The sequence below is a fragment of the Rhodococcus sp. Q genome, from assembly GCF_005503035.1.
Taxonomy (GTDB): Bacteria; Actinomycetota; Actinomycetes; order Mycobacteriales; family Mycobacteriaceae; genus Rhodococcus_G.
Genome location: NZ_SCOY01000027.1, coordinates 1 through 56,950, shown reverse-complemented (window position 1 = coordinate 56,950; position 56,950 = coordinate 1). Strand labels below are relative to the sequence as shown.

At 69.6% G+C, this 56,950-nt stretch carries 56 protein-coding genes and 1 riboswitch (1 of these 57 cut by a window edge); of the genes, 25 read left to right on the top strand and 31 right to left on the bottom strand.

Annotation, left to right across the window (positions count from 1 at the left end):
• Nucleotides 1-1,000: the 3' portion of a helix-turn-helix transcriptional regulator gene (locus FFS72_RS20495; protein ID WP_137875658.1), read on the top strand. Its footprint begins 1,613 nt before the window's first position; 1,000 of the gene's 2,613 nt are visible here — the last part of the coding sequence; the start codon falls outside the window, past its left edge; the stop codon is at nt 998-1,000.
• An 18-nt stretch (nt 1,001-1,018) separates the two neighbouring features.
• Here FFS72_RS20495 and FFS72_RS20490 read toward each other — a convergent pair whose 3' ends face one another.
• Entirely contained in the window at nt 1,019-1,669 is a 651-nt protein-coding gene (locus FFS72_RS20490; protein ID WP_137875657.1) for a hypothetical protein, read from the bottom strand.
• A complete protein-coding gene (locus FFS72_RS20485; protein WP_137875656.1) occupies nt 1,641-2,837 on the bottom strand; it encodes a hypothetical protein in 1,197 nt (398 codons plus the stop codon). Before FFS72_RS20485 ends, FFS72_RS20490 begins: the two co-directional genes overlap by 29 nt.
• A gap of 224 nt (nt 2,838-3,061) precedes the next feature.
• Here FFS72_RS20485 and pta point away from each other — a divergent pair, with 224 nt between their 5' ends.
• Complete coding sequence (gene pta, locus FFS72_RS20480) at nt 3,062-5,155, top strand: phosphate acetyltransferase (protein WP_137875655.1); 2,094 nt, start codon at nt 3,062-3,064, stop codon at nt 5,153-5,155.
• 2 nt (nt 5,156-5,157) lie between these two features.
• On the top strand, nt 5,158-6,357 hold the full coding sequence (locus FFS72_RS20475; protein ID WP_137875654.1) for an acetate kinase: 1,200 nt from the start codon (nt 5,158-5,160) through the stop codon (nt 6,355-6,357).
• Nucleotides 6,358-6,393: 36 nt separating this feature from the next.
• Here FFS72_RS20475 and FFS72_RS20470 read toward each other — a convergent pair whose 3' ends face one another.
• From FFS72_RS20470 to FFS72_RS20460, 3 genes are all read right to left on the bottom strand, one after another.
• Complete coding sequence (locus FFS72_RS20470; RefSeq protein ID WP_137875653.1) at nt 6,394-8,673, bottom strand: serine/threonine-protein kinase; 2,280 nt, start codon at nt 8,671-8,673, stop codon at nt 6,394-6,396.
• A gap of 1 nt (nt 8,674) precedes the next feature.
• Nucleotides 8,675-9,619, bottom strand: coding sequence for a glutamate ABC transporter substrate-binding protein (locus FFS72_RS20465; RefSeq protein WP_137875668.1), 945 nt, complete (start codon nt 9,617-9,619; stop codon nt 8,675-8,677).
• A 104-nt stretch (nt 9,620-9,723) separates the two neighbouring features.
• Entirely contained in the window at nt 9,724-10,965 is a 1,242-nt protein-coding gene (locus tag FFS72_RS20460) for a GlnX family signal transduction membrane protein (RefSeq protein ID WP_137875652.1), read from the bottom strand.
• Between the two features lie 260 nt (nt 10,966-11,225).
• Here FFS72_RS20460 and FFS72_RS20455 point away from each other — a divergent pair, with 260 nt between their 5' ends.
• Nucleotides 11,226-12,098, top strand: a complete 873-nt coding sequence (locus tag FFS72_RS20455) for an NUDIX hydrolase (protein WP_137875651.1) — start codon at nt 11,226-11,228, stop codon at nt 12,096-12,098.
• Between the two features lie 138 nt (nt 12,099-12,236).
• On the opposite strand, the gene thiE is transcribed toward FFS72_RS20455, so the two are convergent.
• Nucleotides 12,237-12,947 carry a thiamine phosphate synthase gene (gene thiE, locus FFS72_RS20450; protein ID WP_137875650.1) on the bottom strand — a complete coding sequence of 237 codons (711 nt, stop codon included), beginning with the start codon at nt 12,945-12,947 and terminating at the stop codon, nt 12,237-12,239.
• Between the two features lie 26 nt (nt 12,948-12,973).
• Nucleotides 12,974-13,085, top strand: a riboswitch (TPP riboswitch).
• Between thiE and thiO the strand changes: the two genes are divergently transcribed.
• From thiO to FFS72_RS20410, 8 genes are all read left to right on the top strand, one after another.
• Entirely contained in the window at nt 13,082-14,170 is a 1,089-nt protein-coding gene (gene thiO / locus FFS72_RS20445; protein WP_137875649.1) for a glycine oxidase ThiO, read from the top strand. Its footprint overlaps the riboswitch before it by 4 nt.
• Nucleotides 14,167-14,382: a sulfur carrier protein ThiS gene (gene thiS, locus FFS72_RS20440; protein WP_050065483.1), complete on the top strand. Its 216-nt coding sequence runs from the start codon at nt 14,167-14,169 to the stop codon at nt 14,380-14,382. Before thiO ends, thiS begins: the two co-directional genes overlap by 4 nt.
• A 4-nt stretch (nt 14,383-14,386) precedes the next feature.
• Nucleotides 14,387-15,151 carry a thiazole synthase gene (locus tag FFS72_RS20435; RefSeq protein ID WP_283235437.1) on the top strand — a complete coding sequence of 255 codons (765 nt, stop codon included), beginning with the start codon at nt 14,387-14,389 and terminating at the stop codon, nt 15,149-15,151.
• A 154-nt stretch (nt 15,152-15,305) separates the two neighbouring features.
• Nucleotides 15,306-16,271, top strand: a complete 966-nt coding sequence (gene ppk2, locus FFS72_RS20430) for a polyphosphate kinase 2 (protein WP_137875667.1) — start codon at nt 15,306-15,308, stop codon at nt 16,269-16,271.
• A 102-nt stretch (nt 16,272-16,373) separates the two neighbouring features.
• Complete coding sequence (locus FFS72_RS20425; protein WP_137875647.1) at nt 16,374-17,324, top strand: ABC transporter ATP-binding protein; 951 nt, start codon at nt 16,374-16,376, stop codon at nt 17,322-17,324.
• Nucleotides 17,324-18,118, top strand: coding sequence for an ABC transporter permease (locus FFS72_RS20420; RefSeq protein ID WP_137875646.1), 795 nt, complete (start codon nt 17,324-17,326; stop codon nt 18,116-18,118). Before FFS72_RS20425 ends, FFS72_RS20420 begins: the two co-directional genes overlap by 1 nt.
• A 115-nt stretch (nt 18,119-18,233) precedes the next feature.
• A complete protein-coding gene (locus tag FFS72_RS20415; RefSeq protein WP_137875645.1) occupies nt 18,234-19,058 on the top strand; it encodes an adenylate/guanylate cyclase domain-containing protein in 825 nt (274 codons plus the stop codon).
• Between the two features lie 45 nt (nt 19,059-19,103).
• The gene (locus tag FFS72_RS20410) at nt 19,104-19,289 is read left to right on the top strand and encodes a hypothetical protein (protein ID WP_137875644.1); all 186 of its coding nucleotides are present in this window, start codon (nt 19,104-19,106) and stop codon (nt 19,287-19,289) included.
• On the opposite strand, the gene thiD is transcribed toward FFS72_RS20410, so the two are convergent.
• Together thiD and thiC are read right to left on the bottom strand one after the other, a co-directional pair.
• Nucleotides 19,281-20,141, bottom strand: coding sequence for a bifunctional hydroxymethylpyrimidine kinase/phosphomethylpyrimidine kinase (thiD, locus tag FFS72_RS20405; protein WP_137875643.1), 861 nt, complete (start codon nt 20,139-20,141; stop codon nt 19,281-19,283). The two genes, FFS72_RS20410 and thiD, sit on opposite strands and share 9 nt — an antisense overlap.
• Before the next feature lie 11 nt (nt 20,142-20,152).
• Nucleotides 20,153-21,787: a phosphomethylpyrimidine synthase ThiC gene (thiC, locus tag FFS72_RS20400; protein ID WP_137875642.1), complete on the bottom strand. Its 1,635-nt coding sequence runs from the start codon at nt 21,785-21,787 to the stop codon at nt 20,153-20,155.
• 257 nt (nt 21,788-22,044) lie between these two features.
• Here thiC and FFS72_RS20395 point away from each other — a divergent pair, with 257 nt between their 5' ends.
• Nucleotides 22,045-22,383, top strand: a complete 339-nt coding sequence (locus tag FFS72_RS20395) for a GNAT family N-acetyltransferase (protein WP_137875641.1) — start codon at nt 22,045-22,047, stop codon at nt 22,381-22,383.
• A 96-nt stretch (nt 22,384-22,479) separates the two neighbouring features.
• A complete protein-coding gene (locus tag FFS72_RS20390; protein ID WP_171018762.1) occupies nt 22,480-22,863 on the top strand; it encodes a GNAT family N-acetyltransferase in 384 nt (127 codons plus the stop codon).
• A 21-nt stretch (nt 22,864-22,884) separates the two neighbouring features.
• On the opposite strand, the gene FFS72_RS20385 is transcribed toward FFS72_RS20390, so the two are convergent.
• The 3 genes from FFS72_RS20385 to FFS72_RS20375 form a co-directional block, all read right to left on the bottom strand.
• Nucleotides 22,885-23,700, bottom strand: coding sequence for an exodeoxyribonuclease III (locus FFS72_RS20385; protein ID WP_137875639.1), 816 nt, complete (start codon nt 23,698-23,700; stop codon nt 22,885-22,887).
• A 78-nt stretch (nt 23,701-23,778) separates the two neighbouring features.
• Complete coding sequence (locus FFS72_RS20380; RefSeq protein WP_502704136.1) at nt 23,779-24,738, bottom strand: N-acetylglutamate synthase, CG3035 family; 960 nt, start codon at nt 24,736-24,738, stop codon at nt 23,779-23,781.
• A 298-nt stretch (nt 24,739-25,036) separates the two neighbouring features.
• The gene (locus tag FFS72_RS20375; protein WP_137875638.1) at nt 25,037-25,630 is read right to left on the bottom strand and encodes a peptide deformylase; all 594 of its coding nucleotides are present in this window, start codon (nt 25,628-25,630) and stop codon (nt 25,037-25,039) included.
• A gap of 256 nt (nt 25,631-25,886) precedes the next feature.
• Between FFS72_RS20375 and napA the strand changes: the two genes are divergently transcribed.
• The 5 genes from napA (at nt 25,887) to FFS72_RS20350 (ending at nt 30,191) form a co-directional block, all read left to right on the top strand.
• Nucleotides 25,887-26,213: a nucleoid-associated protein NapA gene (gene napA, locus FFS72_RS20370; protein ID WP_137875637.1), complete on the top strand. Its 327-nt coding sequence runs from the start codon at nt 25,887-25,889 to the stop codon at nt 26,211-26,213.
• Between the two features lie 10 nt (nt 26,214-26,223).
• Nucleotides 26,224-26,781 (top strand): LytR C-terminal domain-containing protein, encoded by a 558-nt coding sequence (locus FFS72_RS20365; protein ID WP_137875636.1) that lies wholly within the window; start codon nt 26,224-26,226, stop codon nt 26,779-26,781.
• A 109-nt stretch (nt 26,782-26,890) separates the two neighbouring features.
• Nucleotides 26,891-27,568: a superoxide dismutase[Cu-Zn] gene (gene sodC, locus FFS72_RS20360; protein ID WP_137875635.1), complete on the top strand. Its 678-nt coding sequence runs from the start codon at nt 26,891-26,893 to the stop codon at nt 27,566-27,568.
• 97 nt (nt 27,569-27,665) lie between these two features.
• On the top strand, nt 27,666-28,790 hold the full coding sequence (locus FFS72_RS20355) for a glutamate--cysteine ligase (RefSeq protein WP_137875634.1): 1,125 nt from the start codon (nt 27,666-27,668) through the stop codon (nt 28,788-28,790).
• 75 nt (nt 28,791-28,865) lie between these two features.
• Entirely contained in the window at nt 28,866-30,191 is a 1,326-nt protein-coding gene (locus tag FFS72_RS20350) for a phosphatase PAP2 family protein (RefSeq protein ID WP_502704135.1), read from the top strand.
• A 24-nt stretch (nt 30,192-30,215) separates the two neighbouring features.
• On the opposite strand, the gene FFS72_RS20345 is transcribed toward FFS72_RS20350, so the two are convergent.
• The 7 genes from FFS72_RS20345 to FFS72_RS20315 are packed head-to-tail and all read right to left on the bottom strand — an operon-like array spanning nt 30,216 to nt 36,769.
• Nucleotides 30,216-30,509: a DUF6191 domain-containing protein gene (locus FFS72_RS20345; RefSeq protein WP_249353427.1), complete on the bottom strand. Its 294-nt coding sequence runs from the start codon at nt 30,507-30,509 to the stop codon at nt 30,216-30,218.
• Nucleotides 30,510-30,552: 43 nt separating this feature from the next.
• Nucleotides 30,553-30,900: a monovalent cation/H(+) antiporter subunit G gene (gene mnhG, locus FFS72_RS20340; RefSeq protein WP_137875632.1), complete on the bottom strand. Its 348-nt coding sequence runs from the start codon at nt 30,898-30,900 to the stop codon at nt 30,553-30,555.
• Complete coding sequence (locus tag FFS72_RS20335) at nt 30,897-31,157, bottom strand: monovalent cation/H+ antiporter complex subunit F (RefSeq protein ID WP_137875631.1); 261 nt, start codon at nt 31,155-31,157, stop codon at nt 30,897-30,899. The genes mnhG and FFS72_RS20335 overlap by 4 nt, the downstream gene beginning before the upstream one ends.
• Nucleotides 31,157-31,714, bottom strand: a complete 558-nt coding sequence (locus FFS72_RS20330) for a Na+/H+ antiporter subunit E (RefSeq protein WP_137875630.1) — start codon at nt 31,712-31,714, stop codon at nt 31,157-31,159. Before FFS72_RS20330 ends, FFS72_RS20335 begins: the two co-directional genes overlap by 1 nt.
• The gene (locus tag FFS72_RS20325) at nt 31,711-33,339 is read right to left on the bottom strand and encodes a Na+/H+ antiporter subunit D (protein WP_137875629.1); all 1,629 of its coding nucleotides are present in this window, start codon (nt 33,337-33,339) and stop codon (nt 31,711-31,713) included. Before FFS72_RS20325 ends, FFS72_RS20330 begins: the two co-directional genes overlap by 4 nt.
• Nucleotides 33,336-33,935: a Na(+)/H(+) antiporter subunit C gene (locus FFS72_RS20320; protein ID WP_137875628.1), complete on the bottom strand. Its 600-nt coding sequence runs from the start codon at nt 33,933-33,935 to the stop codon at nt 33,336-33,338. Before FFS72_RS20320 ends, FFS72_RS20325 begins: the two co-directional genes overlap by 4 nt.
• Nucleotides 33,932-36,769: a Na+/H+ antiporter subunit A gene (locus FFS72_RS20315; protein ID WP_137875627.1), complete on the bottom strand. Its 2,838-nt coding sequence runs from the start codon at nt 36,767-36,769 to the stop codon at nt 33,932-33,934. The genes FFS72_RS20320 and FFS72_RS20315 overlap by 4 nt, the downstream gene beginning before the upstream one ends.
• Nucleotides 36,770-36,949: 180 nt before the next feature.
• On the opposite strand from FFS72_RS20315, the gene FFS72_RS20310 reads away from it, so the two are divergent.
• From FFS72_RS20310 to FFS72_RS20300, 3 genes are read left to right on the top strand one after another with little or no spacing between them, the layout of a single operon-like run.
• Nucleotides 36,950-37,357, top strand: coding sequence for an NUDIX hydrolase (locus FFS72_RS20310; protein ID WP_137875626.1), 408 nt, complete (start codon nt 36,950-36,952; stop codon nt 37,355-37,357).
• Nucleotides 37,358-37,364: 7 nt separating this feature from the next.
• Nucleotides 37,365-37,949, top strand: coding sequence for a helix-turn-helix domain-containing protein (locus FFS72_RS20305; protein WP_137875625.1), 585 nt, complete (start codon nt 37,365-37,367; stop codon nt 37,947-37,949).
• A 53-nt stretch (nt 37,950-38,002) separates the two neighbouring features.
• Nucleotides 38,003-39,607 carry a GMC oxidoreductase gene (locus tag FFS72_RS20300; protein WP_137875624.1) on the top strand — a complete coding sequence of 535 codons (1,605 nt, stop codon included), beginning with the start codon at nt 38,003-38,005 and terminating at the stop codon, nt 39,605-39,607.
• 65 nt (nt 39,608-39,672) lie between these two features.
• Here FFS72_RS20300 and FFS72_RS20295 read toward each other — a convergent pair whose 3' ends face one another.
• Complete coding sequence (locus tag FFS72_RS20295; RefSeq protein ID WP_137875623.1) at nt 39,673-41,166, bottom strand: DHA2 family efflux MFS transporter permease subunit; 1,494 nt, start codon at nt 41,164-41,166, stop codon at nt 39,673-39,675.
• 200 nt (nt 41,167-41,366) lie between these two features.
• On the opposite strand from FFS72_RS20295, the gene FFS72_RS20290 reads away from it, so the two are divergent.
• Nucleotides 41,367-42,035, top strand: coding sequence for a TetR/AcrR family transcriptional regulator (locus tag FFS72_RS20290; protein ID WP_137875622.1), 669 nt, complete (start codon nt 41,367-41,369; stop codon nt 42,033-42,035).
• 72 nt (nt 42,036-42,107) lie between these two features.
• Here FFS72_RS20290 and FFS72_RS26840 read toward each other — a convergent pair whose 3' ends face one another.
• The gene (locus tag FFS72_RS26840) at nt 42,108-42,455 is read right to left on the bottom strand and encodes a transposase (RefSeq protein WP_249353428.1); all 348 of its coding nucleotides are present in this window, start codon (nt 42,453-42,455) and stop codon (nt 42,108-42,110) included.
• A gap of 255 nt (nt 42,456-42,710) precedes the next feature.
• Between FFS72_RS26840 and FFS72_RS20280 the strand changes: the two genes are divergently transcribed.
• Nucleotides 42,711-43,322 (top strand): TetR/AcrR family transcriptional regulator, encoded by a 612-nt coding sequence (locus FFS72_RS20280; RefSeq protein WP_137875620.1) that lies wholly within the window; start codon nt 42,711-42,713, stop codon nt 43,320-43,322.
• A 33-nt stretch (nt 43,323-43,355) separates the two neighbouring features.
• Here the strand turns inward: FFS72_RS20280 and FFS72_RS20275 are convergent, their stop codons facing one another.
• The 6 genes from FFS72_RS20275 to FFS72_RS20250 all read right to left on the bottom strand — a co-directional run bounded on the left by FFS72_RS20275 (nt 43,356) and on the right by FFS72_RS20250 (nt 49,935).
• Entirely contained in the window at nt 43,356-44,666 is a 1,311-nt protein-coding gene (locus tag FFS72_RS20275) for a hypothetical protein (protein ID WP_137875619.1), read from the bottom strand.
• A complete protein-coding gene (locus tag FFS72_RS20270; protein ID WP_137875618.1) occupies nt 44,633-46,012 on the bottom strand; it encodes a hypothetical protein in 1,380 nt (459 codons plus the stop codon). Before FFS72_RS20270 ends, FFS72_RS20275 begins: the two co-directional genes overlap by 34 nt.
• A gap of 63 nt (nt 46,013-46,075) precedes the next feature.
• Nucleotides 46,076-46,930 (bottom strand): alpha/beta fold hydrolase, encoded by an 855-nt coding sequence (locus FFS72_RS20265; protein ID WP_137875617.1) that lies wholly within the window; start codon nt 46,928-46,930, stop codon nt 46,076-46,078.
• A 167-nt stretch (nt 46,931-47,097) separates the two neighbouring features.
• On the bottom strand, nt 47,098-48,018 hold the full coding sequence (locus FFS72_RS20260; RefSeq protein ID WP_137875616.1) for a helix-turn-helix transcriptional regulator: 921 nt from the start codon (nt 48,016-48,018) through the stop codon (nt 47,098-47,100).
• 6 nt (nt 48,019-48,024) lie between these two features.
• Nucleotides 48,025-48,861, bottom strand: coding sequence for an alpha/beta hydrolase (locus FFS72_RS20255; protein WP_137875615.1), 837 nt, complete (start codon nt 48,859-48,861; stop codon nt 48,025-48,027).
• 108 nt (nt 48,862-48,969) lie between these two features.
• Nucleotides 48,970-49,935, bottom strand: coding sequence for a helix-turn-helix domain-containing protein (locus FFS72_RS20250; protein ID WP_137875614.1), 966 nt, complete (start codon nt 49,933-49,935; stop codon nt 48,970-48,972).
• 255 nt (nt 49,936-50,190) lie between these two features.
• Between FFS72_RS20250 and FFS72_RS20245 the strand changes: the two genes are divergently transcribed.
• Nucleotides 50,191-50,943 (top strand): isocitrate lyase/PEP mutase family protein, encoded by a 753-nt coding sequence (locus FFS72_RS20245; protein ID WP_137875613.1) that lies wholly within the window; start codon nt 50,191-50,193, stop codon nt 50,941-50,943.
• On the opposite strand, the gene FFS72_RS20240 is transcribed toward FFS72_RS20245, so the two are convergent.
• From FFS72_RS20240 to FFS72_RS20220, 5 genes are read right to left on the bottom strand one after another with little or no spacing between them, the layout of a single operon-like run.
• Nucleotides 50,940-51,914: a DUF3089 domain-containing protein gene (locus tag FFS72_RS20240; protein ID WP_137875612.1), complete on the bottom strand. Its 975-nt coding sequence runs from the start codon at nt 51,912-51,914 to the stop codon at nt 50,940-50,942. The genes FFS72_RS20245 and FFS72_RS20240 overlap by 4 nt on opposite strands.
• An 18-nt stretch (nt 51,915-51,932) precedes the next feature.
• Nucleotides 51,933-54,122, bottom strand: coding sequence for an AAA family ATPase (locus FFS72_RS20235; RefSeq protein WP_137875611.1), 2,190 nt, complete (start codon nt 54,120-54,122; stop codon nt 51,933-51,935).
• A 21-nt stretch (nt 54,123-54,143) separates the two neighbouring features.
• Nucleotides 54,144-55,232: an alpha/beta hydrolase gene (locus tag FFS72_RS20230; protein ID WP_137875610.1), complete on the bottom strand. Its 1,089-nt coding sequence runs from the start codon at nt 55,230-55,232 to the stop codon at nt 54,144-54,146.
• A gap of 46 nt (nt 55,233-55,278) precedes the next feature.
• Nucleotides 55,279-56,130: a CDP-alcohol phosphatidyltransferase family protein gene (locus FFS72_RS20225; protein WP_137875664.1), complete on the bottom strand. Its 852-nt coding sequence runs from the start codon at nt 56,128-56,130 to the stop codon at nt 55,279-55,281.
• An 11-nt stretch (nt 56,131-56,141) separates the two neighbouring features.
• Complete coding sequence (locus FFS72_RS20220) at nt 56,142-56,855, bottom strand: phosphatidylserine decarboxylase (protein WP_137875609.1); 714 nt, start codon at nt 56,853-56,855, stop codon at nt 56,142-56,144.
• Nucleotides 56,856-56,950: the final 95 nt, after the last annotated feature.

Below are 56,950 nucleotides of genomic sequence, written 5' to 3'. Positions count from 1 at the left end.
TATGGGGCCGGTGCTCGCGCTGGTGCTGACCGGTGAACTCGACGCGGCCCGACAGCGCGCGCAGCGGTACCTCGACGAGGCCGCCGCGACCGGGCAGTACCTCAGCTGGGGGCAGGCGAACATTCTGTACGCACCGGTCGACATCGCGAGCGGGCGCTTCGCGGATGCGGCGCGGCGGCTGGAGCAGGCGATGGCGGCCCTGGCCGTCGGAGACACCGGCTCCGCGCTCGCCTGGACCTTTCCCGCTTATTCGTATCTCGCGCAGGCCTATTCGGTGCTCGGCCGGGTTTCGGACGCGACCGCGATCCTCGCCGCCGGACAGGAGCGATTCGGCAGGCACGTCGCGGTCTTCGGCCCGTACTTCGAGATCGGCAAGGCCTGGGTGGCGGCCGGGAAGGGTGAGACGTCCCGCGCCATCTCCGCGGCGCACACGGCCGCCGACGCCGCACGCGAGTCGGGTCAGTTCGCCGTCGAGGCAGTGGCACTGCACCTCGCGACCAGGCTCGGGGACGCGACGACCGCGCCCCGGCTCGCGGAACTCGCCGCCATGTGTGACGGCGTTCTCGTCCCCCTCGCCGCCGCGCAGGCGGCCGCGTTCGAATCCGGTGACGGCGACGAACTGGCGAGGATCGCCGGTGAATTCGAGAGAGGCGGTGCGCTCCTCGACGCCGCCGATGCGGCCGCGCAGGCTGCTGTCGCCTACTCGAACGCCGACCGCAGACGCGACTCGCTGGACGCCGCGGCGACCGCGAACTCCCTTGCGCAGAGGGCGGACCACGCCTCGACGCCCGCGATTCTCGAGGCAGCTCGGCCGCTGCCGCTGACCAGCCGCGAGCGGGAGATCGCCTCGATGGTCGCGGTCGGGCTGTCGAACCGGGAGATCGCCGATCGCCTGGTCGTGTCCGTGCGCACCGTCGAGGGGCACATCTACCGTGCCTGCACGAAGCTCGACGCCGCCGACCGCAACGGTCTGGCGGACTCGCTCCGGACCCGCCGGTGACGTCACGTCCTACCGAGGTCACCTGACGGGAGGACGTGGACGATCCGGAAGCGGAATCCGCATCGGCGGCTGAATCTCCTGCCGCACAGGGTATTTTGCGGTTCGGTGCAGTAGCCGTTCGCCGTCGACGGTGGACAGGGACACGGTCAACTTCCCGGCCGCGCAGTCGACGGCGACGATCGCACCGCCTCGCACCGCGAGGGACGTCTCGCACATCTCGAACGTGACCACGAGGTCGAACGGGACCCGCGCGACGTCGTTGCCGTCGACGAGCACCACCACCTCGGGGCGATGCCGAGAGGTGACGCGGTACGGCTCCACCAGGGACACCACGACCTCACGCCCCGGTGCGGACAGCGTGTCGCGCGCCGCACGGGTCAGGGCCTGGAATCGGGTGACACCGGACAGCAACAGGGGACAGGGTGCCTCGTCGAGGAAGCGCAGCGCAGTCGTCAGGATCCGGCTGTCGATCAGACGCAGTGCCGACCTCGTGACCGTGCCCGGTCCCGTCACCCTCGCGGGCGTCAGGCCCTGCGCCGGGACGTTCGGCTTCATGCGGGTGGTGAGGACGGTGTCGGGGTCGTCCCCGAACACGGCGGCCCGCAGGCTTGTTCGCGTCGTGCCGGAACTCCTCACGCCGTCAGTTGTCGTCACGCTGTCGGTAGTCATCGCGCTTCACCTCCAGGAACTGGTATCCGGTGTCGGATCGGGCGTCGAGCCCGATCGAACGGCTGCCTGCGTCGCCGGTCGGCGATTCGACCGTGACCGTTGGCGGCGACGGATGCGGAACGGTCTCGACCCGTGCGAGCAGTCGGTTCCGGGTCCGACGCTTGCGGTCGAGAAGACCGACGCCCGCCACCGCCATGGCCGCGAATCCCGCGGCGGCGACGAGGGACGTCGAGGGATCGGAGTCGGGTTCCTCCGCGAGGGAGTCCGAATCGGTGGTGTCGGGGTCGGTTGTTCCGGGGTCGATGGAGCCGCTGCGGGTTCCGCCACCCACATGGGTGCCGACGTTCGTCCCGGGCCTGGCCGGGTCGACCTTCCCGCCCGCCGACACGACGGTGAACGTCGCGTCGACCGGATCGACCGTGACACGTGCCTGCCTGCATTCGAGCCGGACGGTCCGTTGGCCCGCCGCGGTCCCGTCCGGAACGGTGAACGTCGAGTGGGGAGCGGAACCGTACATGTCGAACGTTCCGACGTCGGTACCGTCGAACAGGACCGTCCACAGGGGTTCGCAGTCGGGAAGTCCGCTCGCGGACACAGCCACGTCGCTACCCGGCCTGCCCTCGGTCGGATCGAGTGAGAGCAGCGGTGAGTTCTTCTGTTCCGAGACGACGGTGAGCTGCGCTGATCCGCCGCAGGTCGTCGACACCTCGTAGGTGTCGGGTTCGAGTTCGGGCACGACGAAAGCGGCGGTGAACTCGTACAGTCCAACGAAGGCCGAGTCGAGGGAAATCTGTCTCTCGCCGAGTTGCAGACCCCGTGACGCTGTGAGCCTCTCGTCGCGACTGGGGCAGTACGCGGACAGCGATACCCGCGTCCCCGGCGTTCCCTCGTTCGGGTCGAGCACGAGCGTGGCGGGCCCGCAGCATGACTCGGATTCGGATTTGGATTCGGGCTCCGGCTCGGGCTCGGTTTCGCGGTTGGACTCGGGCTCGGTTTCGCGGTCGGACTCGGACTCGTTGGTGCCGTCATCCGGAGGCTGCGCGAGGGCAACGGCGTGGACGCCGCCATCGGGCAGCCCGGGTGCGGCGGCCGCGATCGCGCCCGGGACCGCCAGGAGCAAAGTGAACGCTCCCGCCCACAGTCCGATCCGCCATGATTTGGTTCGCATTGTCGATCACCCCGAATGACCGTCCCGACCGGGTGTGAACGGTTGTCCGTTCAGAAGGTTCACAGATCGGGCTACGTCGACAACCTTGCCGAACGTGTTCGGGGCAGGCACGCGTAGTCGACTACTCGAGTCGGCCGGCCGGGCAGTGGTTGCGGGTGTGGCGGGGCCCACTGCGCGGGGCCCGCCGCGGGCGGACGTCGGCACGACCGCACTAGTCTGACGTCATGACAACCGGAGCGTCGGCAGTCTCGAGCATCTACGTCGCCTCGCCTGAGGGGGACACGGGAAAGTCCACGATCGCGCTGGGGCTGCTGCAGATGCTCTGCGGCTCGACGGCGCGGGTGGGGGTGTTCCGGCCGATCGCCCGATCGACCGACGAGCCCGACTACATCCTGGAACTGCTCCTCGAGCACACCACCGTCGATCTCGGCTACGAGCAGTGCATCGGCGTCACCTACGACGACGTCCACACCGACCCCGAACTCGCGATCGCGGACATCGTGGCGCGCTACCACGTGGTCGCGGCGGAATGCGACGCCGTCGTGATCGTCGGCAGCGACTACACCGACGTCGCCAGCCCCAGTGAACTCGAGTTCAACGCGCGGATCGCGGTCAACCTGGACGCCCCGGTGCTGCTGGCACTGCGGGGAGCCCGCCGCACCCCCGACGAGGTGTACCAGCTCGGACAGATGTGCGCCGCGGAGCTGCGATCCCGGCACGCGCATCTCCTCGGGATCGTGGTGAACCGCTGCGAACCGGCCGACCTCGACGCGGTGGCCGTTGCGGTCGCTCCGCTCGGGGTGCCGGTCCGGACCCTTCCGGAGGTGCCGCTGCTGGTGGCGCCGACGGTGGCGGAGCTGCAGCAGGCCATCGGAGGCCAGGTGTACAGCGGGGACGCCGAGCTGCTGCAGCGGGAGGCGTTGGAAGTGATGGTCGGGGGCATGACCGCCGAGCACATTCTCGAGCGGCTCGTCGACGGCATGATCGTGATCGCGCCGGCCGACCGTTCGGACGTCCTGCTCGCCGTCGTCAACGCTCACGAGGCGGAGGGCTTCCCGTCGCTCGCCGGGATCATCATGAACGGTGGCCTGCTTCCGCATCCGGCGATCGCGAAGCTGATGGCGGGCCTGCGTCCGAGCCTGCCGATCCTCACCACCGACCTCGGCACCTTCGACACGGCGTCCGCGGCGTCGAAGATCCGAGGAAGGGTCGCGGTCGGATCGCAGCGCAAGGTGGACACCGCGCTGAGCCTGATGGAGCAGCGGGTCGAATCCGCGGATCTGCTCGCCTGGCTGCAGGTCGAGCGGCCCGAGGTGGTCACCCCGCAGATGTTCGAGTACCAGCTGATCGAGCGGGCACGGGCCGACCGCAAGCACATCGTGCTCCCCGAGGGTGACGACGACCGCGTTCTGCGAGCTGCGGGACGGCTGCTGCAGCGGAAGGTGGCCGACCTGACCATCCTCGGAGACGAGGCGGCGGTCCGGCGCCGCGCCGCCGAACTCGGCGTGGACCTCGATGACGCGGCCGTGCTCGATCCGTTCGACTGCGAGCACTCCGAGCGGTTCGCGGTCGAGTACACCCAGCTCCGTGCGCACAAGGGCATGACGGTCGAGCGGGCCCGCGAGGTGATGGCGGACGTCTCCTATTTCGGAACGATGATGGTGCACATGGGAATCGCCGACGGCATGGTGTCGGGTGCCGCCCACACGACGGCGCACACGATCAGGCCGTCGTTCGAGATCATCAAGACCGAGCCCGGCGTGGCGACGGTGTCGAGCATCTTCCTGATGTGTCTCGCCGATCGTGTTCTCGCCTATGGTGACTGCGCCGTCGTGCCCGATCCGACCGCCGAGCAACTCGCCGACATCGCGATCTCCTCGGCGGCGACCGCCGCCCGGTTCGGAATCGACCCCCGCATCGCGATGCTCTCGTACTCGACGGGCGACTCCGGCGCGGGCATCGAGGTGGACAAGGTACGGACGGCCACGGCACTCGTTCGCGAACGGCGTCCGGACCTGCTGGTGGAAGGGCCGATTCAGTACGATGCGGCGATCGAGCCGACCGTCGCCGACGCGAAACTGCCCGACTCCCTGGTCGCGGGACGGGCGACGGTGTTCGTGTTTCCGGATCTGAACACCGGCAACAACACGTACAAGGCGGTGCAGCGCAGCGCAGGCGCGATCGCCGTCGGACCGGTCCTGCAGGGACTGAACAAACCCGTCAACGACCTTTCTCGGGGCGCACTCGTCCAGGACATCGTCAACACCGTCGCGATCACCGCGATCCAGGCGCAGGGCATCGCCGAGAAGGAGTGGTAGTCGTGAAAGATTCCGTGCTCGTTGTCAATTCGGGCTCCTCCTCGGTGAAGTACCAGCTCGTCGACCCGGTTACCGGAGTGGCGATCGCGTCGGGCCTGGTCGAGCGAATCGGGGAGCCCGACGGTCGGATCACCCACCATCACGACGGCGTCGACCGCGAGCGCATGGGTCCGATCGGCGACCACGGCGACGGACTGCGTCTGGCGTTCGAGATGTTCGCCGAGGACGGGACGGACCTGACGACCGTGGGCATCGCGGCGGTCGGACATCGTGTCGTGCACGGTGGGGAGGTCTTCTACGAACCGACCGTCATCACCCCCGACGTGCTCGCCGAGATCCGGCGGCTCTCGTCCCTTGCGCCCCTGCACAATCCGGCGAACGTCCTCGGAATCGAGAGCGCGATGGCGGTGCTGCCGAATGTCCCGCACGTCGCGGTGTTCGACACGGCCTTCTTCCACACGCTGCCTGCGAAGGCCCGTACGTATGCCATCGACGCCGAGGTTGCGAAGGCACACGACGTGCGCCGCTACGGCTTTCACGGTACGTCTCACCAGTACGTGTCGGGCCGGGTCGCCGAGTTCCTCGGCCGCGACATCGGCGAGCTGAACCAGATCGTCCTGCACCTCGGGAACGGGGCGTCGGCGTCCGCGATAGCCGGGGGCCGCGCCGTCGACACCTCGATGGGACTGACTCCGCTGGAGGGGCTCGTGATGGGTACCCGCAGCGGTGACATCGATCCCGGACTCGTGATGCACCTGCGGCGCAGTGCCGGACTCGACGTCGACGCCATCGACGACCTCCTCAACCGCAGGTCCGGGCTCAAAGGACTGTGCGGGGTCAACGACTTCCGGGAGCTGCGTCGTCTCATCGACGACGGAGACGCGGACGCGGCGCTGGCCTACGACGTCTACATCCACCGGCTGCGCAAGTACATCGGTGCCTACCTGCTGTCGCTCGGCGGAGTCGACGTCATCACCTTCACCGCCGGTGTCGGCGAGAACTCCGCCCCGGTCCGCGCCGACGCACTCGCAGGTCTGGAGCGGCTCGGCATCGAGATCGACGCCGACCGCAATACCGCCCGCAGTCGTGAAGCCCGTGTCATCTCCACGGACGCGTCCGCGGTGACCGTTCTCGTCGTGCCCACCAACGAGGAACTCGCGATCGCGCAGCAGGCGCTTCGCGCAGGGGCGCCGACTGTGTAGCTCCACACAACAACGGCGCACGGCACCAGGAGTCGCCTACCACCAGGTGCGGGGGCGGACTCGGTTGGCGAGGTCGACGAGTTCGTTGCGGTGCCGCTGGTCGGACGTGTTGCGCGCCAGCGTCCGCAGCGCCGCTTCGGTGCCCGTCCGGAGTCCGTGCTCGGTGAACTCGGCACCGAGAATCGGGCCTGCCGTGAGGTCGGCCGTGTGTCCGGACCGTACCCAGTCCAGCGCCGTTCCCAGGACGACCGCACGCATCTGGGGCACGCGTCCCTCCTCGGGCGGTAGTCGCTCGATGCGACGGGCCGCATCCCGTAGCGCCGCCTCGTCCAGGTTCGCGATCGGAACCCCCGACAGTCGCGTCAACGCCGCCGTCATCTGTGCCGTCGCGAACAGTCGCGACGTCGCCGGGATCTGGTCGAGCGCGAGGACCGCGCCCGCGATGTCGCCACGATCCGCGAGTTGCCGCGACAGCCCGAACGCGGCACTCACCACGCCGCGGTCGGTGCGCCACACGATCCGGTAGTACTTCTCCGCGAAGGCCCGCCACTGTTCGGGATCGTCGGTGTGCCAGTCCTGCAGGATCAGTTCCGCCGTGGCCGCGAGAGCGAGTTTCGGCGCGATCTCCCCGGGCAGCGCGGCGAGGGTCGCGTCGAAGCAGGTCATCGCGGTCTCGTACTCGCCGCCGAGCAGCGCGACCATCCCGCGGTACCAGTCGACACGCCAGTTCCCACCCTTCGGTAGGGCGACCGTGTCGAGGACGTGTCCCGCCGCCTCCGGATCACCGAGATCGAGGAGCGCGCGCGCTTCGGCGAACGCGATCTCCGTGGTGTGTCCCGGGGTCCTCTCGACGCCGATGTCGAGCCCCTTCGTGCGGGCGAGCCGGATGGCGTCGAGGGTCTGCTCAGGTTCCGCATGGGCTGTGGCCGCGATCAGACCCGAACTGGGATCGGTCGGATCGACCAGCGGAACCGACAGTGCCGCAACGATGTCGCGCGCGGAGACCACCTCCTCGTGGCGGCGTCCGTCGGCGTAGACGTCGGTGCCACGCACAGCCCAGTCGGTGCCGAAGACCGTTCGGCCGGGACTGAACACCTCGGACATGCCGGGCCGCTCGTCCCCCGTCTGCTTGGCGAGGACCTCGCGGAGCACGCCCGTCAACTGGCCCGCGGTTGTCGTGGTGTCCGCGAAGCGTCGCTCCGGCTCGCTGTCGGTGGCGCGCAGCAGGAACCGGTACAGCGACTCGTATTCGGCGAGCGTGGGCGCGTCCTCCGGAGCCGGGATCCCCGCGCGATACCGTCCTTTCTCCGAAGGCAGGGTCAGGCACAGTACGGCGAGCGTGCGCCCGACCGTGTAGATGTCACTGGCGACCGTCGGCCCGGTGCGCAGGATCTCGGGAGCCTGGTACCCCGGAGTGCCGTAGAGGTATCCGAAGTCCTCCAGACCCGCGACCGCTCCGAGGTCGATCAGCTTGACCTGGTCGTCGGTGATCATGACGTTCTCGGGCTTGAGATCGTTGTACGCCAGACCGATGGAGTGCAGATGCTCGAGTGCGGGCAGTACCTCGAGCACATAGGCCACGGCCTGCTCGACCGGAAGGCGGTCGCGTTTCGCGCGCGCACGAAGCAGGTCGCGCAGCGAGTGCCCGCCGACGTACTCCATCACGATGAAACCGACAGTGCTGCCGTCGGCTTGCGGGTGCTCGACGAAGTTGTAGATCCTCACGATGCTCGGGTGTTCGACCTCGGCGAGGAACTGCCGTTCCGCCAGTGCGACCGCCTGCGCCTCGGAGTCGCCGGCGTGCAGCAGTCCCTTCAGCACCACCCAGCGGTCACTGACGTTCCGGTCGATCGCCAGGTAGATCCACCCGAGGCCGCCGTGCGCGATGCAGCCCTGCACCTCGTACTGGCCCGCGACGATATCGCCCTTCGCGAGTCGCGGAGTGAAGTCGAACCCGGCGCCACATGTCGGACAGGTTCCCGAGGCGTCCTCGAGTCCGCCGCGGCCAACCGCTGTCCCACATTTCCAGCAGTAGCGTTTGTCCACGACGACGACGGGATTCGCCATCACCACCGTCGCCGGATCAGGACTGGCGACCGCGGGAACCTCGACCAGGCCCGCGCCGATCCGGCGTCGCACCGTGCTCCGGGAGCGTTGCGACCGACTGCGACGCCCCGAGGTGCGGCCCGACTCCGACTCCGACTCCGACGGCGACGTCGGTGCCGCGGCCGGCGCGGTCGGCTTCGCGGCTCGGGTGGCGGACGGGTCGTCGTTCGGGGTCGCGGACGGTTCGTCCTCGGGTTCTCTGTCGGCCACGTCAGTCCTCGTAGTGGGGAGTCGGCGGCGCGGGGGCGGGGCCGAGTGGTGTCAGCCATCGGTCGTGGATGCGCTGCCATGTGCCGTCGGCGCGGATCCGATCGAGGGTGGCGTTCACCTGGCGAACCAGATCGGAGTCGGACTTGTTGACGCCGATCCCGTACGGTTCGACGCTCACCGGCGGCCCCACCAACTCCAGGTTCGGGTCCTGGGCGGCCAAACCCGCGAGGATGGTGTCGTCCGAGGTCACCGCCTCGACCTGGCGTTGCTGCATGACCACCAGGCAGTCCGCCCAGTTCGGCACCGACAGCACCCTGGCGTTCGGCGCGAGCTCCTGCAGACGATGCATGTTCGTCGTCCCCGCGACCGCGCACACCCACCGGTCCGCGAGATCCTGCATTCCCCTGATACCGGAGCCCTTCGACACGAGGACCCGTTGCCCCGCTTCGAAATACACGGTGGAGAACGCCACCTTCTCCCGGCGCTCGCAGTTGATCGTCATCGTCTTGGCGACGATGTCCACCGACCGGTCGACCAGGGACTCGACGCGGTCCGCGGAGGTGAGGATGTGGTACTCGATCCGGTCCGGATCACCGAACAGGTCACGGGCCACCTCGCGGGCGATGTCGACGTCGAAACCCACGATGGACCCCGATGCCGGGTCGCGGAAACTGAACAGGTTGCTGCTGGTGTCGAGCCCGACGATCAGCCGCCCCCGTTCGCGGATGCGATCCACCGCAGGTGTCGGAATCGTGGAACCCGGGGGGAGTGGCCGCAGGCTCGCGGTCGGATCGCCACAGGTGGGTGCCGGTGTCGTCACGGGTGCAGGCGGTGCCATCGTTGCCCCGGACGGGAGTGGGGGCTGCACCAGAAGCGATCCCGGTGCGTCCGGCATGTCGTCGTTCGTGGTCGTGCACCCGGCACACACCGCCGCCGCCGCGATCATCGCGGCGATGAGCCGGCGCGTGGAAGCGGTCGCGACCAGCCGGCGCGTGGAAGCGGTCGCGACCAGCCGGCGCGTGGAAGCGGTCGCGACCAGCCGGCGCGCGATCACTGGTACTCCCGCAGTCGGGGCCACAGACCCGCCGCGATGCCCGCGACGGCGAGTGCCGCCAAGGCGATCGTCCCCGTTGCCAGTCCCGTCAAGGTGTCCACCGCGCGCGCGACCCCGGACCGCAGTTCCGACCGGGTCTCGTCGATCGCATGCGTGAGATAGGCGTCAGCTGTTGCGTACTGGATTGCCGACCCACCGGCAGGCCCGACAGCGACCGAGACGGCTCCGTCCCAGTCGCCGCGGTCGAGCAGCGTCATCAACCGTCGGTGCGCCTCCGACCAGGCTTCCTGCGCCCGATCCGCCACCGCGACCTCGTCGGCGCCCGCCCGCAGGCTCCCTCGCGCGACGCCTTCCAGCAGTGCGTCCAGGTCGGCGAGGCGCTGCTGGAACTGCTCGTCGTAGCGGCCCGAGAAATCACGACGCACCAATCCGAGGGTCTCGTCGGCGCGGGCCTGCTGCGTGATGATGCGGCCCGTCGTCAGCTCGGCCAGCGGCCGGGCGCCCGCGTCGAGAGCGCGGGCAGTGGACGCCGCCGACAGCAGTCCCGCGATCACCAGCCACGCCAGCGACGCCGCGACCGCCACCGACGCCAGGATCAGGCCGGCGTTGAGACGTCGCCGTGTCCACTGCGCCAACAACAGTTGCGCGATCACCAACGCCACGAAGGCCACCATCAGCAGGGCGATCGCCAGCCACGGCGGCGTCGCGAACTCCGCCTGCATCTGCACCACCCGTGCCGCCTGCACCGTGTGCAACTGCTCCGCCAGCGGCAGCAGCGTCGACTGCATCATCGACGACGCCTCGCTCAGGTACGCCGACCCGACCGGCTGCCCGCTCCTGTTGTTGACGCGGGCCGTCTCGATCAGTCCCGTGTAGATCGGGACCCCGACCGACAGCCGGGCCAGCAGGTCGTGCGAGGTGGTGTCGGACTCGTCGATGCCCGCGGCGGCGTCGACCAGATCGGCGGAGGCGTCGCCGATGGAGAGGGTGTACCGGTCGCGGACCTCCGCCGGCTCGATCCCACCCGCCAGGAACGCGGTCGTCGCGGCGGCGTCCGCGATGGACAGCGAGCTGTAGATGTCCTGGGCCGCGTGGGCGAGCGGCTCGACTTCGCTGTGCAGGGTGTCGAGCGTCCGCTCCCGGTCCGTCACCTGCGCGGCGGCCACGACTCCCGACACGATCGCGATCACGATCAACCCGATACCGACCGCGGTGATCTGCGCCGGAGTGGTCCGCACGAGGGCACGCCTCCGTGCACGCGCACCGACCGGGTCGGCTGCCGTCCCGACGCCGCGCGGACGCGTCGACGGGGCCACCCGAACTACCACCGCGCATCCCTTCGAACCTGGCTCGAACGTCGGACAGGGGGCAGCATATAAGCAGTACCCGCGCTTCGGGTCGAACGACTGGTTATCTTCGAGGGCACGTGACTCGTCCCGTGTCCGGTCCTCCGGCCGTGCGCGTGGCAGTCGGAACACGGGGCAGGTGAGCGAAGTCGATGCGCGGTGACGGGGACGGTTGGGCCGAAAGTGATGACGGCAGCCGCTACTGGGGGCGTCACGGCGCCGCCGGACTGCTGCTCCGCGCACCGGCGCCGGGCGGCGGATCGGCAGTGCTGCTGCAGCATCGCGCGGCGTGGAGTCATCAGGGCGGAACCTGGGCGTTGCCCGGCGGCGCCCGCGACTCCCACGAGACCACCACCCACGCCGCGATCCGCGAGGCAGGCGAGGAAGCCGGTATCTCGGTCGAACATGTCCAGGTCCGCGCCGAACGCGTCACCGCGCACGCGACCAGCGGGCCCTGGACCTACACGACGGTCGTCGCGGACGCCGCGACCGCGCTGTCCACCGTCCCCAACGGGGAGAGCACCGAACTGCGCTGGGTCCCCGAAGAGCAGGTCACCGACCTCCCGCTGCATCCCGGCTTCGCCGCGAGCTGGCCCGGACTCCGCGCGACACCCGTCCGGCTGCTCCTCGACACCGCGAACGTCCTCGGATCGCGTCCCGACGGCTGGTGGCGGGACCGTGCAGGAGCAACGGGACGCCTCCTCGCCGACCTCGCAGCAACCCTGCCCCGCACCATCGAACTCCCCGGCGGCGGCTTCGGCTGGCTACCCCGCGTCGAAGCGGTTCTCGAAGGTCAGGCGGTGGACGCCGTCGCGGTCGACGCGCGGGTGCCCGTCCACGTCGCGTCCGGCAGCGGCGACGACGCCCTCGCCGAACTGGCGTCGGCGAGATCGCACTCGGCGACGCTCACCGAAGTCGTCGCCGAGTTGACGGCGGTCGTCACCGCCGATCGCGGTCTGCAGGCCCGGCTCCCCGAATCGGTGCTGCGCCTCGCGCCGTCGACCGTCCTGTCCTGGTTGGGCTGACGCTCCCCCCGCTGGTTCCGGGCACCCTTCGCGCGCTGTTCCTGAATGGCCCACCCATTCGGTCAGACCGAATGAATGGGCCATTCAGGAAGGAAGCCGCGGCGGGATGACAGCCCGGGTGGCGGAAAGAAAGCGGGGTCAGCTGCTCGCGGCGATGTTGCTGTCGAGGGCGTCGGCGAGGCGACGGGCCGCGGCCTGCGGGTCGCGGGCCTCGGTGATCGCGCGCACGACGCAGATGCGGGTCGCGCCCGCGTCCAGGACCTCCGGGAGTCGCTGCTCGTCGATACCGCCGATCGCGAACCACGGCATCGTCGGCTGCGACTCGGCAACCTGCCGGACCAGGTCGAGGCTCGCGGCAGTGCGGCCGGGCTTCGTCGGGGTGGCCCACACCGGGCCGGTGGCGAAGTAGTCGACGCCGTCCTCGATGGCGGCGAGTTGCGCCTGCGCGCGGCTGCCCGTGGACCGGCCGATCACGACGTCGGGGCCGACGATCCGGCGCGCGTAGTGCACCGGGAGGTCGCCCTGGCCGAGGTGCAGGACGTCGGCGCCCGCCGCGAGCGCGAGGTCGGCGCGGTCGTTGACGGCGAGGAGCGCGCCGTGGCGGCGGCACACGGCGGCGAGCTCGGCGAGAGCCGCGAGTTCTTCCTTCGCCTCGATCCGGCCGAACTGGCGTTCGCCCGCCGAGCCCTTGTCGCGGAGCTGGATGATGTCGACTCCGCCGGACAGTGCGGCATCGGCGAACTTCGCCAGGTCGCCGCGTTCGCGCCGGGCGTCGGTGCAGAGGTACAAGCGCGCCGTGGCGAGGCGTTCGCGCGGTGTGGGTCGTTGACCGGCATGCGAGGGGGGCACGCGTCCAAAGGTAGTCTCTGAGGCAACAGATGTGACACGGGAGTCCCGGCGAACGCGGGGCTGAGAGGGGGCCCGCGGGCCCCGACCGTCAGACCTGACCCGGATCATGCCGGCGCAGGGAGTGAGGTGGAGTGATGAGCGGAACCGTCGCGGTCGTCGGTGGCGGCGTGATCGGATTGTCGATCGCGTGGCGTGCGGCGCAGGCCGGATGGACGGTCACGGTGTACGACCCGCGGGTCGGGTCCGGGGCATCGTGGGTGGCGGGCGGCATGCTCGCCCCGCTGTCCGAGGGCTGGCCGGGGGAGGACGCGGTTCTCACGGTCGGTGCTGCGTCGCTGGACAGGTGGCCGGACTTCGGTGCCGAGTTGGAGCGGGCGACGGGCGAGACGCTGTTCACCTCGCAGAGCTCGATGACGGTGGCCCTCGACGGAGCGGATGCCGCCGACCTGCGAACGGTCGCCGACTGGCTGGACGGGCGTGGGTACCACCTCGACCTGCTGACGCGTCCCCAGGTCCGGGCACTGGAACCGGCGCTGGCACCGACGATCCGGCTCGGCCTGTTGGCTGCGGCGGAGTTCGCCGTCGACAATCGCGCGCTCGTCCGGGCGTTGCGGTCGGCGGGGGAGGCGGCAGGCGTCCGATTCGTCGCCGAGGCCGTCACCGATCCGGACGGTCTGGCCGCCGACCGGGTGGTGGTCGCCGCCGGTACGGCGTCCGCGCGACTGTGGCCCGGTCTGCCCGTCCGACCGGTCAAGGGTGAGGTGCTGCGACTGCGTCACCGCCCCGGTGTCGCGCCCGCGCCGTCGCGCACCATCCGCGCCAGCGTCCACGGCAGGCCCGTCTACCTCGTTCCCCGCGGCAACGGTCTCGTCGTCGGCGCGACCCAGCACGAGTCCGGTGAGGACACCGCGGTCACCGTCGCCGGGGTCCGCGACCTGATCCTCGACGCTCAGGCGCTGATGCCGAGCCTCGGCGAGTACGAACTGCACGAGACCACCGCCGGGCTGCGGCCCATGAGCCCCGACAACCTGCCGATCCTCGGACGGGTGTCGGAGAAGGTCGTGGTCGCCGCAGGCCACGGGCGTAACGGGATTCTGCTGACGCCGCTGTCGGCGGACGCGGTGGTCGCGGAACTGTCCGGCAGTCCGCTGCCGGAGGCGGAGGCCTGCAAGCCCGAGCGTTTCGGGACGACAGCGACCGACACACGAATGAGGATGGGATGACGAACAGCGTGAACATCGGGATCACCGTCAACGGTGAGGACCACCAGCTGTCCGAGGCGTTGACGGTGGCGCAGCTGCTGGCACACCTCGGGTTGCCGGAGAAGGGCATCGCCGTCGCCGTGGACGGCGCGGTGTTCCCCCGGACGTCGTGGGACAGCCCGGTCGAAAAGGGTTGGGAAATAGAGATTCTCACCGCGGTGCAGGGTGGCTGACGTGGTGGCGGCTGACGTGTTGACGATCGAGGGCAGGCAGTTCGGGTCGCGCCTCATCATGGGTACCGGAGGGGCCGCGAACCTGGCGGTGCTGGAGGAGGCGCTCGTCGCGTCGGGCACCGAACTGACGACCGTCGCGATGCGCCGCGTCGACGCCGTCGGCGGCACCGGCGTCCTCGACCTGCTGCGCCGCCTCGGGATCGCACTGCTGCCGAACACCGCCGGGTGCCGAGGCGCCGCCGAGGCGGTCCTGACCGCACAGCTCGCGCGCGAGGCGTTGGAGACGAACTGGGTCAAGCTCGAGGTCATCGCCGACGACCGGACACTGCTGCCCGACGCCATCGAACTGGTTTCTGCCGCAGAGCAACTCGTCGACGACGGCTTCACCGTGCTGCCGTACACCACCGACGACCCGGTGCTGGCGAAGCGGCTCGAGGACGTCGGCTGCGCAGCCGTCATGCCGCTGGGTGCGCCGATCGGGACCGGGCTCGGGATCTGCAATCCGCACAACATCGAGATGATCGTCGATGCCGCCGGAGTGCCGGTGATCCTCGATGCGGGCATCGGTACGGCCAGTGACGCGGCGCTCGCGATGGAGCTCGGCTGTGACGCCGTACTGCTGGCGACCGCCGTGACACGGGCGAAGGATCCGGCGTTGATGGCGTCCGCGATGGCCTCCGCCGTGACGGCGGGACGGTTGGCACGGAACGCGGGACGCATCCCGAAGCGGTTCTGGGCGCAGGCGTCCTCACCCGCGTTGGAGTCCTGACGGCCCGCCACTGTATGAAACCTGACAGCCCGCCACTGTATGAAACCTGACGGCCTGCCGTCGCGGCGGTAGGCTCGAAAAGGTGAGCGATCATCAGCACGGGCAGTCGCACGACGGTCGGCAGGGTGACGGGCGGGAGCCGGGCAGTTTCGAACTGGCCAGTCCCGAAACCATCGACGTGACCCCGGAGATCGACGAGATCGGCGAGCTTCTCCGCAAGTCCGGACGCACGCGCCCGGACGACAGCCCCGACGCCCCGTGGCGGCACGGCTACCCGTACGACAAGAAGATGACCCGGCGTCAGTACGAGCACCGGAAGCGGGCGCTGCAGATCGAGCTGCTCAAGCTGCAGGCATGGGTGAAGGAGAACGACGAGAAGATCGTCATCATCTTCGAGGGACGCGATGCGGCCGGCAAGGGTGGCGCCATCAAGCGGTTCACCGAGCACCTCAATCCTCGTGGCGCTCGCGTCATGGCTCTCGAGAAGCCGACCGAACGGGAACGCACCCAGTGGTACTTCCAGCGGTACGTCGCGCATCTGCCCGCGGGTGGCGAGATCGTGCTGATGGACCGGTCCTGGTACAACCGGGCAGGCGTCGAACGGGTCATGGGCTACTGCACGCCCACCGAGTACCTCGAATTCACCCGCTCCGCACCGGAATTCGAGCGGATGCTCGTCCAGTCCGGAATACACCTGATCAAGTTCTGGTTCTCGGTCGGGCGGGAGGAGCAGCACGCACGGTTCGTCGCCCGTAGCACCGACCCGGTCAAGCAGTGGAAGCTCTCGCCGACCGACCTCGCCAGCCTCGACAAGTGGGACGCCTACACCGAGGCCAAGGAGAACATGCTGTTCTACACGGACACTCCGCATGCGCCGTGGACGATCGTCAAGTCGAACGACAAGAAGCGCGCCCGTCTCGAGGCGATGCGCTGGGTTCTCGCGCGGTTCGACTACACCGGCAAGGACACCCGGATCGTCGGACGACCGGACGCGCAGCTCATCGGGCCGCCCCAGACCGTGTACGACGAGGGCGAGGACCCGGCGAGCAAGTTCCCCAGCCTGCCCGCGCATGCCGCCGGCTCGGCGAGCGGCAACGGCCAGGTCACCGCGACACCCTGAGTCGACCCCGAGACGCACACGCGGCGTGTCATCCCCGGGGATGACACGGCGCGCGACCTGCGGTGGATGTGCGCGCCCGGATTTTCCTGAATGCTGGCAGTCATGATTGAAGTGAGGGGACTGACCAAGACCTTCGGGGACGTGAAGGCGGTCGACGATCTGACGTTCAGTGTTCGACCCGGAATCGTCACCGGATTCCTGGGGCCGAACGGGGCGGGCAAGTCGACGACGATGCGGATGATCCTCGGCCTGGACCGCCCGACGTCCGGCGAGGCACTGATCGACGGCCAGCCGTACCGCGAACTGCGCCAGCCGCTGCGCACCGTCGGGGCTCTACTCGATGCCAAGTGGGTGCACCCGAACCGTTCCGCGAAGGCACATCTGCAGTGGATGGCCGCGTCGAACGGGATTCCGAGCTCACGCGTCGACGAGGTGCTGCGGTTGGTCGGGCTGACCGAGGTCGCGGGGAAGAAGGCGGGCGGTTTCTCGCTCGGCATGGCGCAGCGGCTGGGGTTGGCGGGCGCACTGCTCGGTGACCCGAAGGTGCTGCTCTTCGACGAGCCCGTCAACGGTCTCGACCCCGAGGGCATCGTCTGGATCCGCAAGTTCATGCAGCGTCTCGCCGCGGAAGGCCGGACGGTTCTGGTGTCGAGTCACCTGCTGTCCGAGATGGCTTTGACCGCAGAGCATCTCGTGGTGATCGGTCGCGGCCGCCTCATCTCCGACTCGCCCGTCCAGGCGTTCGTCGACCGCGCGTCCGAGGCCGGGGTGCGGGTGCGCAGCCCGCAGCTCGACGCGTTGCGTGCGGCACTGACCGGCGCGGGGCTGGCATTCCGCGAGGACGGTGTCTCCGGTAACGGGGCCGGGGGACCCGTGGTCTCGGCGTTGGTCGTCTCCGGTGCGACGACCGAGGTCGTCGGCCAGGTCGCGGGCGACAGCGGCATCGTGTTGCACGAACTGTCCGCGCAGCGGGGCTCGCTGGAGGACGCATTCATGAAACTGACCGGAGACGACGTGCAGTACCACGCTGACGTGATGGGAGGGGCGCTCTGATGGGTGTCGTGACAGCAGAACGCATCAAGCTCACCTCGACGAAGTCGCCGTGGTGGTGCACCGCCGCGATCATCGCGCTCGGGCTCGGGCTCGCTGCGGTGATCGGCCTGACGTCGAAGGCCAGCCTGAACGCGTACAACGACCAGATCGCGAACGGTGAGAACCCCGGCATCGACCCGTTCCTGCCGACGCTGGCCGACGCGGTCGGTGGCGTCTCCGGGTTCGGCGTGCTCGTGCTGATGATCATGGCCGCTCTCGCCGTGACCAGCGAGTACCGATTCGGGATCATCCGGACGACCTTCCAGGCGGTACCCAAGCGCGACTCGGTGCTCGTGACCAAGGCCGCGCTGATCGGAGTGTCCGGGGCGGTGCTCACGTTCGTGCTGACCTTCGGCGCCTACGCCATCGCGAAGGCCACCGCGGGCAGTGAGGCCGGCGCCCTGTTGACGCTGTCGGGCGGGGAGGCGTGGCGCGCGATCTACGGGGTGCCGATCTACGCGCTGCTGTGCGTCGCGCTGGCCGTCGCGGTCGGGTCGTTGCTCAGGCAGTCGGCGGGTGCGATCGCCCTGCTGCTGCTGTGGCCGCTGCTGATCGAGTCGCTGTTCGGGCTCTTCGGCAAGGTGGGACGGGAGATCCAGCCGTTCCTGCCGTTCGCGAACGCCAACCACTTCCTCGGTTCCGATCAGGGCATCGACTGGCACTGGGGGCCGTGGGGCAGCCTCGTCTACTTCATCGCGTTCGTGGCCGTGGTTTTCGGTGCGGCACTGGTCGTGGTCAACCGCCGCGACGCATAGGCACTGTCGCACCGTCGACACTGTTTCTCCCGTGAGTCCGTTCTGCCCGCAGAGGGCCGAGCGGACTCACGGGCGTGTCAGGCGCCTGTGTGTGACCGATGGTTACACTCTGCCGATGACCGAGGAGCCTCAGATCCCGGACGACAGAGGTCGGATCGCGTCGGCACTGTCCTGGGTACGGGCTGTGGACAGCTCGCCCGGCGCCGTCGGTGCGGTGCGGCGGGTCCGTCGCGCACTGCCCGGCGACCCCAGCTTCGGTGATCCCCTGTCCACGTCGGGCCCCGGCAGCGCGCGAGCCGTCGCCCGCGTCGCCGACCGACTCCTCGACGACAGCCCCGGGGCGTCACGCGAGGTGGGACTCGGTGCGCTGCAGGTGTGGCAGGCGCTCCTCGAACGCACCGGTCGAGGTCGCGGTACCCGCGAGATGACGCTCGTGTTCACCGATCTCGTCGGCTTCTCGGACTACGCGCTCGCCGCGGGCGACGAAGCGACCGTCGACCTGTTGCGGGCCGTGGCGCGGGCCATCGAACCGCCCGTCGCCGCGCACGGCGGGCACGTGGTCAAACGCATGGGCGACGGGATGATGGCGGTGTTCCCGCGACCCGACCGCGCGTTCGACGCGGCGTTCGCCGCCCGCGACGCCCTCGCCCTCGTCGACTGCGCCGGCCACCGGCCGCGCATGCGCGTCGGCCTGCACACCGGCGTTCCGCGTCAGGTCGGCGACGACTGGCTCGGAGTCGACGTCAACGTCGCCGCCCGCGTCATGCAGGCAGGCGGCGACGGGAAGACGATGGCCTCCTCCGCGACCCTCGACGCACTCGGCCACGACCGGCTCGCCGAACTGGGCTATCGCGCGCAGCCGTACCGTCGTGGATTCTTCTCCAGCGCGCCCCGCGGTGTGCCGGACGGGCTGCAGATGTACACCATCGAAAGGGCCTGATTCGGCCATTGCCACACGCACGGGTGGGCGCGGACACTGGAATGCATGGTTGATCGAGAACAACGCACACCCTTCTACGGGATCCTCCTGATCCTGGCTGCGATGTTCGGTGCTTTCGCCGTGAACTACTACGGGGTCGGGGCCTACTGGTTCCGGATCACCGTGTACATCGTGGCGGTGGCGGTGGTCGCGGTCGGATTCGTGATGACCTTCAGGGACTACTCACACTGATGCGTCGGGCGCCTCGTGCAGGCGCCACAGCGGCGACGCCGGCCCGTGCCCGGCGCCGAGGTCGTACGACGCCTCGAGGCAACGGGTGACCCACTGCTTGCCGAATGCGACGGCCTCGGGCATCGCGAGGCCGTGCGCCAGCGCGGACGCGATCGCCGCGGCGAGGGTGTCGCCGCCGCCGTGATCGTTGCCGGTGTCGATTCGCGGGCTGGTGAACTCGTGGAAAGTCTCCCCGTCGAACAGAAGGTCGCGGCTCTCCGTCGACGTGCGCAGGTGCCCGCCCTTGACCAGCGACCACTGCGCGCCGAGCTCGTGCAGGGCCTCCGCCGCTCGCCGCGCGGACGCGTCGTCGACGACGTCGATGCCGGTGATCAACCGGACCTCGTCGAGATTCGGTGTCACCAGCGACGCGATCGGGATGAGGGTGTGTCGCACGGCGTCGAGTGCCTCCGCGTGCAGCAGCGGATCGCCGTGCATCGACGCGCACACCGGATCGACGACCAGCGGCACCGGCTGGTCCCGCCCGATCCCGACCTCGGTGCAGACCGCGGCGACGGCCTCGATGATCGCCGTCGACGCCAACATGCCCGTCTTCGCGCCGCTGACCCCGATGTCGCCGACGACGCTGCGCACCTGGTCGGCGACGATCTCCGGAGGGATCTCGTGAAACCCACTGACGCCCACCGAGTTCTGCACCGTCACCGCCGCGACGGCGACGCAGGCGTGGACGCCGAGCATCGCCATCGTGCGGGAGTCGGCTTGGATACCCGCGCCGCCACCTGAGTCGGTGCCTGCGATGGTGAGGGCGCGAACGGGGGTCTGACCGTCGGGGGCCAGCGGCAACAACTTCACAACGACACAGCCTATCGATCGGCCGCAACGACAGGCAGGTACACCTGCCCGCCGCTGCGGGTGAACTCGTCGGACTTCGCGGCCATCCCCGCCTCGACCGCCGCGGCATCGGTCAGGCCGTGCTCCTCGGCGTAGGCGCGGACATCCGCCGAGATCCGCATCGAACAGAACTTCGGGCCGCACATCGAGCAGAAGTGCGCGGTCTTCGCGGGCTCGGCGGGCATCGTCTCGTCGTGATACTCGCGGGCCGTGTCCGGGTCGAGGGACAACGCGAACTGGTCGCGCCACCGGAACTCGAAACGTGCCGTGGACAGGGCGTCGTCGCGTTCCTGCGCCCCCGGATGCCCCTTCGCCAGATCGGCCGCGTGCGCGGCGATCTTGTAGGTGATGACGCCGACCTTCACGTCGTCCCGGTTGGGCAGTCCCAGATGCTCCTTCGGAGTCACGTAGCAGAGCATCGCGGTTCCGGCCTGCGCGATCATCGCCGCGCCGATGGCCGAGGTGATGTGGTCGTAGGCGGGTGCGATGTCGGTGGCGAGCGGTCCGAGGGTGTAGAACGGCGCCTCCTCGCACAGTTCCTCTTCGAGCCGCACGTTTTCGACGATCTTGTGCATGGGGACGTGTCCCGGACCTTCGATCATCACCTGCACACCATGCGATTTCGCGATCTTCGTGAGCTCACCGAGGGTGCGGAGTTCGGCGAACTGGGCTTCGTCGTTGGCGTCCGCGATCGACCCGGGGCGGAGGCCGTCGCCGAGCGAGAACGTCACGTCGTAGCGGGCGAGGATGTCGCAGAGTTCCTCGAAATGCGTGTACAGGAACGACTCCCGATGGTGCGCCAGGCACCAGGCTGCCATGATCGAGCCTCCGCGAGAGACGATGCCGGTGACGCGCTTCGCCGCGAGCGGCACGTACCGGAGCAGCACCCCGGCATGCACGGTCATGTAGTCGACGCCCTGCTCGCACTGCTCGATCACGGTGTCGCGGTACAACTCCCACGTCAGTTTCGTCGGATCGCCGCCGACCTTCTCCAGTGCCTGGTAGATCGGCACCGTGCCGACGGGGACGGGGGAGTTGCGCAGGATCCACTCCCGCGTCTCGTGGATGTTCCTGCCCGTGGACAGGTCCATGATGGTGTCGGCGCCCCACCGGGTCGCCCACACCATCTTCTCGACCTCCTCGGCGATGGACGAGCTGACCGCCGAGTTGCCGATGTTCGCGTTCACCTTCACCGCGAAGCGCTTGCCGATGATCATCGGTTCGAGCTCCGGGTGATGGCGATTGGCGGGGATCACGGCGCGTCCCGCCGCGACCTCGTCGAGCACCACGTCCGGTGAAACACCCTCTCGGACTGCGCAATAGAGCATTTCCTTGGTGAGGACGCCTGCGCGAGCCCAGGCGAGCTGCGTGGTGGCACCCGTGGGTCGCGGCCACGATGCCCGCACTCGCGGCAGGCCGGCGTCGAGGTCGATCACCGCGTCCGAGTCCGTGTACGGGCCGGAGGTGTCGTACAGGTCCAGGTGGTCGCCGGTGCTCAGGTGGACGCGTCGCACCGGGACCGTGACCCCGTCGGCGTCGACGTACTGCTTGCTGCTGCCTTCGATCGGTCCCGTGGTGACGGACGAGACGACAGAGGTGTCCCTCATGATTCTCCCTACGCCGGCATTACCCGGTCAGGTTCATACGGTCGACGGCCCTGATCGCTCGTGATGAGCTAGCCGTCCTCTCAGCCCGCTGGTGCGAGCCCCCGTGGGTTGTTGAGTTGTCGTCGCCGACTCTAGGGCATGGCGCCGACCGTCAATTCGTGCGCCCGATTTCGGTGGTTCGGTGTCACGTCAACTCGGCCTCACCTATAGTGGCGTAGGTCACATTTGAATTACGGGTGGGTTAGGGAGTGCCGGGGATGTTCACGGACAAGGCGACCGTCGAGGTCACAAACAATGCAGGTCAGAGCCGTTTTGAGCTGTGGCTCAACGGCGAGATCGTCGGCATCCTCGGCTATTGGGACATGGAGGCGGACGGGCGCCCCGTCCGGTCCAAGCGAACCGGGACTCCGATCGTGTCCTTCCAGCACACCGTGATCGTGGAGGACTTCGGGCACCGCGGACTCGCCGCGTTGATGGTCGGCCGCGCACTCGACACTGCTCGCGAGAACGGCTGGAAGGTGCGGCCCGTGTGCACCTATCTGCAGCGATTCGTGGTTGCGAATCCGGAGTACCGAGACCTGCTCGTCCCCGTCTGAACCGCCGAACCGCCGGCGGCGATTCGGCCACGATTCGACGAAGGATGAGCGACAACTTGTCGCCGTGAGGCGCGCGCCACCGAAAGTGCTGTTTCCATGGAGGGCATGTTCAAGAGGAGCCATGACCGGGAGGCAGTGCAGGAGATCGTCGTGCGCGCCGACCCGACTCTGGCCCAGGTCGAGGACAACCCGGCGCACTCACGTTTCGACCTGTGGGTCGGGGACGAACTGGTCGGAATACTCGGGTACCGCAGGCTCGACGGCGTCGACGGCCCCCCGATCGCGGGGACTGCGGTCGCGTTGATGCACACCGTGGTCAAGGAGGAGTACGGCGACCGCGGATGGGCGGCCGTCCTCGTCCACGAGGTCCTCGAGGAGTCCCGGGTCCGGGGCTGGCGCCTGCATCCGGTCTGCACCTACGTTCGGCGCTACCTCGGATCGCACACCGAGTACCTCGCACTCCTCGACGACCAGGCCTGACGTCGCGGGTTCGTCGAGCGCTCAGTCGAGTTCGACGACGACGGGCGCATGATCGCTGGCGCCCTTGCCCTTTCGTTCCTCGCGGTCGATCGACGCGCCGGTGACCCGCGCGGCGAGCGCAGGTGACGCGTACTGGAAGTCGATCCGCATGCCCTGCCGCTTCGGGAACCGCAACTGCGTGTAGTCCCAGTAGGTGTAGACGCCGGGACCGGGGGTGTGCGGCCGCGTCACCTCGGCGAAGCCGATCTCCTCGAATGCGGCGAACGCGTCGCGCTCCGGCTGCGACGTGTGCGTCTTGCCGTCGAACAGCGCCGGATCCCACACGTCCTCGTCGGTCGGCGCGACATTCCAGTCGCCGACCAACGCGACCTGGGCGTTCGGATCGTCGGCGAGCCACTTCGCGGCGTCGTCACGCAGCGTCGCGAGCCAGTCCAGCTTGTACGCGTAGTGCGGGTCGGCCAACTCACGGCCGTTCGGCACGTACAGACTCCACACCCGAACCCCGCCGCACGTCGCGCCGATCGCGCGGGCCTCGACCACCGGCGTCGCGACGTCCAGGCTGTCCGGTACCTGCTTGACGAAGCCCGGCTGGCCCTCGAACCCGACCTGGACGTCGTCCAGGCCGACGCGGGAGACGATCGCGACACCGTTCCACTGACTCAGGCCGATGTGGGCGACCTCGTAGCCGAGTTCGGTGAACCGCTCGGTCGGGAACTGGTCGTCCCGGCACTTGGTCTCCTGCATGGCGAGCACGTCCGTGTCGGTGCGGACCAGCCAGTCCACGATCCGGTCCGTCCGAGCCCGAACCGAGTTCACGTTCCACGTCGCCAATCGCATGCCCGCAGCGTAGCCGCCTGGGTGAGGGGAATTCTTGCCCGGTCCGGCCGGCGTCGGGTTCCCCTCACCCTCTGGCGATCAGGGCGCGGTGGCGTAGCGGTAGCGGTGGTGGTCGACGAGGCCGAGGGTCCGGTAGAGCGCGATCGCGCCCGCGTTGTCCGCCTCGACCTGGACGTAGGTATGGGTGGCTCCGCGGTCGCGTCCCCAGCGGATCATCTCCGCGCAGATCAGCATCCCCAGTCCCCGGCGCCGGTGCTCCGGCGCGACCTCGACCGCGCTCAGCCCCACCCAGCGCCTGCCGTCCGGGGCCTGCGTCACGGCGCCGCGCGCGATCGCCAGACCGCCGGTGTCGGGAGTGCCGAGCGTGCCGAACGCCACCTCGCCTTCGCTGACCGCGGTGAGCACGGCGGTCGCGGAGTCGGGCAGCGTTGCGCCCCGGTAGTGGTACGTGGCCAGCCAATCGGAGTCCGGAGCATCGCTCACCGTCACTGCCGACTCCCCGTTCGGCAGCGTCAGGTTCTCGATGTCGGCGGCCATCACCTGCACCTCCGACGACTCCGCCCACCCTGTGGGGGCGGCGCCGAGCCGGTCGGGAAGCAGCAACGTCAGTGGCTGATCGCGCGCGGCGAACCAGGCGCGCAGCCGGTCGAGTGTCTCGCCGGAGTGCAAGTTGCCCATTCGCTGTGCGTTCCCGAGCGGCGCCGCAGCGTTGGCGCGTCGGGTGAACCCGTGACCCGATCGGACCAGCCAGCCGTCGATCCACGCCTGCTCTGTGCCCGGCCAGCCGTCGGCCGCGGCCAACTCGAGCGACCGGATCTCCCTCGTCGCGACAGGACGGGCACCGAGCTCCTTGAGCGCGACCACCTGATCGGGGGAGACCTGGACGATACGGCCGTCCTGGGCGCGGACGACGACGACCGCGGGCGACACGCTGACGAGTTCTCCGATGACGTCCGTCAGCGGCTGCGGGTAGCCGGGAGGAAGCTTGTACCGCATCACGACCCGACTGCCAGGGCGCGGTCCCGGAGGCGTGGTCACGGCAACAGTCGACGGCGCGGCGGCAGGAACGTCCGGCTCCGCTGCGGCAGGAGCCTCCGGCTCCGCGGGGGCAGCCACGACCGGCGCGGCGGCAGGAGCCTCCGGCTCCGGGGGGCCGGCAGCGACCGGCGGGGCGGCCTGCTGCTCGGTGGCGACGGCCGACTGCGCGGCGGAGGCGATTGCCGGTTCGGTTGCCGCGATCGCCGGTTGTACACCCACGGCCGTGGTCCAGAGCGCTGCCGTGGCCTCGGGGGTGTCGCGAATCCGCCGGTGGTGCCTGCCGCCCGCCGGCCGGGTGTCACTCATCGTGGCCGAAAGGGTCCTCGACCGTCCCGGGGGTCCAGTCCAGGCCGGGGACACCCCAGCCGGACCGCTTGATGATCTTCTTGGCCGCCCGCTTGTACCGTCCGATCAGCATGTCCGTGTACAAGAAGCCGTCGAGGTGGCCGACCTCGTGCTGCAGCATCCGCGCGAAGAATCCGGTTCCCTCGATCGTGACGGGATCGCCGTTGAGATCCACGCCGGTGACCTTCGCCCAGTTCGCGCGACCGGTCGGGAACTGCTCGCCCGGCACGGACAGGCAGCCTTCCTCGTCGTCGTCGGGGTCGGGCATGGTCTCCGGAATCTCGGACGTCTCGAGCACCGGGTTGATCACCTCGCCGCGCCTGCGGGCGCCGTCCTTCGGGTCGGCGTCGTAGTCGGGGCAGTCGTAGACGAACAGGCGCAGCGCCACACCCACCTGGTTGGCGGCGAGACCGACACCGTTCGCGGCGTCCATCGTGTCGTACATGTCGCCGACGAGTTCGGCGATTTCGGAAAGCGGCTGCGTGACCGGTTGCGTCGGCTGGTGCAGTACCGGGTCGCCCACGATCACGATCGGAAGAATTGCCATGCGGCAAAGGATAGTGGTGGTCCGCGGCGTGACCGGGGACCGGTGGTCGGCGATTGTGTGCGTCACCTCCGCGCGCGTTGTGTGTGACACCTGCGACGCGCCCGGCCGGGAACCCTGACCGGGCGCGGCCACCGTGGTTGAATGGTCCGGAAGTACAGGGTTGTAATTCGTTCGCCCCGGTCGGAGCCGGTTCGGGTCGACGGGGTGCTTCGGACCCGGCCGAGCTCGGGGCGGGTGCTCGACGTTGAGGAGTGAGATGGACGGCGCAGTCGCGCGTAGCCGGAATTCGCAGCCCACCGACCAGCAGGACGTCGACGAGGTCGGCGCGGACGGACTCAGCCGCCGCGATCACGACATCCTGTCCTTCGAACGCCAGTGGTGGAAGTACGCGGGCGCGAAGGAAGACGCCATCAAGGAACTGTTCCAGATGTCCGCCACCCGCTACTACCAGGTGCTCAACGCGCTAGTCGACCGGCCGGAAGCCCTCGCCGCCGACCCGATGCTCGTCAAACGGCTGCGTCGCCTGCGGGCGAGCAGGCAGAAGGCGCGCGCGGCGAGGCGGCTCGGATTCGACGTCACGTAAGGTCGACGCCGTGAGCACCCCGCAGCAGGCACCGTCGGGACCCCCGCTTCGCGCCCTCGCGATGGTCCTGATAGCCCTCGCGATCGCGTTTGCCGGTATCGGCGCGATGAGTCTCTCCGATTCCGGGTCCGACGCGCAGGCCACTGACGTCGTCCCGAGTGTGGCGCCGGTGACGGCGGCCCCGAACTCCCCAGGCGCGTCGGCGCGGCCGACGACGACGCCCCCCACCACGAACGCCGCCGCGCCTTCGGTTTCCGCGCAGGCGGCGTCCGCCACCACAGCCGACAAGTCCTCCGTTCCGGTGCGGGTCTTCAACAACAGCACGATCAGCGGTCTCGCGGCGGAAACCGCGGACACCCTCGAGTCCGGCGGGTGGACCGTGGCCGAGACGGGTAACTACAGCAGCGGCAACGTCGCGAAGACCACGGTCTACTACTCCGCGAACTCGGCAGCGGAGAAGAAGGCCGCCCAGGAGATCGCAGCGGAACTCGGTGTCACCGCCGAGCAGCGTTTCTCCGGTATCACGTCGGCTTCTCCCGGTGTGATCGTCATCGTCACCGCGTCCTAGCACAGCTCACAGTCGGGTCAACTATGCGACGTCGTAGACCACCGGAAGGTCGGTTCTTCCGGCTGGCTATGATCAGTGCACTTCCAGCCCACCTCGAAGGAGCGGTTTGATGGCCTTGCTTACCCGACGCGATTCACAGACGACCCGGTCAGGCCGCGTGTCCCTGCGCGTCGTCGCCCCGATGGTCGCGATCGCGGCCCTCGGTCTCACCGCGTGCAGCCCCCCGAACCAGGAGGCCAGCGACGTTCCCGGTACCACCCCCGCAGTGTGGACCGGTCAGGCCGCGCCTGCCGACCACGGCTCCGAGGGCGACGGGCACGGCGCGGGTGCGACCAGCCGGCTGAACACCGTCCTCAAGGGCGCAGACGGCAAGGCTGCGGGTACCGCCACCTTCGTCGGTGACGGTGACACCGTCGTCGTCACGGTCGCGGCCAACGGTCTCGAGCCGGGCTTCCACGGTCTGCACATCCACTCGGTCGGCAGCTGCGAGGGCGACTTCACCTCCGCGGGCGGACACCTGAAGGTCGAGGGCCACACCGGACATCCCGCGAGCGGCGACCTGCCGTCGCTGTTCGTCCGCGAGGACGGCACCGCGAACCTGACCACCACCACCGACGCGTTCACCGTCGAGGATCTGCAGAACCACGACAAGGGCACCGCGATCGTCGTGCACTCCGGTGCGGACAACTTCGCGAACATCCCGACGCGGTACGCGCCTGCGCCGGACCAGGCCACGCTCGACACCGGTGACGCGGGCTCCCGTGTCGCCTGCGGCGTCATCAAGTAGGACACCCCGCAACAGCACGCGACGCCGCGACGAGACACCGGCCACAGGCCGGTTCCCCGTCGCGGCGTCGTCGTCTGCACTGTGGTTGGATTTCGCTGTGGCAGTTCCCTTCGCCGGTTCACCCCGGCCGACGATCGGTGTCGAATGGGAGGTCGCGCTGATCGACCCGATCACCCGCGACCTGTCCAACACGGCTGCGCAGGTCCTGGCCGCCGCCGGTGAACTGGCGGACGGCGCGCAGCCGCGTCTGCACAAGGAATTCCTGCGCAACACCGTCGAACTCGTCACCGGCGTCTGCGACACCACCGGCCAGGCGATGGACGACCTCCGCGAGACGATGACGCTCCTGCGTCGTGCGGCCGAACGCGAGAAGGTCGAGTTGATGTGTGCGGGCACGCACCCGTTCGCGCAGTGGTCGGCGCAGCAGGTCACCCCGAATCCGCACTACGACGAGATGATCAACCGGACCCAGTGGTGGGGCCGCCAGATGCTGATCTGGGGAGTGCACGTGCACGTCGGTGTCTCGTCGGCGGAGAAGGTCTTCCCGATCATCAACGCGCTGCTGGTGAAGTACCCGCACCTGCTTGCACTGTCGGCGTCGTCGCCGATGTGGGCGGGTGTCGACACCGGCTACGCCAGCAACCGGGCCCTGATGTTCCAGCAGCTGCCGACGGCGGGTCTGCCGTTCCAGTTCGACACCTGGTCGCAGTTCGAGGGTTTCGTGCACGACCAGATGAAGACCGGCGTCATCGAACGGCTCGAGTCCTTGCACTGGGACATCCGGCCGGCGCCCAAGTGGGGCACCGTCGAGATCAGGGTGTGCGACGGGGTGTCGACGTGGGCCGAACTCGAAGCGCTGGTGGCGCTGATCCACTGCCTGGTCGTGCACTTCGACCGCAGGCTCGAGGCAGGACTCGACCTGCCCGGGATGCCGCCGTGGCACGTTCAGGAGAACAAGTGGCGGGCGGCGCGGTACGGGCTCGACGCCGAGATCATCCTCGACGCCGACAGCAACGAACGCCTCGTCACCGACGACCTGCACGACCTGCTCGAGGACCTGGCACCCGTCGCGCGCGACCTCGGGTGTGAGCGCGAACTCGCCGCGGTCGAGGACATACCGCGTCGTGGTGCGTCCTATCAGCGTCAGCGGCGCGTCGCCGTGGCCGGTCGGGGTGACCTCACGGGAGTCGTCGACGCGCTGGTGAACGAGCTGCGGGCCTGACGCCGGGGATCCGACCGTCCAGTTGTCCGACCGGCGACGTCAATCCGCTGTTCACGCGCCCTTTACTATGTACGGGTGCTGATCGAGGATTCACCCACCGAGACGCCCTGGCGTCGACCGGGTGCGGGTCCCGCGATCGCGTTGGCCGCCGCGACGGCGGTGGTCGGGGCGATGATCGTGCTGCAGGTCGTGGCCAGCCGCTCCGGTTTCGAAGGCCCACTCGACTCGCTCGCCCGCGACTTCGTCGGAACACCCAAGTCCATGTCGGTGCCGTGGGCCGGTCTCGCGCTCGGACTGGTCGGGCTGACCAATCGGCAGCGTGTGCTCGCCGTCGCCGCCGCGGTCGGAATCGACCTGGTGTTCGTCGCCGGGCGGGCGGTGACGGACGGACCGTTCGCGGTCGGGAACGGACCGACCTGGGTGCTCGCCGGCATCGCCTTGGTCGCGGCGTGGCGCTGGACCGAGCCGCAGCGCAGCAGTGCCCTGCTCGGCGCCGGACTCGGCGCACTCCTCATCGCCGCGACGAAGATCGGTGACGTCTGGCTGCAGATCACGGTCATGGCCCGGCCCGCCGTCCTCGACCAGTACGTCGAGCTCGCGGATCGTGCGTTCGGCGCGCCGTCGTGGGTGATGGGTCAGGTCGTCGACGCCCTCGGACCCGTCGGGTACGGCGTCCTGCACTGGGTGTACATCGAACTGCCCGTCGCGGCAATTGCCGTCGCCCTCTATCAGTTGCGGGGCGGGTGGCCGTCGCATCACCTGGTGCGCACCTTCCTCGCCATCGGCCTCATCGGACCGCTGTTCTACCTGGTGTTCCCGGTCGTCGGACCGGACTTCGCGTTCGGCGCCGCGGGACAGGGCGCCCAACTAGGCGACTACTGGCCGACGACGATCCCGACGGGCACCGACCCGACGGCCTTCGTGTTCGACGGCGGCGCCCCCCGCAACTGCATGCCGAGCCTGCACACCGCGTGGGCGCTGTCGATCTTCGTGCACACCCGCAGCGGCCCGCGCTGGCTGCGCTGGGGCGGCACGTTCTGGCTGGTGTGCACCCTCATGGCGACCCTCGGCTTCGGCTACCACTACGCCGTCGACCTGGTCGCGGGCGTCGTCCTGTGCCTGACCATCGAGTCGGCGCTGCGTGATCCCGAGCGGGGCTGGGGTCGGTTCCGCATCCGCCTGGTTGTCGGGGGCGCGGCCGCGTTTGCCGCGCTGCTGCTGAGCTACCGGTACCTCGCCGTGCAGATCGCCGCGCACCCGATGGTGTCGGTGCCGTTGATCCTCGGCGTCCTCGTGGCCGTCGTCGCGGCGTTCCATGCGACGTTTTTCGCCGCACCGGATTCTGCCCTGGGTCGGTGGGGCGGGCGGGACGCGTCCGCCACCGTCCGGGTCCCGGTGTAGATCGCCGCCCCGGAACCCGACGGGTCAGCGGTCGAAGCGGACGGTACCGTCGTCGAGGTCGACGAGGATCCCGGTGCCGTCTCCGGTTGCCGTGTCGTGGCGGAGCGACTGCTTGATCCTCTGCTCGTCGACGACATGGCGGTGCGATGGTGACAGCACCGACTGGATCTCGCCGAAGGCGCCGGTGATCGCGCCGCCGTCGACCTCCGGCTTGCGTTTGCGCCAGTAGATCCAGCCACGGCGTTCCGCCCACAGGGCGACCCGGTCCAGGAGGGTGGCCCCGAGTGCCAGTGCCGACACCCACACGATCACGGTCACACGCATCACGCTACCGGCGTCGGTGACGGACCACGGTCGCGGTCTAACGCGGGGTCGGGCCCTCGTCGCGTTCCAGTTCGCCGACCAGTCCGAGTCCGTCGCGTCCGCGCTGCTCGCGGTAGGCGACGCGGCCGACGGTGTGCGCGATCACGGGTGCGGTCAGCAGCGTGAACAGTCCGACGAGGACGAGCATCCAGATGTCGACATTGCCCCGCAGCCGGATCACGCAGCCGGCGAGCACCAGGATCATGCCGATCACCTGCGGCTTCGTCGCCGGGTGCATCCGCGACAGGGTGTCGTCGAAGCGGACGATGCCGATGGCGGCGGTCATCGCGAGCAGCGCGCCCAGCAGGATGGCGATCGCCGCGACGACGTCGAGTGCGGTGCTCACTGGTCGTCCCGAACCCGGAATCGGGCCACCGACACCGAGCCGATGAACCCGACGAGGGAGAGGGCGACGATCGCGGGCACCAGGGTGGTGTCCATGCTGTACGCCGCCCAGAGCGTGAGACCGCAGATGGACACCGCGACGAGGGTGTCCATCGCGACGAGTCGGTCCAGGGTGGAGGGTCCGTCGAGCAGGCGGTACGCGGTGAGTACCGCGGCGATCGACATCATCACCCCGGCGATCACGATCACTGTCGTCATCACAGTTCCTTTCGTGTGGCGATGTCGCCGGTGCCGGGGGTGTCGCCCGCCCACTCGGCAGGCCGTTCGAACGCCTCGATGAACAGGCGCTCGAGACGGCGGACCGTGGCATGGAACTGGTGCACCGCCCTGTCGGTGCCGAGGTCGAGAACGTGGACGTACACCGTCCGCTTGACCTGGTCGACCTCGAGGACGAGGGTGCCCGGAATCAGGTTGAGGACGTCCACGCACAGTGTCAGGACGAGGTCCGACTTGATGGCCAGCCGGCAGCGGAGCACGCCGGTCACCGGGGGCGGGCCCGGGCGGATCGACAGCCATGCCACCTGGACGCTCGACTGCGCTGCGTACCAGAGGCTGATGCCGACGAGTTTCACGATCGACCACAGGTGGATGCGACCGCCGACGGGAACGCGGGGTAGGGGAAGCAGGACCGTGATGAGGACGGCGACGACCAGGCCGCCGACGATGTTGGCGACAGAGATGTTGCCCCACAGGAGGACCCACACGAACACCAGCCACGCGAGCGAGCCCGCGCGCAACACCGCAGACCGGCTCATCTGTCGCCTCCCGTCGCGGTGACCTGCTCGGAGTAGTTCGGCCCGAGCACGGCGTCGATGTAGATGGACCGGTCCTGCAGGTCCGTCGCGGCGCGATCGGTGACGGCGATGATCTGGCCCGCGAACACCGTCAACGCGATCCCGACCCCGACGAGCGCGAACGTCGGCACCAGCATCAGCGCGGGCATCCGGCCGACGTCCTCGCGGTCGACGAACGCGATGTCCGCCTCGGACTCGTCGATGAGAGCGGACGGGCTGACGTCGGCGAGATCGCCCTCCGGGGCGTCGGCACGGGCCCGCCAGAACGCCTTCGTCCACACGCGCGCGACGACGTACAGAGTCAGCAGGCTGGTGATCGTGCCGCCCGCGACGAGTACCCAGGACAGCGCGCTCGGATGTGCGGCGCCTGCCTGTAGGAGGGCAATCTTGCCGATGAACCCGGAGAAGGGCGGGATGCCGCCCAGGTTCAGCGCGGGAACCAGGAACACGAGCGCCAGCACCGGGCTCGCGGCAGCGAGACCACCGAGTCGGCGCAGCGACGACGACCCGGCCTGTCGTTCGATCAGACCGACGACGAGGAACAGGGTCGTCTGCACGATGATGTGGTGCGCGACGTAGTAGATCGAGCCGGACAGGCCCTGCTGAGTCGAGAGCGCGATGCCGAACACCATGTAGCCGATGTGGCTGACCAGGGTGAACGAGAGCAGACGCTTGATGTCGGACTGGGCGATCGCACCGAGGATGCCGACGATCATCGTCAGCAGGCCGCAGATCATCAGGACGTCGTCGAGCTCGCCCTGCGGGAACAGCAGCGTGTGTGCGCGGATGATCGCGTACACACCGACCTTGGTGAGCAGTCCCGCGAACACCGCAGTGACCGGCGCTGGTGCGGTCGGGTACGAGTCGGGCAGCCACGTCGACAGCGGGAAGACCGCGGCCTTGATGCCGAACGCGACGAGCAGGACACCGAAGATCGCCATCCGGGTGCCGTTCGGGACGTCGTCGAGCCGCACCGCCATCTGCGCGAGGTTCAGTGTGCCGGTGGCACCGTAGGCGAGCGCGATGCCGATCAGGAAGATCAGCGACGACACCATCGACACCATCACGTACGACACGCCCGCTCGGACCCGGTCGGCGCTCCCGCCGAGGGTCAACAGCACGAAGGACGCCGCGAGCAGCACCTCGAACCCGACGAACAGGTTGAACAGGTCGCCTGCGAGGAAGGCGTTCGAGATGCCCGCGGCCAGCGCCAGATAGGTCGGCAGGAAGATCGACACCGGCTGCTTCTCGTTGCCGTCGTGAATACCCTGGCCGACGGCGAATGCCATGACGGCGAGCAGCACGATGTACGAGACGACCAGCATGATCGCGGACAGTCGGTCGACGACGAGGGTGATGCCGATCGGGGATTCCCAGCCGCCGACCTGCAGCGACGAGATGCCGTCCCGGTCGGCGAGGTACAGCAGCATGCACGACACGGCGAGGCCTGCGACGAGTGCGGCGATCGTGACTGCGCGCTGGAACCGGGGCCTGCGTCCGCCGACCAGCGTCACGGCGGCGGCGAGCATCGGGATCAGGACGGGCAGTGGCGTCAACGTCTGCACGACGTCGGGTGACAGCGTCATCGGCGGTCACCGCCCGGAGCGGCCCCGACCTCGTTGCCGGGTTCGTCGTCGCCGCGGGAGTCGAACTCGTCGAAGTCGCCTTCGCGCAGATCTTCGTACACCTCGAGTTCCTCGAGGTTCGTGAGCTGTTCGAGTGGGATCGGGTTGCCCTTGTCGTCGAAGGCGTCACCGCTGAACGTGGAGTCGCCGGTGATCGGATCGTCGGAACGGTCGTGGTCGGGTGCCTCCGCGGGACTGCGGAGGTGTTTGACCTTGGTGTCCTCGGGGTCGTCCTCGACGGCATCCTGCGTGTTGATCTTGTAGGACCGGTAGGCCAACGCCATCACGAACGCGGCGATCCCCATCGTGATGACGATCGCGGTCAGGATCATCGCTTGCGCGAGCGGATCCGACATCTCGTCGTACACCTCGTTGGTGCGGCCGACGATCGGGGCGCTGCCCGGCGGGCCGCCCGAGGACAGGATCAGCAGGTTGACGCCGTTGCCGAACAGCAGCAGGCCCAGCAGCATCTTCGTGATCGAGCGTTCCAGCAGCAGGTACACGCCGCACGAGATGAGGATGCCGATGACGAGGAGGAATCCGAGGTTGACGGTCACCGGGTCGTCACCTGCCTTCCGGGCTCGGGGAGGTTCTCGACCTCGGCGTCGAGTCGGGCGCCCAGGCTGCGCAGAACGTCGAGAACCAGACCGACGACGATGAGATAGACGCCGAGGTCGAAGAACAGCGCCGTCACGAGCTTGATGTCGCCGAGCAGTGGCAGCGTCATCTCGATCGTCGCCGACGACAGCGCGGGGGCGCCGAGAACCACGGACGCCAGCGCGGTGCCCGCGGAGAAGATCAGGCCGAGTCCGAGGATCTTGCCCGCGTCGATCGGGACCGTTTCGCCGAGTTCGTACCGGCCGCCCGCGAGGTAGCGGAGCACGAGCGCGAGTCCCGCCGTGAGACCGCCAGCGAAGCCGCCGCCGGGAGCGTTGTGGCCGGAGAAGAAGAAGTACACCGACAGCACCATCATCGTCGGAAAGACCATTCGCGTCGTGACCTCGAGGATCAGCGACCGGTGCCGGGGATCGATCAGGTCGCCGCCGAGGAGCCACGTGGTCTCCGGCGTCGGGGCGAAAGACGGAGCGTCCGCCACGCGGGGCGCGGTGCCGAACCGTCGGGTGCGGAACACCAGCGACGCGACACCGGTCGCGGCGACGAGCAGGACCGAGATCTCGCCGAGGGTGTCCCAGGCGCGGATGTCGACGAGCAGGACGTTGACGACGTTCTTGCCGTTGCCGACGTGATACGCGAGGTCGGGCATCTGCACCGAGATCGGTTCGGCGGAACGGGCGCTGATGGCGAACGCGCCGAGCGCGGTCACGGCGGCGCCGACCGCGACGCCGAGCGCCGCACGCGCCGGCTTGAACCCGACGGACTGGCGTTCGTCGATCTCGGCGGGCAGCTTGCGGAGCACCAGCACGAAGATCACCAGGGTCAGCGTCTCGACGAGGAACTGCGTCAACGCGAGGTCGGGGGCGCCGTCGAGCGCGAAGATGACGCCGCAGCCGTAGCCGGTGACGCCGACGAGGATGACGGACGCGAGCCGGTTACGCATGACGGTCGCCGCGAGTGCCGCGGAGATCATGATGAGCCCGACCGCGAACTGCACCGGCGACTCCCACACGTGCAGGGACACCGAGGTGTCGGTGCCGAGGAGCAACAGGATCGTCGGCAGCAGGACGAGGGTGACGAGGATCGACGCCTGGGTCAGCGGCAGCGAACCGCGCTGCGTGGTGCCGGTGAGCCGGATCGACAGGGTGTCCATGCCGCGCAGGGTCGCGTCGTAGATGCGTTCCGCGTTGCCCAGCAGGGGACGCTCGAACCGCAGGCGGCTGATCCGGCGGTGCACGAGGTAGAGCGCGACGCCGCTGCCGATCACGAGCACGGTCAGCCACAGCGCCAGCCCGAACCCGTGCCACAGTCCGAGGTGGTAGCCCTGGGGTCCGGGCAGGGTGTCGGCGTAGGCGACGAGCAGGGTGTCGAGGACCGGCGAGATCAGGCCGGTGACCAGGCCCGCCGCCGACAACAAGGCGGGAACCGCGAGGAAAAGCGGGCCGGCCCGATGCATCTTCTGCACGGCCGCGCTCGGCTCCGCGAGCTGCTTGCGAGCAAACGCGCCCCACACGAACCGGATGCTGTAGGCGACGGTGAGGATCGAACCGAGGACGATGCCCGCGAGTACCAGGACGCGGACGGTCGGGTTGAGCACCGACGTGGTCGCGACGGCCTCGAGCGCGGCTTCCTTGCCGACGAACCCCAGGAACGGCGGAAGCCCGGCCATGCTCGCGGCCGCCCCGATGGCGACGATGCACAGGACCGGTGCGGCGGGACCGAGGTGCGCCAGCTTGCGGATGTCGCGGGTGCCGGTCGTGTGGTCGATGATGCCGACCACCATGAACAGGCAGGCCTTGAACATCGCGTGCGCGACGACGAGGGTGATGCCCGCGAGCGCGGCGTCGCGGGATCCGGTCCCGACGAGCACGGTGAGGAATCCGAGCTGACTGACCGTGCCGAACGCGAGGATCAACTTGAGGTCGAAGGCGCGCATCGCGCGCCAGCCGCCGAGAATCATGGTGCCGAGGCCGAGTGTCAGGACGGTGACGCGCCACGGACCGGAATCGGCGAAGCCGGGTGCGAGGCGGGCGATGAGGTAGATACCCGCCTTCACCATCGCGGCGGCGTGCAGGTACGCGCTGACCGGAGTGGGGGCGGCCATCGCTCCGGGGAGCCAGAAGTGCATCGGGATGATCGCGGACTTCGACAGCGCTCCCGTCAACACCAGGACGACGCCGACCGCCGCGAGCACACCGTCCGGAGGGTTCTCCAGCAGCACGGACAGTTGGTAGCTGCCGCCGACCTGTCCGAGGATGATGAATCCGACGAGCATCGCCAGGCCGCCCGCGGTGGTCACCAGCAGCGCCTGGGTGGCGGCGCGGCGACTCGACGCACGTTCGGCGTAGTGGCCGACGAGCAGGAACGACAGGACCGTCGTCAGTTCCCAGAACGTGTAGAGGATGAGCATGTTGTCGCTGGTGACCAGCCCGAACATGGCTCCGGAGAAGGCGACCATCTCGGCGGCGAAGATGCCGAGGCGGGTGTCGCCGTCCTGGAAGTAGCGCGCGCAGTAGATCAGCACGAGGGTGCCGATGCCGAGGATCAACGCGGACATGATCGCGGCGAGGGAGTCGAACCGCATGTCGATGTTCATCGACAGTCCGGGAGCCCAGGTGATGTGCAGCGACTGTTCGGTGTTCCAGTTCGCGATCACCCACACCAGGGACGCCGCGGGCACCAGCGACAGGGGGAGAAAAGCGTTGCGCCCCATTGTTCGCACGACAGCGGGCGCCAGAACGGCGGCGAATGCGTGGGCGAACAATATTGCGAGCAAGGGCACTCCGTCGGTGTCGAGGGCGGGGTGTCTATACGCCCTGGAGTATCCGGACGCCTGATGTCCAGTTTAGGGGATACGAACATTCCCCCCGCAGGCGGCTCTGCCGCTCCCACGCTCGTTCGGGGTGTCCGGACCCTGAAACCGCTCGTGAGCGCCGCAGGCGCCTACCCTTGGGGAATGCCCGAGATCAGGACCGTCGCACTCGCCCATGTGCGCGACCGCCGGATGCTGCAGGCACGGTCCGTCGGCAAGACCGCCTTCTACATGGCGGGCGGCAAGATCGACCCCGGGGAGACGCCGGAACAGGCTCTGCACAGGGAGATTCGCGAAGAACTCGACGCAGGAATCGTCGACGGCACCCTCGAACGGCTCGGGGTGTTCGAAGCCGAGGCGTTCGGTCATCCACCCGGAACCCGACTGCACATGACGTGCTACCGCGCGACGTTGACCGCCGAGCCCGTCGCGACGAGCGAGATCGCGGAACTGCGCTACTTCACCGTCGACGAGTACGCGGCGATGCCGGAGTCCGCTCCCGGATCCCGGCTGGTGTTCGAGCACCTCCGTTCGCTCGGCCTCGTGGACTGAGTCGACGGTGATCTTCACGGCGGACGCACTCGCAGGCATCGTCGCCGGGACCGTGACGCTCGCGTTCCGGAGATGGGACCGACCCCGGGTGCGCGCGGGCAGCAGCCAGCGGACCGCCGTCGGGGTGATCGCGTTCGACTCCGTGGACGAGGTCGCGCCGAACGACGTGACGGATGCCGACGCGCACGCGGCCGGCTTCGCGTCCGCCGACGTCCTCCTCGCGTTCGTCGACAAGAAGGCGCACGGTCCGATCCTCTACCGGATCGCGCTGCGGTCGGGCGGCCCCGACCCCCGCGCAGTGCTGCGGGAGAACGCCGACCTCTCGGACGCGGACGTCGTCGCGCTGTGCCGCAGGCTGGCGCGGATGGATGCCAACGGACCGTGGACCGAGGCGACGCTGCGACTGATCGGGGAGCGGCCCGCCGTGGTCTCGACCGAGCTCGCGCCGGTTGTCGGGATGGATAGGCCGACGTTCAAACAGAAGGTGCGCCGCCTCAAGGAACTCGGGCTGACCGAAAGCCTCGACGTCGGATATCGGCTCAGCCCGCGCGGGCGGGCACTGCTGGATCGGCTGACTCGGTCAACCGAATGAAACCCGACCGGAACAGACCCGGACGTGTTTTCGGAGGGCTAGGTTCGGAGGTCATGGACCTCAGTGGTGTGTCGAGACGTGACGTACTTCGTGGAGCAGCGGTCGGACTCGGCGCCGCCGCACTCGGTTCGCTCGGCGCGGGAAGGGCGGCGGGGTCCGCCCTGGGACGCACCGCGCTCGTCATCGGCAGCGGTTTCGGTGGCGCTGTCGCAGCGCTACGCCTGGGGCTGGCCGGATTCGAGACGACGGTCCTCGAACGAGGGCGGCGGTGGCCGATCGACCCGTCCGGCAACACCTTCGCCACTTTCGACAGCCCCGATGGCCGGGCGGCGTGGTTCTCGACGAAGCCGCCGATCAACCCGCTGACGCAGTTCCAGCAGATCCCGCTGTACGCGGGCGTGGTCGAGGAGATCAAGGGCAACGGCATCAACGCGCTCTACGGCGCCGGTGTCGGCGGTGGATCGCTGGTGTTCGGCGCCTACTCGGTGCAGCCACGTCGCCGCGACTTCGAGCAGATCTTCCCGCAGTCCCTCGACTACGGCGAACTCGATCGCGTCTACTTCCCTCGGGCCAAGGCCGAACTCGGCACGTCGCCGCTGCCCGCCGACCTGCTGGCCCGGCCCGAGTACGTGGGCGCGCGGTCGTGGCTGGCGGACATCGCCGACTACGGCGGCACCCCGACGTTCCACGACTTCTGCGTCGACTGGGATCTCGTGCGCGCCGAGTTCGAGGGCCGACTCCGCCCGTCGATCTCGGTGGCGGAGGGGCCGTACGGCATCAACTCCGGCGCGAAGAACAGCGTCGACCACAACTATCTGCCTCGCGCCGAGGCCACCGGCAACGTCACGGTCCTGCCGCTGCACGAGGCGATTCGGATTCGTGAGATCGGCAACCAGTTCGAGGTCACGGCACGGCAGATCGACGAGCACGGAAGGGAACTCGGGACGCGCACCTTCGTCGTGGACCACCTGTTCCTGGCTGCCGGTTCGTACCACTCCACCGAACTGCTCGTCACCGCGCGCGCCACGGGAACGCTGCCGAGGCTGAGTCCCGAGGTCGGGCAGGGCTACGGCAACAACGGCGACTTCATCACCTCCCGCGTGATGAACCGCCGCGAGTACGGGTCGAAGCAGCCCGGCCCCGGCGTGGCGCTGCTCTACGACGACGAGGACCCGGACGGCTCGGTGTCGATGTCGTGGCAGGCGGCGCCGTTCCCGGAGATCGCGGGCGGGCACACCAGTACGAACCTGATCCAGGCGATCACGCACGAGCGTGGGTCCGTCGACTGGAACCCCGCGACGGGCCGCGTCGAACTGAACTACCCGTACGCGGAGGGGGCGAACGACCTCGACATCCGGGCGGCGCGGTTCGCGGGACGCTTCCACGAGCGGGCCGACACCCGCCACGGATACCCCGCCAACGGCATCCCCGTGTACACGCGTGCGGTTGGATTCGGAAGCGCTGCAACGTATCACGGACTCGGTGGCGTCGTGATGGGCAAGGCCGCCACGGACGACGGCCGGGTGCACGGTTACGACAACCTGTACGTCGTCGACGGCGCACTGATCCCCGGCGCGGTCGGACTGGTGAACCCGTCCCTGACGATCACTGCGATCGCCGAGCGGTGCATGGACCGGTTCGTCGCGCGGAACGGCTGACGCCTGTGAGTCCTTTCGGCCGGTAGCGGGGGCCGAAAGGACTCACAGGCGGCGCTGTCGCTCGCTCAGTGGGCAGCGACCAGGACGTCACTCTCCTCGGCAGGCAATGTGCCGCCGGGGAGCAGGAACGCCGAGATGACCGCGCCGCCGACGAAGATCGCGGCCGCCCACCAGAAGGTGGTGGTGTAACTCTCGACGGCGGCGAGTGCCTTCGTCTGCGCGTCCGGGGTCCGGCCCGTCATGAAGTCCGCCGCCGCCGTCGCCGCGACGGTACTGAGCAGGGCGGTGCCGATGGAGCCGCCGACCTGCTGCATGGTGTTCACCGTCGCCGACGCGACTCCGGCGTCCTCGGGTTGCACGCCGGTCACCGCACCCTGCATGCCGGGCGCGAAGACCATGCCCATCCCGACGCCGAGCAGGACCAGTCCCGGCAGGATGTGCGCGGCATAGTCGCTGTCCACCTGGAGTTGCGCGAGGAGCGCGAGGCCCGCCGCGCCGAGTGCGAGGCCACCGACCATCAGCGGACGGGGACCGACCCGCGGCAGCAGCACGCCGGTCGACGTGGTCGCCGAGACGACCATGCCCGCGACCATCGGCAGGAACGCGACACCGGTGACGATCGGCGAGTACATCAGCGTCGTCTGCATGTAGAAGGTCAGGAACAGGAAGACCGCGAACATGCCGGAGCCGGTGAGGAACATCGCCAGGTACGCGCCGCCACGGGTGCGGTCGAGAACGATGCGCAGCGGCAGCAGCGGATGCGAGACACGCGTCTCGATCACCACGAAGGCACCGAGCAGGACGGCGCCACCGACGAGCCAGGCGATGGTCGCGGGGTTCGACCAGCCGTGCGACTCGGCATGCGAGAAGCCGTAGACGATGCCGAACAGTGCCGCGGACACGGTCACCGTGCCCGGAATATCCAGGCGCGGACGGTGTTCCGCGCGGTGCGGCGCCATCATCGTCAGTGCGCCGACGAGCGCGACGGCGGCGAAGATCAGGTTGACGTAGAGGCTCCACCGCCACGACGTCCACTCGGTCAGTGCCCCGCCGAGCAGCAGGCCGATGGCGCCGCCCGCCCCCGCGACCGCGCCGAAGATGCCGAATGCCTTGGCTCGTTCTCCGGGTTCGGTGAACGTGGTGGCGAGCAGGGACAGTGCGGCGGGCGCGAGCAGGGCGGCGAACACGCCCTGGCCGGCGCGGGCGGCGACGAGCATGCCGAAGTTGACTGCGGCGCCGCCGACCGCGGACATGACGGCAAATCCGATCAGGCCGATGACGAAGGTGTTCCGTCGGCCGAACAGGTCGCTGAGCCGGCCGCCGAGCAGCAGCAGGCTGCCGAAGGCGAGGGCGTAGGCGGTGACCACCCACTGGCGGTCGGCGTCGGAGAATTCGAGTGCCTGCTGGGCGGCGGGCAGTGCGATGTTCACGATGGTCGCGTCGAGCACGACCATGAGCTGAGCGAGGGCGATCACCGCGAGGACGAGCCAGCGGAGGCGGTGTTCCCTTCCGGTTGACTCCGACCCGGTGTCGGGCCTGTCGAGAGTGGACGTGGTCATTGGGTAGCCCCTTTTGGTCTGGCGTGGCGTCACAGCTCGATGACTGAAGCTCGATGTAGCGAAGTGGAGGAGTAAGCTCCACTTGGATGACCGTACGCCTAAGTGGAGAATATGTCTCCATTTATTTTCGGCACGCGGCTCTGCGCGCCCGGTTTCGACCGATTTCGGGCCGGGTTTGTCGGATTTTCGGAGATGGCAGAATGAGTTTCGTGAGCACTGTCACAGGGGAGCGCAAGCTGCGCGCCGACGCCGAACGCAACCGACGCAAGATCCTCGACGCCGCCGCCGAGCTGTTCGCGCTGCGTGGCATCGACATCACCCTCGACGACGTCGCGCGGCACGCGAAGGTCGGCGTCGGCACCGTCTACCGGCGCTTCAGCTGCAAGCAGGAACTCGTCGACGGCGTCTTCGAGCAGCACATGGCGGACATGGAGGCCGGCGCCTGCGCGGCTCTCGCCGTCGACGACCCGTGGCAGGGACTCGTCGACTTCGTCGCGTCCACCTGCGAGCAGATGGCAGTCAACCGCGGCATGGGTGAGGTGTTCTTCAGTTGCGACGAGGGCCGCGAGCAGATCGCATGCGCCCGCGAACGCGTCGCCCCACTCGTCGAGCAACTCATCACCCGAGCCAGAGACGCGGGCGCCCTGCGCCCCGACGTCACCGCCAACGACGTGTTCACCGTCGCCAAGATGGTCGGCGCCGTCATCGACTTCGCCGGCCCCATCGCCCCCGACGCGTGGCGTCGCTACCTCGGCATCGCCCTCGACGGCCTGCGCTCCGAGGGCGCCGCTCGCACACCCCTGACCGAGCCCCCGCTGACCGACGAACAGGTCGAGGCGGCCAAGGTGGCGGCAGCCGGGCGCGGCTAGATCGCACAGCCGCGCGCGGCTAGGTCGTGTTTCATAACGCCGCCGCCGCGTGGCTCGACCTGCCCGCCGCTGTCACGTCGGGCTCCGGCCGCGTGCTGGTGGGCGCGGGCGATGGTCGAGTCGACGCTTACGTCCCACACGATCTGGCCGGCGGTCGGCGATGGCCTGCAACCGTGTGTGGATCTGCGTCCACGCCCGGCCGTTGCCAGCGTCGGGAGAGTCCGTAGCTCGTCCGCTGGGCGCGTACCGGGCCGGGACGACCCGCCACGGCTCACCGGTGCGGGTCCGCCACCGGATCCCATCGACGTGGTCGCGTTTGGTCCAGTTCGGTGGACGGCCCGACTTCTTTCCCCTCGGCAGCAGCGGAGCGAGCTGTGCCCCCTGCGCGTCAGATAGTTCCGCTCGCGGCCCTGGCGCCATTGTGCTGGGCACGCGACTTCGGAGGCTTCATCGCGGCCGCGTTTGGCGATGCCCAATCCCGCCGCTGTGACGATCGAGCAAGCGCCTCGCGACCCGGATCTACTTATCCGTCACCAGGCGATACACCACGTATCCAACGAACCACGTGGTGAGGAGGATGCAGAGAACGAGGAGGACGTCGATCGCGATCACGAGCATGCAGACTCCTTGGTTAGTGGGCACTCACTAACCAAGATCGTAGGCTACCGTCGGGACATGCCCGACAATGCTGTACCCACCGCGCGCGACCGGATCCTGGACGCAGCCGCCAGCACCATGCGAGACAGAGGGCTTGCCCGGGCAACAACGAAGGAGATCGCGGCGGTCGCCGGCTACTCGGAGGCGATGATCTACAAGCTCTTCGACGACAAGGTCGACCTGTTTCTGAGCGTCCTGCGTGAACGGGTTCCCGCCGTCGACATTCTCACCCGCACCGATCGCACCCCCGGCGACGCCAGCACCCTCGAGGGCAGGTTGGGAGCGACCATCGAGCAGGTCACGGCGTTCTATCGACAGACGTTCGCAATTGGCGCCTCCCTGTTCTCCGACGCTGAACTCCTCGAACGACACCGAACCGCCGTCATGGCACAAGGTGCAGGCCCCGCGCTTCTCCCGGCCGCCGTCGCCCGATTCCTTCAGAACGAGCAGCGCACCGGCACCATCGTTGCCGGTGCCCCGATCAACGGGGCCGCATCATCCATCGCCGGCGCCTGCTACCTACGGGCCTTCCTCGAGCAGTTCTACGGACCCGAGCACCCGCAGGAGCCGATGGCCGAGTTCACCGCCTCGGTCATCGCGACGGTGTTGCCTGCTTTGATCGCTGCGTAACACCACTTCTGTGCGGCTGGGACTGCCGGAGACTCAGTCCTCCGCGCGTTGACGCAGGACGCCTGCCGCCGCGATCGTCGCGAGGCCGACCACCGTCATCGCGGTGGTCAGCCAGTAGGGGTCGGGCGGCATTGACGCCATCATCCCGCGCGGCAGCGACCTCAGTGGCGACCGATCCTCCAGCAGGTCCGGTGCCCCCTGCCCCGCGACGCTCAGCGCGCTGGGCACGAACAGCACCGACAGTCCGGCGATCGTGGCGCCCGACCGGATGGGATCGCACGAGCCCAGCGCGTAGCCGGCAATGGGGGCGACGGCCAGCCAGCGCACCGCGCCACCCATCCCGTCCGCGATGTCGGGCAGCAGACCCGCCAGGGAGACGGCCGCCAGAAGCGTCAGTCCGACCACGACGCTCGGCCACCGCGACCCGACCACCACGCCGACGGTCAGCCCGACGATCAGGATGACGACGCCGATCCAGGTGGTGTCCGACCATCCGGACAGTGGCGCGACTGCCGCGACGATGGCAGTCGTCGTCAGCAGGAGCGTCCCGTCCTGTCCGTCGAGGACGAACGCGGCGCCGATGGTGACGGCGACGAAGACCGCGAGCAGCACCCCGGTGAGCGGCCGATTGTCCTGCGCGGCAGCGATGGCTGCGTTCGTCGCCAGCGCCGTCGCCACCACGGTCGCCGTGACCGCGACGCCCCGCGTGGACGGCTTCGCGGGCCGCGCGCCGCCGAGCGTCGTCGCGAAGGCCGTTGCGACGATGGCGGGCAGCAGCAGCATCCACGCCGGTGCCGAGGTGAGGGTGCCCGCGTCGGTCAGCGGGGCGTAGGGCGTCCACTGCTGCTCGGGCGCCCGACCCAGGAGTTCGCTGGTGACGGGAACCACCAGGAACGCGGCGACTGCGGCGCCGAGCAGCACGGCCGTCTCGGTTCGGTCGCCGGCCGCGGCGGCCGCACCGCCGAGCGCGACACCCGCCGCGATCCCCGACACCCACGTCACTGCGATCAACCATTCGAGTTGCCACACACCGTCATTGCTGTACTGCACCGCGACAAGGACACCCAGCCCTACGAGCGTCGTCATCCGTGCCGCTCGCGCGGACCCGCGCCGAGACAACGCGCCCGCGAGCGTGGCGGCCACGACCAGCCCGACTGCGGAGGCCAGCGGTCGGCTGGTCATCAGCGCGGTCAGCTGACCGTCGGTGCCGCTGATCCCGAAGTTGGGTGCCAGCGGTGCCAGCAGTGCCCACCCCGCGGTCGCGCCGACCAGCAGAGCGGCGAGCAGGTCGAACGTGCGGCGCATCGTCGTCATCGACGGGCCCGCAAGCCGTGAATGCCCCACGCGCAGAAGGCGACCGCGAGAGCCAGTGCGATACCGGCAACGCGGTCGTCGTAGTGGGGGATGAGTGCGAACCTCTCGAACTGCTTGTCGAGCTCACTCGCGTACTCCAGCGACATCTCGGAGCCACTGAGTGGTTGAAATGCGCCGTCGTAGGTCACCGGACCGCTGGGCGCGATGACCGTCGCGGCCGCGTGGAAGACGTAGGACACGAAGGGAATCGACAGTGCGGCCGCTGCGACGGCGGCGCTGCCGGGAAGTGTCCCCGCGACGGCCCACCCGGCGCCGACACCGACGACGGCGAGTCGCACCAGCAGCCAGGGGCCGTCGGCGCCGAAGTCGGGCCAGATCACGGCGACGACGGGGACCAGGGCGGCGACTCCGAGTCCGGCCATCGGATTCGGGAGCCGGAGTGCGAGCACCATCCCGGCGAGGACCGCGACCGCGGCGACGGTGACCGTCAGCCACGCGGGGACGTCACGGAACGGGCTGCGCAGGTCGACCAGGACCGGCATGGCCGCGGCCGCGATCCCCGTGGCGGCCACCACGATCACGCCGCCGGCGATCTCGGTGCGGCGGGCGATGAACCGCGCGCACACGACCGTTGCGACCAGGATCACCACCATCGCGACCGCGATGATCACCCATTGCCGGGTTCGGGTCTCGTTGCCGCTCTGTCCGATCCACGCGAGCTGCGCCCGGTTGATCACGGCGAGCGCCGCGATCGTCAGCAGAGCAGCGCCTGCTTCCGGGGCGGTGATCTTGGGGATTCGGGACCCGGTGTCCGCGACCGCGGCCGCGGCGATCGCCGCCGCGACGGTCACGGCGAGCAGCCACCAGGACGGCTCCCCGAGGGTCGAGGTGCTCTGCGTCGACGTTGCCGCGCCGAACGCGGGCACGGACAGGAACCCGGTGACGGCGCCGCCGACGACCGCGAGTTGAGCGCCGCGGTGGCCCCACACTGCCGCGACCGCCGCTCCGAGCAGCGCGCCCGCGGCCACGCACTTGACGATGTGCAGCGAGATCAGGGCGTCGACTCCGGTGATCTCCGGGACCGCCATCCGCACCAGGCCGATGGGCAGCGTCGCCGCGGCGGCCACCACCCAGGCGAGGCGACGCGACCCGCTCCGCTGCAGGGCGATACAGACCGCGACCGCGACGACGACGCCGACCACGATGCCCGTCGGCTGCGCCCCGAGCCAGCGGTCGAGTTCGCGGTCCGACACCTCGATCGCCCACCGTCCGCCGGGCGGGTCGGTGAGGACGAATGCGACGAGGAACGCGCCGAGCAGTCCGGCGAGCGCGGACACGGCGGTGCGGGGGGTGACGGGCAGGGTCCTGGCGGGCATTGCCCGACGCTAGCCGAACAGCCCGCCGCTGCCGCGGACCTCGGGCGGGGTGGCCGGCGTGGTTCAGGCGCCTGCGGCGTCGACGATCACCGCGGTCACCTCGTCCGGCCGCGACACGAGCGAGGCGTGGGAGGCGTCGATCTCGGTGGTGTGCGCGCGGGCGCGGCCTGCCATGAACCGTTGCGCGTCCGGGGGGATCACCTGATCCTGTGTCGACACGAGATACCAGTTGGGGCGCGTCGTCCACGTCGGCGTCGCGGACGGTTCGAGGTTCGCCCACAGTGCCGCGGACTTCTGGTGCGCGAACATGTCGGCGGCGGTGGCGTCGTCGACGTCCTGGGCGAAGATGCCGTGGAAGTACTCGCCCGCGATGTACCCGTCGAGGTTCTTGCCGCCGATGGCCTGCGCGTCGTCGACGATCTTCAGTTGCAGCGCGGGCGGGAGCAGCTTGCTGCCGGGGAAGCGCAGCGGGTTGAGGATGCCCTGGACGAACTCGCCGCGGTCGGGGGCGAACGCCGCGATGTACACGTTGGCCTTGACGTCGGGGTCGTCGGTGTTGCTGATGACGACGCCGCCGTAGGAGTGGCCGACGAGGACGATCGGGCCCTCGATGCCTGCCAGCTTCTGCTCGAGGAGCGCCGAGTCGTAGGCGGGGCCGCGCAGTGGGTTGTCGAACGTCTCGACGGGATAGCCCCGCGCGGTGAGGTTGGCGGCGACGTCGTTCCACCCTGTCGAGTCGGCGAACGCGCCGTGCACCAGGACCACGGTGGGCAGGGGAGCCGCCGCGACGGGTGCCACGGACAGGGCGAGCGGAGTGAGGGCGACTACCGCCGCGACCGACCACCTGGCAGCTCGCGGCCGGAGGGATGTCGAGAAGGGCGGTTTCTTCGAGGAGGGCGGCTTCTTCGGGAAGGACATCGGGGGTGACTCCCGTTCTGCGTCGTGGGCACGGGACAGCGGTGATGCGTCGCCGGTTACGAGTGGGAGGCGACGCCCCGGGGACGATGTCGGGGTCGCCCCCGGGCTGATTCGACGGTAGGTCGCGGAGTGGGCGCGGAATCGGCCCTCTGCGCACGTCGCTGTCCTCAGGGTGCGCGGGCCAACCGGTCGCGACGGAGGCGTCCCGGCGTGACGCCGTACGCGTCCCGGAACCGTCGGGTGAAGTGCGTGGCGTCGACGAAACCGTGCCGCTGCGCGACGGCCGCGATCGTGAGGTGCCGGTTCCTGCTGTCCAACAAGGTGTCACGGGCCTCGTCGAGCCGGCGTCTCGAAATGTGCTCGCCCAGAGTCGTACCGGTGGCCGACCACACGGAATGCAGGTGTCGCACCGAGATATGGTGGGCGGCGGCGACCTTGGTGGGTCCGAGCTCGGGCTCGCCGAGGTGTGCATCGATGTACGTCCTGATGCGGTCGAGCAGGTCGGCGCGGGGATCGTCCGGTCGTCGCCCGAGCGATCCGAGAAGCAGGGCCCGCACGAGATCGACCGTGGGGTCGACGAGCGTCGCCAGCGCCGACGGTGAGTGTGCTGCGATGTCGGCGAGATCGACGAGGCTGCGCACGATCAGATCGTGGAGGGCGGGGCCGTCGCGCAGATGCCGTGCCGCCTCGGGCACATCGGCAGGCTGTATCGCGACGACGGTGCGGTCGAGGGTGATGCTGACGGCCGTACCGACGTCCCGGCGCCGGAAGTCGTGGGGTGCGGTGTGGTCGATCAGGATGAGGGTCGGCTCCGACCGGGTCGGGGTGACGGTGTGTCCGTACTGCGTGAATGTCCAGTCGCCCGGACTCACCGCCGCGACCGTCAGACGGGACACACCGCCACCCCGATCGCGTCCGACGGACACGCCGGTGCCCGCCGCGTCGACCAGCACGGCGCCGCAGCCGAGGTTCCAGGTCCGGACGCGGGCCCAGCGATCGCGACCGGGAAGGGGACGGATCGACACCGGCACGCCTGCCTCGCGCAGTGCGCTGCTCTGCGCGAGGCGTGGCTGCGGGTCGGGAGGCACGGGAGGTCAGGCGGTGGGTTCGGCCGCGGGGGAGTCTGCGTGCTCGACCGCCCACTCGAGCGCCAGGTCCGCAACCGCCTCCCAGCCCGGCTCCGCGCACGTCCAGTGCGACCTGCCCTCGAAGAGGTGGAACTCGGTGAGCGACGCCGACTTCCGGTAGTGCTCGGCGTTCGACTTGTTCACCGACGCGGGCATGATGTGGTCGGCTCCGCCCGCGATGAACAGCAGCGGCGCCCGGTCGTCGGAGGAGTAGTCCACCCACGTTTCCTGGTGCCCCGGCTTGAAGTTGGCGATCAGTCCGTACGCCCAGACCCAGTTGCCCGGCGCCGGAATGTGGTACCGCTCCCACACCGCGTCGGAGTCCTCGCGGCTGAGGGTGTTGGTGAAGGCGTAGTGGAACTCCTCCGGCGTGAATCCGACGGCCCGATGCAGGTTCGCCGGGTTCTTCAGCGCGGGAAACAGTGATTTGACCTGGGACAGCGGTGTGACGCGGACGCCCTCGGTCGGGGCGGAGTTGACGACGACACCGGCCGCGCCGAGGCCGCGGGCGAGCAACAGCTGTGTGAGCGTTCCACCGAACGAATGGCCCATGATGATCGGCGGAGCATCGAGACTCTCGATCACGGCTGCCAGGTGGTCGACGGTCTCGGGAACCGTCAGCTTCGCGATCAGGTCGGGATCCTCACGCAGCGCCTCGACCTCGATGTCGAAGCCCGGGTATCCGGGGGTGATCACGCGGAAGCCCTTGGCTTCGTAGTGCGCGACCCAGCCCTCCCAACTTCGGGGCGTCATCCACAATCCGTGGACGAGAACGACGGTGTCCGGTGACGCGGTCGATGGCATGGCTCGGGCCTTTCGTCGGATGCCACTGTCTGGTCGGCTGGACGCTAGTGCTGTCGCTGCGGTCGGAACCGGCTGTGCGGGCACGGTTCTGTCCCCAGGACGAACGATTCATTCGTCCGGCTCCCGTGCTGCCGCGGCGGTGTCCCGCCACTGCGACGGGGTGACGCCGTACGCGGCGCGAAAGCGTCGGGTGAAGTGCGCGTGGCCGGCGAAGCCGAACCGCCGCGCGATCGTCGCGATCGGGACGGCGGCGGCCCGGGGCGTCGACAGCTCCTCGTAGGCGCGGCGCAGCCGCTGCTCGATGATCCACTGTTCGAGGCTGAAACCCGCAGCAGCGCAGAGGGTGTAGAGGTGGCGGGTCGATATGCCGTGTGCGGAGGCGACCGTCTCGGCCGACAGGGTCCGGTCGAACAGGTGCGCGCGGACGTGACTGCGGATCCGCGTCGTCAGGGCGTCGTTCATCGCGGCGCGGCCGTGCTCGCCGCCGGACGCCGTCGCGAACAGTGCCCGCGCCAGGTCGATCGCCGCCTCACCGAGCGCGGCCGATCCCGGACCCGCACTCAGCGCGTCCCCCTCGACGGTCAGCGTCGAGATGTGGCGGGCGAGCATCCGGGCCACCGGACTGCGCTCCGGATGCGCCGACGCCGACCGGATGACGTCGGACGGCAGGTCGAGCCGGTCGAGGGGCACGTGCAGGCAGCGGGAACTGCCGAACGTGTCCCAGGAATAGTCGTAGCCGGCGTTCAGGTCGACGACCATCAACTCGCCCGGCGCGACGAGGCGTTGCACCCCTCGCTGCTCGTAGCGGGCCGTCGCGACCTCCTGGACGGCGATCGCGATCAGCGGTGACGGTGTCCGGTCGGCCTGCTTGCCGGTGCGGACAAGTCCCATGCCCGACATCCGCGACCGGAAGATGCTTGCGTCGCCGTACGTCCAGACCTCCATCAGCGACGTCACCGCAGCCGGGTCCTCGAGGACCACGGTGGACGGCGCGGAGTTCTCCTGCATCGCGGTGCACGTCGCGTCGGCGCGGTCCCCGGCGTCGAACTGCGCGGTGTCGAACACGATGGTCATGGGCGTCGGGACTCCCTGTCGTGCGGTGGTTACCGGCGTACCGGTGCCGTGTCGTGCGGGAGCCGGTGCGCTGCAGGACAATCTCTGATGACGTTAGTAGTCCGGTTCGTCCGATCACAGTCGTGCGGTCGAAGGTTCACACACCCGTGACATGATGCGGCCGGATCGGGGCGAAACACGCCGTCCCTGCAGTGGTCCGGGGGCCACGGCGTGCCACGATTGCCGCACCACCACACGAGGCGAGGACACCCAACCATGGATTCGATCACCGAGAAGGCCACGACGCTGCTCGCACTGCACCGGCCCGGCGACCCCGTGATCCTTCCGACGGTGTGGGACGCCTGGTCCGCGAACCTCGCCGCGCAGGCAGGTTTCGACGGGCTGACGGTCGGCTCGCATCCGGTCGCGGACTCCATCGGCAAGGCCGACAACGAGGGCATGACGTTCGGGGAACTGCTCACCCGCGTCACCCAGATCACGGCCGCCGTCGACCTCCCGGTGTCGGTGGACATCGAGTCCGGCTACGGGCAGACCCCCGAGGCCCTCATCGACGGGTTGGTCGAGGTCGGGGCCGTCGGCCTGAACATCGAGGACACCGTCCACAGCGAGGGCGGCAGGCTCCGCGAGGCGCAGGAGCACGCCGACTTCGTGGGACGGTTGCGCCGCGCCGCCGATGCGGTCGGCGTCCACGTCGTCATCAACGCCCGCACCGACATCTTCCTGCGGAAGATCGGTGACGAGGCGGACCGGACCGCTCGCGCGGTCGCCCGACTCGAATTGTGCGCCGAAGCCGGTGCCGACTCGCTGTACCCGGTCGGATTCCACACCGACGAGGTGTACCGCGAGCTCGTCGCGGCGCTGCCGCTTCCGGTCAACGCGATCGCCGACCCGGCCAGCGGCGATCGTGCGCACCTCGCGTCGCTCGGCGTCGGGCGCGTCAGCTTCGGGCCCCTGTTCCAGGCGAACCTCGCCGCCCGCGCCGCCGAGCTACTCGGCCCCTGGCGCTAGCGCCCGTAGGCCGCCGCCTGGGTGGCGACCAGGTCGACGAGGTCGCCCTGCGCGACGTTGACGTCCAGCAGGTGCAGGCCCCACGACTCGTTCGGGACGGCGGGCAGCAGCTGCGCTCCGGGGCCGTCGATCAGCAGCACGTTCGACGCGCCGCCGGTGCAGCGCCCGGTGAACGCCTCGACGTCCCGGCCTCCGATGATGCTGTGCAGCGGAGCCGACGCGGAATTGTCGCGCAGGGAAGCCGGATTGGTGCACAGCACCTCGAGCCCGGGGGAGGGTGACCGGCCGTACCGGATGTCCGGGGGGATCCGCGAGTACGCCGAGTACGCGACGACGCAGCCCGTCTGCGCGGCATCGGTGCACGCCGGCACCGACCCGAAGTCGCCGCCGACGACGTCACCGGCACGGACCGTGACGTTGCCGCCGAGGAGCAGCGCCGACACCAGTTGCGACTGCGCCGGGGTGCCCTCGATGCGTTCCTGGATGAGGGTGCGCAGCATCCGCGTCCCCTGGGAGTGCCCGATCAGGACGACGCCGCGTCCGTCGTTGTGGTTCGCCAGATAGTCGTTCCACGCGCGTTCTACGTCGTCGTAGGCGAGTTCGAGTGCGGCGGCCCGCTCCTCGGGCGTTCCGGCGAACAGGCTGCGCAGGGTGAGCTGGCGATACACCGGCGCCCACACGTTGCAGTTCGCGCCGAACGGCTCGGCCTGCAGGCGTGCGATGCCCTGCACTTCCGGCGAGCGGTCGAAGTTCGCGTTCGTCGACAGTTGCGCCGAGATCGTGGGGTAGACGTAGAAGCAGTCGACCGGTGCGCCCGACCGACCGCCGCAGGGGTCGGCGGGCTGTCCGGGACGACACAGCCACGTCGTCCCCTGGTCGGCCACGGCCGGTGGCGTAGCCGCGAACGTGGCCCCGAGCAGCAACGTCCAGACCAGAACCACCAGCGTGCGTGCCCCACGGGAGATCGACATGGGGGTGAGGGTAACGCCTCAGCGCCCGTCGGCGTAGGCCTGGAGATGCGCCACCTGGGCCGCGTCGAGGGACGGTCGAACCGCCTCGCGTGCAGCGGCGACATCGGCCGCCGTGACGTCCGCGGCGTCGACGTCGCGCCGCATCGCGGCCAGCGCCGCCTCCCGCAGCAGCGCCGAACAGTCCGCCGCCGAGTAGCCGTCGAGGTCCTCGGCGAGCGCGGGCAGGTCGACGTCGTCGGCCAGCGGCACGGAACGACCCGCGGTGCGCAGGATCTCGCGCCGTGCGTCGGCGTCCGGCGGCGGCACGAACACCAACTTCTCCAACCGTCCCGGACGCAGCAGCGCCGGATCGATCAGGTCCGGTCGGTTGGTCGCCCCGACCACGACGACGTCGCGCAGCGGCTCGACACCGTCGAGTTCGGTGAGCAGCGACGCGACGACGCGATCGGTGACGCCCGAGTCCGAGGACTGCCCGCGCCGCGGTGCGAGCGCGTCCACCTCGTCGAGGAAGATCATCGACGGCGCCGAATCCCGTGCCCGCTGGAACAGTTCGCGCACGGCCTTCTCGGACGCGCCGACCCACTTGTCCATCAGCTCGGCACCCTTGACCGCGTGTACCGACAGTTGACCCGAACTGGCCAGCGCCCGAACGAGATACGTCTTGCCGCAGCCGGGCGGGCCGTACAGCAGGACACCCCGCGGCGGGTCGACGCCGAGACGCGCGAACGAGTCGGGATGCTGCAGCGGCCACAGGACCGTTTCCGTCAGTGCCTGCTTGGTCTCCACCATGTCCCCGACATCGTCGAGGGTCACCGATCCGACGGCCAGCTCCTCTGTACCGGAACGAGACAGGGGGCGGATCACCTCCAGCGCGCCGACCAGGTCCGTCTGCTCCAGGCGCGGTTCGCTACCGGCGGCACTGGCCCGCGACGCCGCGCGGATCGCCGCCTCCCGCACCAGCGCGGCAAGGTCGGCCGCGACGAAACCGGGTGCCCGCGACGCGATCTCGGCGAGGTCGAGCGTGTCCGTCGGGACCCGCCGCAGCATCAGCTCGAGCAGGGCTCGACGCGTCGCTCCGTCCGGGAGGGGAATCGTCAGCTCGCGGTCGCACACGTCCTGACCGCGGGTGCGGTCGTCGAGCGCATCGGGGTGCGCGGTCGTCGCGACGAAGGCGACGCCCGGGGTGTCCACTGCCCTGCGCAGCTCGTCGAGGATCAGCGTCGACACCGGTTCCGGCTCGGAGGGCAGCAGGGCGTCGAGATCGGTGATCAGCAGGACGCCCCGGTCGTGCCGGAGCTTGGCCACGGCGTCGGTGACGCGTTGTAACCGCGCCCCGGACTCCAGCGCTCCCACCGTCGGACCGTCCAGTTCGGCGACGTTCCGGCCGGCAAGGACCGCGCGGGCCAGCGTCGCCTTGCCGACTCCGGCAGGCCCGGTGACGAGCACGCCGAGATGCGCGGACGCACCGAGGGTGTGCAGCAACTCCGGTTCGTCGAGAGCGAGTTTGAGCCACTCGGTCAGCCTCGAGGACTGCGCCGCGACGCCGACGAGGTCCTGCACCGCCACGGGCTCGGGCCGAGGCGACGTCTCCCGCGGTGCCGCGGCCGGGGCCGAGGCAGGACTCGGGGGCACGGGCGCCGAGGACGAAGACGGGACATCCCACCCGACAGCAGAATTCGGCTGCACGCTCACCGGGCCCTGCGGGTCGACGGATGCGACGGTCAGCAGCTCCGACGTCCACGCGACGCCGAACGTGCGGGACAACGACTGCGTGGCGGCGACGGTGGAGACGCCGGGACCGAGATCGCGCGGCAGCAGCGACACCGTGTCGCCGACGGTGAGAACCTTGCCGAGCAGCGCCTGACGCAGCGTGGTCTCCGAGATGGAGCGCATCGCCAGCGCCGAGCCGCTCAGCGTCGCACTTCGGGCGCCGTACACCGTCACCGGTGAAACGACCACGCGCGCATCCTCTTTGAGTCCTGCGTTCGACAGGGTGACGTCGTCGAGGAGCGCCGTCCCGGTGGGGGTTCCGGCCGGCGCCAGCGCCACCACGGCCGCGGTGCGCCGTGCCCCGATCACCGCGATACCGTCCCACTCGCGGAGGCCGAGCGCGGCCAGGGCCTCGGGATGCAGTCGTACGACACCGCGGCGGGCATCGGCGGCGGAGGTGTTGAGCCGGGCGGTGAGCGCGAGTTCCGGTGTGGTCACCCGCCCCACAGTAGTGACGGATCAGGCGGTCAGGCCGAGCGCCCACTCGTGCAGCACACCTGCGAACTCCAGCGACTCCGGCAGCGGCACGAGCGGATCGATGCGGCTCGGAGGGAACGGGCCGAGCTCGTCGAGGAGGTGACTGGCGTTCGCGAGGTGTGCGAACCGGAGGGTGGTGTGGTCGAGCGCGTCGCGCAGTGCGCCGACCTGATCGCAGCTGATGTTCAGGTCCTTGTCCGAACACGTCACCAGGACGGGGGTGTCGTCGGCGATCGCGGCGGCGAGCTCGAGGGGGTCCTGGGCGTCCGCCTCGGCGAGGAACCTGGCATTGGCGTGGACCAGGCCGATGCTCGCGAGGAGTGGATCCGGTTTGGCGGGCAACTTGCCGGTCTCCCGCAAGCTCGAGACGCTCTCCTTCAACGTCGCACGCGCGGCGTCGGCGTCGGCGGTGGACAGCTGCCCGGACCCGACCGCCGCGTCGAGCTGGGTGTTCAGCTGGGCGGTGAGCAGGTCCAGGTACCGCATCGGGAGCGGCGCGAGGAGGGCGATCCCGCCGTGACCGACTCCGCGTCCGGTCAGTTCGAGTGCGGTGAGCGCGCCTTCGCTGTGCCCGACGAGGACCAGCCGGTCGACGGGCACGCCGGTCCGGTCGGAGAGCAGGGCCGCGGCGGCCTGCGCATGGTCGACCTGCGAGGTGAACCCGAATTCGGCGAGCCGGTCCGCGGGCAGGCCCGCGAGTCCGGTGGCTCCGCTGCCGAGCTTGTCGAACCGCAGGCTGGCGACGCCCTGGGCGGCGAGGTCGTCGGCGAGGCGTCGCATCGTGTCGGCCTTCAGTCCGGACTGGTTGCCGTCGCGGTCGGTGGGGCCGCTGCCGGGCAGGAGCAGCGCGGCGACCCCCTGACGGGCATGGGCGGGTGTGCGCAGGCTCGCGTGGAGCGTCAGCCCGTCCGAGTCGAACGTCTCCTCGGTGTCGGTGCCCGTCTGTGAGGCACTCGAGCCGATGAACGGGAGAGGAATCCGCGTCGCCGCCGTCGCGGGTACCGCCAGAGGTGCGGTCGACAGCAGAGCCGCGAGGGCAGCGCCCGCCAACCGCAGTCTCGTAGTGTTCATCGCTACCGACAATAGGGGACGGCGCGTCCGACTCGAAGTCACCTGGTTACCGCGGCCGCGGCTGACGCAGGCCGAGTCGCGAGTACGACCGCCGGTCTCCCGTGGTCACCCGACGGATCGCGCGACGCTCGGAGGGCTTGACGTCCCACACCTCGGGCCGGGCCGCCACCCAGCGCTTCGACCGGACCGCGAACGGAATGTGCGCGAGGTACGCGAACACCAGCACGATCAGCAGGATGAACGGGTACGTGATGAGTGCGGCACCGGCCAGGGCGACGCCGACCAGCAGCGCGGCCGCCATCCGGCGCGGCACGGAGAACGACTTCATGGCGAGCGTCGGGATCCGGCTGACGATCAGCCCCGCCGACAGCACGGTCCACGCGGTGACCACCCAGAACGACGACCACCAGCCGTCGCCCCACTGCACGAACGCCGCGAGCGGCGTCAGCGCGATCAGCGCGCCCGCAGGAGCAGGAACGCCCACGAAGAACTCGCTCGTGTAGGACGGCGCGGTGTCGTCGTCGAGGAGCGTGTTGAACCGGGCCAGACGCAGCACGATGCTCACCGCGTACACCAGCGCCACGATCCAGCCGGCGTTGCTGCCGTCGAGCAGCGTCACGTACAGCACCAGCGCGGGCGCGACGCCGAACGAGATCGCGTCCGCCAGCGAGTCCAGTTCGGCGCCGATCTTGCTCGTCGCGTCCAGCAGTCGCGCGATCCGGCCGTCGAGGGAGTCGAGGACCGCGGCGGCGCCGATCATCGCGAGCGCGATACCCAGTTCGCCGCCGAGTGCGAACTTCACCGCGGACAGGCCGCTGCACAGAGCGAGGATGGTCAGGGTGCTCGGCAGGAGAAGCAGGCCGCTCGACGCGACGCGACGGGGCCTGCTGGTCACCACCTCACGCGGGCTCACGGCAGCTGGGCGAGGACGGTTTCGGCGCCGACGGCCCGCTGCCCCCGCTCGACCAGGAGGGTGCTGCCGACGGGGAAGTAGGTGTCGACGCGGGAGCCGAACCGGATCAGTCCGTAGGTGTCGCCGATCGGCAACCGGTCACCGACCGTCGCGTCGCAGACGATGCGCCGCGCGATCAGGCCCGCGATCTGCACGACCGCGACCTCGTGCCCGTTGTCCGTCCGCAGCAGCATCGAATTGCGCTCGTTGGCCTCGCTCGCCTCGGCGAGATCCGCGGACAGGAACTCGCCCGACTTGTGGACGACCTGCAGGACCTCACCCGCGACGGGGCTGCGCTGGACGTGCACGTCGAGGACCGAAAGGAAGATGCTCACCCGCGGCACCGGCTGATCGCCCATGTTCAGCTCGGCGGGCGGTACCGCCGTGTCGACGAGCGCGACCTCGCCGTCGGCTGGGGAGACCGCCACGTTCGCGCGGTTCGGCGGAACGCGGTGCGGATGCCGGAAGAAGGCGGCGCAGGCGCCGGACGCGAGGAGTGCGGTGTTGCGGACCCAGCGGCGGTGTCTGCCGAGCACGGCGACGCCGAGTGGGGCGAGAACGAACGGCAGCCCGGCCGGATGCAATGGCGGGATCGTCGTCTTGACCAGGTCGACGACGTGTGCGAGACCGGTCGGCTGCGGAGTGCCGATGGGGGTGGGGCGGCGGGCCACGGGTTCCTCATCTGGTTCGGTGACGGTGGGGTCCGCGCACGGTGGAGCCGTTCACGGGCACTGCAAGGTTAGGCCACGTCGGGCCTGTCCCGCTC

Coding starts and splice junctions, on each gene's coding strand:
- FFS72_RS20490 (WP_137875657.1), bottom strand. CDS start 1,669: ATGACTACCGACAGCGTGACGACAACTGACGGCGTGAGGAGTTCCGGC.
- FFS72_RS20485 (WP_137875656.1), bottom strand. CDS start 2,837: ATGCGAACCAAATCATGGCGGATCGGACTGTGGGCGGGAGCGTTCACT.
- pta (WP_137875655.1), top strand. CDS start 3,062: ATGACAACCGGAGCGTCGGCAGTCTCGAGCATCTACGTCGCCTCGCCT.
- FFS72_RS20465 (WP_137875668.1), bottom strand. CDS start 9,619: ATGATCGCGGCGGCGGCGGTGTGTGCCGGGTGCACGACCACGAACGAC.
- FFS72_RS20455 (WP_137875651.1), top strand. CDS start 11,226: ATGCGCGGTGACGGGGACGGTTGGGCCGAAAGTGATGACGGCAGCCGC.
- thiO (WP_137875649.1), top strand. CDS start 13,082: ATGAGCGGAACCGTCGCGGTCGTCGGTGGCGGCGTGATCGGATTGTCG.
- thiS (WP_050065483.1), top strand. CDS start 14,167: ATGACGAACAGCGTGAACATCGGGATCACCGTCAACGGTGAGGACCAC.
- FFS72_RS20425 (WP_137875647.1), top strand. CDS start 16,374: ATGATTGAAGTGAGGGGACTGACCAAGACCTTCGGGGACGTGAAGGCG.
- FFS72_RS20420 (WP_137875646.1), top strand. CDS start 17,324: ATGGGTGTCGTGACAGCAGAACGCATCAAGCTCACCTCGACGAAGTCG.
- FFS72_RS20415 (WP_137875645.1), top strand. CDS start 18,234: ATGACCGAGGAGCCTCAGATCCCGGACGACAGAGGTCGGATCGCGTCG.
- FFS72_RS20410 (WP_137875644.1), top strand. CDS start 19,104: ATGGTTGATCGAGAACAACGCACACCCTTCTACGGGATCCTCCTGATC.
- thiC (WP_137875642.1), bottom strand. CDS start 21,787: ATGAGGGACACCTCTGTCGTCTCGTCCGTCACCACGGGACCGATCGAA.
- FFS72_RS20395 (WP_137875641.1), top strand. CDS start 22,045: ATGTTCACGGACAAGGCGACCGTCGAGGTCACAAACAATGCAGGTCAG.
- FFS72_RS20390 (WP_171018762.1), top strand. CDS start 22,480: ATGGAGGGCATGTTCAAGAGGAGCCATGACCGGGAGGCAGTGCAGGAG.
- FFS72_RS20385 (WP_137875639.1), bottom strand. CDS start 23,700: ATGCGATTGGCGACGTGGAACGTGAACTCGGTTCGGGCTCGGACGGAC.
- FFS72_RS20375 (WP_137875638.1), bottom strand. CDS start 25,630: ATGGCAATTCTTCCGATCGTGATCGTGGGCGACCCGGTACTGCACCAG.
- napA (WP_137875637.1), top strand. CDS start 25,887: ATGGACGGCGCAGTCGCGCGTAGCCGGAATTCGCAGCCCACCGACCAG.
- sodC (WP_137875635.1), top strand. CDS start 26,891: ATGGCCTTGCTTACCCGACGCGATTCACAGACGACCCGGTCAGGCCGC.
- FFS72_RS20335 (WP_137875631.1), bottom strand. CDS start 31,157: ATGACGACAGTGATCGTGATCGCCGGGGTGATGATGTCGATCGCCGCG.
- FFS72_RS20330 (WP_137875630.1), bottom strand. CDS start 31,714: ATGAGCCGGTCTGCGGTGTTGCGCGCGGGCTCGCTCGCGTGGCTGGTG.
- FFS72_RS20325 (WP_137875629.1), bottom strand. CDS start 33,339: ATGACGCTGTCACCCGACGTCGTGCAGACGTTGACGCCACTGCCCGTC.
- FFS72_RS20310 (WP_137875626.1), top strand. CDS start 36,950: ATGCCCGAGATCAGGACCGTCGCACTCGCCCATGTGCGCGACCGCCGG.
- FFS72_RS20300 (WP_137875624.1), top strand. CDS start 38,003: ATGGACCTCAGTGGTGTGTCGAGACGTGACGTACTTCGTGGAGCAGCG.
- FFS72_RS20295 (WP_137875623.1), bottom strand. CDS start 41,166: ATGACCACGTCCACTCTCGACAGGCCCGACACCGGGTCGGAGTCAACC.
- FFS72_RS20290 (WP_137875622.1), top strand. CDS start 41,367: ATGAGTTTCGTGAGCACTGTCACAGGGGAGCGCAAGCTGCGCGCCGAC.
- FFS72_RS26840 (WP_249353428.1), bottom strand. CDS start 42,455: ATGGCGCCAGGGCCGCGAGCGGAACTATCTGACGCGCAGGGGGCACAG.
- FFS72_RS20280 (WP_137875620.1), top strand. CDS start 42,711: ATGCCCGACAATGCTGTACCCACCGCGCGCGACCGGATCCTGGACGCA.
- FFS72_RS20270 (WP_137875618.1), bottom strand. CDS start 46,012: ATGCCCGCCAGGACCCTGCCCGTCACCCCCCGCACCGCCGTGTCCGCG.
- FFS72_RS20265 (WP_137875617.1), bottom strand. CDS start 46,930: ATGTCCTTCCCGAAGAAGCCGCCCTCCTCGAAGAAACCGCCCTTCTCG.
- FFS72_RS20255 (WP_137875615.1), bottom strand. CDS start 48,861: ATGCCATCGACCGCGTCACCGGACACCGTCGTTCTCGTCCACGGATTG.
- FFS72_RS20250 (WP_137875614.1), bottom strand. CDS start 49,935: ATGACCATCGTGTTCGACACCGCGCAGTTCGACGCCGGGGACCGCGCC.
- FFS72_RS20245 (WP_137875613.1), top strand. CDS start 50,191: ATGGATTCGATCACCGAGAAGGCCACGACGCTGCTCGCACTGCACCGG.
- FFS72_RS20240 (WP_137875612.1), bottom strand. CDS start 51,914: ATGTCGATCTCCCGTGGGGCACGCACGCTGGTGGTTCTGGTCTGGACG.
- FFS72_RS20230 (WP_137875610.1), bottom strand. CDS start 55,232: ATGAACACTACGAGACTGCGGTTGGCGGGCGCTGCCCTCGCGGCTCTG.